At 40.7% G+C, this 57671-nt stretch carries 43 protein-coding genes (1 of these 43 only partly in view); 27 read left to right on the top strand and 16 right to left on the bottom strand.

What is annotated here, in order from left to right:
- Together I8751_RS01955 and ftsH3 are read left to right on the top strand one after the other, a co-directional pair.
- Nucleotides 1-775: the 3' portion of an aminotransferase class IV gene (locus tag I8751_RS01955; protein WP_214437476.1), read on the top strand. The gene continues 56 nt to the left of window position 1, outside the view; 775 of the gene's 831 nt are visible here — the last part of the coding sequence; its start codon lies off the left edge, out of view; the stop codon is at nt 773-775.
- Nucleotides 776-854: 79 nt separating this feature from the next.
- Nucleotides 855-2696, top strand: coding sequence for an ATP-dependent zinc metalloprotease FtsH3 (ftsH3, locus tag I8751_RS01950; protein ID WP_214437475.1), 1842 nt, complete (start codon nt 855-857; stop codon nt 2694-2696).
- 26 nt (nt 2697-2722) lie between these two features.
- Here ftsH3 and I8751_RS01945 read toward each other — a convergent pair whose 3' ends face one another.
- Complete coding sequence (locus tag I8751_RS01945; RefSeq protein ID WP_214437474.1) at nt 2723-2890, bottom strand: hypothetical protein; 168 nt, start codon at nt 2888-2890, stop codon at nt 2723-2725.
- A gap of 77 nt (nt 2891-2967) precedes the next feature.
- On the bottom strand, nt 2968-5103 hold the full coding sequence (locus I8751_RS01940; protein ID WP_214437473.1) for a hybrid sensor histidine kinase/response regulator: 2136 nt from the start codon (nt 5101-5103) through the stop codon (nt 2968-2970).
- 1057 nt (nt 5104-6160) lie between these two features.
- Here I8751_RS01940 and I8751_RS01935 point away from each other — a divergent pair.
- From I8751_RS01935 to I8751_RS01900, 8 genes are all read left to right on the top strand, one after another.
- On the top strand, nt 6161-7228 hold the full coding sequence (locus I8751_RS01935) for a response regulator (RefSeq protein WP_214437472.1): 1068 nt from the start codon (nt 6161-6163) through the stop codon (nt 7226-7228).
- A gap of 70 nt (nt 7229-7298) precedes the next feature.
- Nucleotides 7299-7676, top strand: coding sequence for a response regulator (locus tag I8751_RS01930; RefSeq protein WP_214437471.1), 378 nt, complete (start codon nt 7299-7301; stop codon nt 7674-7676).
- A gap of 4 nt (nt 7677-7680) precedes the next feature.
- Nucleotides 7681-8178, top strand: coding sequence for a chemotaxis protein CheW (locus I8751_RS01925; RefSeq protein WP_214437470.1), 498 nt, complete (start codon nt 7681-7683; stop codon nt 8176-8178).
- A 58-nt stretch (nt 8179-8236) separates the two neighbouring features.
- Nucleotides 8237-10519, top strand: coding sequence for a methyl-accepting chemotaxis protein (locus I8751_RS01920; RefSeq protein WP_214437469.1), 2283 nt, complete (start codon nt 8237-8239; stop codon nt 10517-10519).
- Nucleotides 10520-10796: 277 nt separating this feature from the next.
- On the top strand, nt 10797-13757 hold the full coding sequence (locus tag I8751_RS01915) for a hybrid sensor histidine kinase/response regulator (protein WP_214437468.1): 2961 nt from the start codon (nt 10797-10799) through the stop codon (nt 13755-13757).
- A gap of 131 nt (nt 13758-13888) precedes the next feature.
- Nucleotides 13889-16009 (top strand): ATP-binding protein, encoded by a 2121-nt coding sequence (locus I8751_RS01910; RefSeq protein WP_214437467.1) that lies wholly within the window; start codon nt 13889-13891, stop codon nt 16007-16009.
- Between the two features lie 13 nt (nt 16010-16022).
- Nucleotides 16023-16409: a response regulator gene (locus I8751_RS01905; protein ID WP_214437466.1), complete on the top strand. Its 387-nt coding sequence runs from the start codon at nt 16023-16025 to the stop codon at nt 16407-16409.
- A gap of 453 nt (nt 16410-16862) precedes the next feature.
- Nucleotides 16863-18764: a response regulator transcription factor gene (locus tag I8751_RS01900; protein WP_214437465.1), complete on the top strand. Its 1902-nt coding sequence runs from the start codon at nt 16863-16865 to the stop codon at nt 18762-18764.
- A 142-nt stretch (nt 18765-18906) separates the two neighbouring features.
- Here the strand turns inward: I8751_RS01900 and I8751_RS01895 are convergent, their stop codons facing one another.
- The 3 genes from I8751_RS01895 to I8751_RS01885 form a co-directional block, all read right to left on the bottom strand.
- The gene (locus tag I8751_RS01895) at nt 18907-19632 is read right to left on the bottom strand and encodes a hypothetical protein (RefSeq protein WP_214437464.1); all 726 of its coding nucleotides are present in this window, start codon (nt 19630-19632) and stop codon (nt 18907-18909) included.
- Between the two features lie 390 nt (nt 19633-20022).
- The gene (locus tag I8751_RS01890; RefSeq protein ID WP_225893903.1) at nt 20023-20508 is read right to left on the bottom strand and encodes a glutathione S-transferase family protein; all 486 of its coding nucleotides are present in this window, start codon (nt 20506-20508) and stop codon (nt 20023-20025) included.
- A gap of 154 nt (nt 20509-20662) precedes the next feature.
- Complete coding sequence (locus tag I8751_RS01885; protein WP_214437463.1) at nt 20663-21187, bottom strand: L,D-transpeptidase; 525 nt, start codon at nt 21185-21187, stop codon at nt 20663-20665.
- Nucleotides 21188-22502: 1315 nt separating this feature from the next.
- On the opposite strand from I8751_RS01885, the gene I8751_RS01880 reads away from it, so the two are divergent.
- From I8751_RS01880 to I8751_RS01825, 6 genes are all read left to right on the top strand, one after another.
- Nucleotides 22503-22700, top strand: a complete 198-nt coding sequence (locus I8751_RS01880; RefSeq protein WP_214437462.1) for a hypothetical protein — start codon at nt 22503-22505, stop codon at nt 22698-22700.
- A gap of 89 nt (nt 22701-22789) precedes the next feature.
- Nucleotides 22790-26365, top strand: coding sequence for an ELWxxDGT repeat protein (locus I8751_RS29405; RefSeq protein WP_225893902.1), 3576 nt, complete (start codon nt 22790-22792; stop codon nt 26363-26365).
- A gap of 93 nt (nt 26366-26458) precedes the next feature.
- A complete protein-coding gene (locus I8751_RS01840; RefSeq protein WP_214437461.1) occupies nt 26459-30136 on the top strand; it encodes an ELWxxDGT repeat protein in 3678 nt (1225 codons plus the stop codon).
- 83 nt (nt 30137-30219) lie between these two features.
- On the top strand, nt 30220-30855 hold the full coding sequence (locus tag I8751_RS01835; RefSeq protein WP_214437460.1) for a PEP-CTERM sorting domain-containing protein: 636 nt from the start codon (nt 30220-30222) through the stop codon (nt 30853-30855).
- 165 nt (nt 30856-31020) lie between these two features.
- On the top strand, nt 31021-31200 hold the full coding sequence (locus I8751_RS01830; protein WP_214437459.1) for a DUF4278 domain-containing protein: 180 nt from the start codon (nt 31021-31023) through the stop codon (nt 31198-31200).
- A gap of 219 nt (nt 31201-31419) precedes the next feature.
- Nucleotides 31420-33753: a cation:proton antiporter domain-containing protein gene (locus I8751_RS01825; protein ID WP_214437458.1), complete on the top strand. Its 2334-nt coding sequence runs from the start codon at nt 31420-31422 to the stop codon at nt 33751-33753.
- Between the two features lie 14 nt (nt 33754-33767).
- On the opposite strand, the gene I8751_RS01820 is transcribed toward I8751_RS01825, so the two are convergent.
- Complete coding sequence (locus I8751_RS01820) at nt 33768-33986, bottom strand: Hfq-related RNA-binding protein (protein ID WP_214437457.1); 219 nt, start codon at nt 33984-33986, stop codon at nt 33768-33770.
- Between the two features lie 189 nt (nt 33987-34175).
- Between I8751_RS01820 and dapF the strand changes: the two genes are divergently transcribed.
- Nucleotides 34176-35024, top strand: coding sequence for a diaminopimelate epimerase (gene dapF / locus I8751_RS01815; RefSeq protein ID WP_214437456.1), 849 nt, complete (start codon nt 34176-34178; stop codon nt 35022-35024).
- A 192-nt stretch (nt 35025-35216) separates the two neighbouring features.
- A complete protein-coding gene (locus tag I8751_RS01810; protein WP_214437455.1) occupies nt 35217-36035 on the top strand; it encodes an aspartyl/asparaginyl beta-hydroxylase domain-containing protein in 819 nt (272 codons plus the stop codon).
- 43 nt (nt 36036-36078) lie between these two features.
- Here the strand turns inward: I8751_RS01810 and I8751_RS01805 are convergent, their stop codons facing one another.
- Entirely contained in the window at nt 36079-37107 is a 1029-nt protein-coding gene (locus I8751_RS01805; RefSeq protein ID WP_214437454.1) for a VOC family protein, read from the bottom strand.
- A 30-nt stretch (nt 37108-37137) separates the two neighbouring features.
- Nucleotides 37138-38727, bottom strand: a complete 1590-nt coding sequence (locus I8751_RS01800) for a B12-binding domain-containing radical SAM protein (RefSeq protein WP_214437453.1) — start codon at nt 38725-38727, stop codon at nt 37138-37140.
- 453 nt (nt 38728-39180) lie between these two features.
- Here I8751_RS01800 and I8751_RS01795 point away from each other — a divergent pair, with 453 nt between their 5' ends.
- The 3 genes from I8751_RS01795 to I8751_RS01785 all read left to right on the top strand — a co-directional run bounded on the left by I8751_RS01795 (nt 39181) and on the right by I8751_RS01785 (nt 40192).
- Complete coding sequence (locus tag I8751_RS01795) at nt 39181-39411, top strand: hypothetical protein (RefSeq protein WP_214437452.1); 231 nt, start codon at nt 39181-39183, stop codon at nt 39409-39411.
- A gap of 2 nt (nt 39412-39413) precedes the next feature.
- Complete coding sequence (locus I8751_RS01790; protein ID WP_214437451.1) at nt 39414-39665, top strand: hypothetical protein; 252 nt, start codon at nt 39414-39416, stop codon at nt 39663-39665.
- Nucleotides 39666-39925: 260 nt separating this feature from the next.
- Nucleotides 39926-40192 carry a hypothetical protein gene (locus I8751_RS01785; RefSeq protein WP_214437450.1) on the top strand — a complete coding sequence of 89 codons (267 nt, stop codon included), beginning with the start codon at nt 39926-39928 and terminating at the stop codon, nt 40190-40192.
- A gap of 127 nt (nt 40193-40319) precedes the next feature.
- On the opposite strand, the gene I8751_RS01780 is transcribed toward I8751_RS01785, so the two are convergent.
- From I8751_RS01780 to I8751_RS01765, 4 genes are all read right to left on the bottom strand, one after another.
- Nucleotides 40320-41003 (bottom strand): DUF305 domain-containing protein, encoded by a 684-nt coding sequence (locus I8751_RS01780; protein WP_214437449.1) that lies wholly within the window; start codon nt 41001-41003, stop codon nt 40320-40322.
- A gap of 140 nt (nt 41004-41143) precedes the next feature.
- Complete coding sequence (locus I8751_RS01775; RefSeq protein ID WP_214437448.1) at nt 41144-43384, bottom strand: dynamin family protein; 2241 nt, start codon at nt 43382-43384, stop codon at nt 41144-41146.
- Between the two features lie 77 nt (nt 43385-43461).
- Nucleotides 43462-45543, bottom strand: a complete 2082-nt coding sequence (locus I8751_RS01770; protein WP_214437447.1) for a dynamin family protein — start codon at nt 45541-45543, stop codon at nt 43462-43464.
- A 20-nt stretch (nt 45544-45563) separates the two neighbouring features.
- The gene (locus tag I8751_RS01765) at nt 45564-45890 is read right to left on the bottom strand and encodes a hypothetical protein (RefSeq protein ID WP_214437446.1); all 327 of its coding nucleotides are present in this window, start codon (nt 45888-45890) and stop codon (nt 45564-45566) included.
- Between the two features lie 177 nt (nt 45891-46067).
- Here I8751_RS01765 and I8751_RS01760 point away from each other — a divergent pair, with 177 nt between their 5' ends.
- Nucleotides 46068-47006, top strand: a complete 939-nt coding sequence (locus I8751_RS01760) for an ABC transporter permease (RefSeq protein WP_214437445.1) — start codon at nt 46068-46070, stop codon at nt 47004-47006.
- Nucleotides 47007-47399: 393 nt separating this feature from the next.
- A complete protein-coding gene (locus I8751_RS01755) occupies nt 47400-47783 on the top strand; it encodes a response regulator (RefSeq protein WP_214437444.1) in 384 nt (127 codons plus the stop codon).
- Between the two features lie 49 nt (nt 47784-47832).
- Here I8751_RS01755 and upp read toward each other — a convergent pair whose 3' ends face one another.
- From upp to I8751_RS01740, 3 genes are all read right to left on the bottom strand, one after another.
- A complete protein-coding gene (gene upp, locus I8751_RS01750) occupies nt 47833-48468 on the bottom strand; it encodes a uracil phosphoribosyltransferase (protein ID WP_214437443.1) in 636 nt (211 codons plus the stop codon).
- 167 nt (nt 48469-48635) lie between these two features.
- Complete coding sequence (locus I8751_RS01745; RefSeq protein ID WP_214437442.1) at nt 48636-49862, bottom strand: URC4/urg3 family protein; 1227 nt, start codon at nt 49860-49862, stop codon at nt 48636-48638.
- Between the two features lie 77 nt (nt 49863-49939).
- Entirely contained in the window at nt 49940-51199 is a 1260-nt protein-coding gene (locus tag I8751_RS01740; protein WP_214437441.1) for a GTP cyclohydrolase II, read from the bottom strand.
- Nucleotides 51200-51491: 292 nt separating this feature from the next.
- Between I8751_RS01740 and I8751_RS01735 the strand changes: the two genes are divergently transcribed.
- Nucleotides 51492-51962, top strand: a complete 471-nt coding sequence (locus I8751_RS01735; RefSeq protein ID WP_214437524.1) for a tetratricopeptide repeat protein — start codon at nt 51492-51494, stop codon at nt 51960-51962.
- Nucleotides 51963-52613: 651 nt separating this feature from the next.
- Here the strand turns inward: I8751_RS01735 and I8751_RS01730 are convergent.
- Nucleotides 52614-53120 (bottom strand): phosphate-starvation-inducible PsiE family protein, encoded by a 507-nt coding sequence (locus I8751_RS01730; RefSeq protein WP_214437440.1) that lies wholly within the window; start codon nt 53118-53120, stop codon nt 52614-52616.
- A gap of 386 nt (nt 53121-53506) precedes the next feature.
- On the opposite strand from I8751_RS01730, the gene I8751_RS01725 reads away from it, so the two are divergent.
- From I8751_RS01725 to I8751_RS01715, 3 genes are all read left to right on the top strand, one after another.
- Nucleotides 53507-54799 (top strand): glycoside hydrolase family 10 protein, encoded by a 1293-nt coding sequence (locus tag I8751_RS01725; RefSeq protein WP_214437439.1) that lies wholly within the window; start codon nt 53507-53509, stop codon nt 54797-54799.
- Nucleotides 54800-54844: 45 nt separating this feature from the next.
- Complete coding sequence (locus tag I8751_RS01720) at nt 54845-56485, top strand: RluA family pseudouridine synthase (RefSeq protein ID WP_225893900.1); 1641 nt, start codon at nt 54845-54847, stop codon at nt 56483-56485.
- Nucleotides 56486-56572: 87 nt separating this feature from the next.
- Nucleotides 56573-57553 (top strand): aldo/keto reductase, encoded by a 981-nt coding sequence (locus tag I8751_RS01715; protein WP_214437438.1) that lies wholly within the window; start codon nt 56573-56575, stop codon nt 57551-57553.
- Nucleotides 57554-57671 lie beyond the last annotated feature (118 nt).

Genomic DNA, 57671 nt, shown 5'->3' with positions numbered 1-57671 from the left:
GTTAAATATTAACGATCCGGGTTTACTTTATGGAGCAACGGTTTTTACAACGCTGCGAGTTTATGATAATTCACTCGATAGTAGTTTAACTAATTGGCTTTTACACTGCGATCGCCTACTTTTTTCTTTACAATCTTTTGGTTGGCAACAACCAGACTGGAACCGTGTACGCCAAGGTGCAGAAGCTATCCTTGCACATTTCCCCGTTCTCAGAATTACTCTTTTTTCGGATGGCCGGGAGTGGATAACCGGTAGATTATTGCCCCACGATTTAACAGAAAGACAAAAAAACGGCATTAGCACAAGTTTGGCTACATCACAATTTGCTCGTAGTCTGACTTCTCATAAAACCGGAAACTACCTCAGTGCATGGTTAGCCAGAATTAGTGTGCAGCAAAATGCCCAAGAAGCGATTTTAGTAGATATAGCAGGTAATTGGTTGGAAACTACCACAGGCAACCTCTGGGGATGGCAGAATGGTAGTTGGTGGACACCACCTCTGACAGCAGGTATTTTACCGGGAATCGTGCGATCGCAACTTATTAACTGGCTACAAAATCAACAGCAAACAGTACAAGAGGAACCTTGGACTAGTGAATTAGTTCAGGGATTTGAAGCGATCGCCTACACTAATAGTGTGGTAGAAATTATTCCCATTCATACCGTTCACCAACCTACAGGGTCGCTACAATATAATCCCTACCATCCTAGTTTTCAGCAAATAAGGGAGTTTTTTAGCATGACAGGCACGCCATTCTGTTATACCTTAAAATAAGTTAACATAATTCTTAATAAAGCCCTGTCTTTAAAGAGACGCTGCGTGAACGCAAAAAAATACGGGAGGATTAACCTCAGTGAATAAAAGATGGAGAAATACGGGGCTGTATGCCCTGCTGTTTATTGTTGTGATTGCGCTGGGAACAGCATTTTTTGACAAACAACCCCAAAGTAGAGAGACATGGCGCTATAGCCAGTTTATTCAAGAAGTTGAAAAAGGCAGAGTAGAAAAAGTCAGTTTGAGTGCAGACCGTTCTACAGCCTTAGTTACACCCAAATATGACCCTAATAAGAAGTTAGTAACCTTGGTCAACGACCAAGACCTAATTAATACTCTGACTGCAAAAGGTGTTGATATTTCTGTTTTGCCTCAAACCGATGAAGGATTTTGGTTTAAGGCACTCAGCAGCTTATTTTTCCCTGTATTACTTCTGGTTGGTTTGTTCTTCTTGTTACGCCGCGCTCAAAGTGGCCCAGGTAGCCAAGCAATGAACTTTGGCAAATCCAAAGCCAGAGTGCAAATGGAGCCACAAACTCAAGTCACATTTGGCGACGTTGCTGGTATTGACCAAGCCAAGTTGGAACTAAATGAAGTCGTAGACTTTCTCAAAAATGCTGATCGCTTTACCGCAGTCGGTGCAAAAATTCCTAAAGGTGTACTGTTAGTTGGCCCTCCTGGTACAGGTAAAACCCTCCTAGCTCGTGCTGTTGCAGGCGAAGCGGGTGTACCCTTCTTCTCCATCTCCGGTTCGGAATTTGTCGAAATGTTTGTGGGTGTGGGTGCGTCCCGTGTCCGCGACTTGTTTGAACAAGCTAAATCTAATGCTCCTTGTATCGTCTTCATCGATGAAATTGACGCTGTAGGTCGTCAACGGGGTGCAGGTTTAGGCGGTGGTAACGATGAGCGTGAACAAACCCTCAACCAGTTACTCACCGAAATGGATGGTTTTGAAGGTAACACTGGTATTATTATCATTGCTGCTACCAACCGTCCTGATGTTCTAGATGCAGCACTGTTGCGTCCTGGTCGTTTTGACCGTCAAGTAGTAGTAGACCGTCCCGACTATGCCGGACGTAGCGAAATTCTTAAAGTTCACGCTCGTGGTAAGACTTTAGCCAAAGATGTGGACTTGGATAGAATCGCCCGCAGGACTCCTGGGTTTACTGGTGCAGATTTATCCAACCTACTCAATGAAGCCGCAATTCTGGCAGCACGGCGGAATTTGACCGAAATTTCGATGGATGAGATCAATGATGCCATTGATCGCGTCTTAGCTGGCCCAGAAAAGAAAGACCGGGTAATGAGCGAAAAGCGCAAAACCTTGGTAGCATATCATGAAGCTGGTCACGCCTTAGTTGGTGCTTTGATGCCAGACTATGACCCAGTACAAAAAATCAGCATCATTCCTCGTGGTCGCGCTGGTGGTTTAACTTGGTTCACCCCTAGCGAAGACCGCATGGATACTGGTTTGTACAGCCGCGCCTATCTAGAAAATCAGATGGCAGTAGCTTTGGGTGGTCGGCTTGCTGAAGAATTAATCTTTGGTGAAGAAGAAGTGACCACCGGTGCTTCTAATGACCTACAACAAGTAGCAAGAGTTGCCCGTCAAATGATTACCCGCTTTGGCATGAGCGACAGACTTGGCCCAGTTGCCCTTGGTCGTCAGCAAGGTAACATGTTCCTCGGCCGGGATATCATGTCAGAACGTGATTTTTCTGAAGAAACCGCAGCTGCCATTGATGAAGAAGTCCGTAAACTTGTGGATGTAGCTTATACACGCGCTAAAGAAGTGTTAGTGAATAACCGCCACATTCTAGACCAACTAGCGCAAATGCTGGTTGATAAAGAAACGGTAGATGCCGAGGAATTGCAAGAAATTTTGGCAAGTAATGATGTCACAACTGCTGCGTTTGCCTAAATCATTTTTGGTTGAAATTTAAAGTCTCAATTTAGGGTAATTCTGGAATTTGACAGAGTTACCCTAATTGGGAGCATCCCAGTTGCATCAGCCAAATCCATTGGTCGATCTTGGTATTTTTCCATTAATACAAACAACCGATTATAATCATTAGGCGGAATTTCATAGATAATGAGCAAATCGTCTAAAAGCATTTAAGCAAAACTCCTGTATCACACAGAATCACAACTCTAAACCCTGCTGACGATATTTTTCCAGTAAGCGTTGCTAGCTAATTATCACATGCAATATCTTTCAGCTTAACAACTGCTGCAACTAATTCTTCTGCGTCAAAAGGCTTGGGTAAATGTATCTGAAACCCGGCTTCTAGTGCTTGTTCCCGATCATAGTTTCTCGCAAAAGCGGTCAAAGCGATCGCGGGAATTTTTCCACCTTGTTCTGGTGTCCAAGTTCTTACTTCACGAATTAGCATATAGCCATCCATTCCGGGCATACTAATGTCGCTAATTAGCACATCTGGCTTTGTCTGTTTCAAAGTCTGTAATGCTTCCAAGGCTGAAGATGCCGCAATCACCTCAGCTCCGTCTTGCTGTAAGACAAAAACAATGAAATCTCGTGAATCAGCATCATCATCAACAACTAAAATCTGCACAGTAGCTAGAGGTAAAGATTCAGGAGTGAATGATAAGTGATGATTTTGTTCAGTTACCGTGCTTAAACTCTCATTTCTCACAACCGGTAACTGGACGTTAAATGTTGACCCCTGATTCTCGCCAGCACTTTCTGCTTTAACTGTACCGCCATGCATTTCGATGATCTTACGCACAATTGCTAGCCCCAATCCTAATCCGCCAAATGTTCTAGTGGAGCTGCTATCTGCTTGCCGGAAGTAATCAAAAGCATAAGGTAAAAACTCTGCACTCATGCCCTTGCCTGTATCACTAACTACGATTTGAGCGCAATTATCAACTTGCTCTAGTCGCACTTCTATTTTTCCAGCACTGGGTGTAAATTTGACAGCATTGGAAAGAAGATTCCAAACAACTTGCTGTAAGCGGGCAGAATCGCCCATAACTTGTCCTACACTCGGTGCAAATATTGTAATTACCTGAATCGATTTAGTTTCTGCTGCTAAACGTATGGTCTCTAGGGCGAACAACACTATAGACTCTAAGTTTAGATTAGTAATATTTAATATTAATTTGCCCTGTAAAATTCTAGAGATATCCAGCAAATCTTCAATCAATTGGACTTGTAATTTGGCATTACGCTCAATTGTTGCTAGGGCTTGAGATGTTTTCGCCGGTTCAAGCCGACGGCTTTGCAATAACTTAGACCAGCCAAGAATGGCATTAAGTGGGGTACGTAGTTCATGGGAGAGAACGGCAAGAAATTCATCTTTAATTCGATTAGCTGATTCTGCTTTTGCTCGTGCTGCTTTTTCTAATTCAAATAACTGCGCGCGTTCTTGTAATATTTGTTTTTGTTCGTCAATATCAGTACAAGTTCCAAACCATTTGATTACACGATTTTGCTCATCTTTGAGAGGGAAGCCCCGCGCTAGTTGCCAACGATAAGAACCATCACTAACTGATTTCAACCGATATTCATTTTCATACAAAGTGCCACTTTTTGTAGCATTTGACCACACCTCTTCAGCTTTTACTACATCATCTGGATGCAATGCTGCCACCCAACCAGAACCCAAAGATTGCTCTAATGTTAGCCCTGTATAATCGCACCAATTTTGATTAAAATAATCGCATTGACCATCAGCATCAGTTGTCCATACAAGTTGAGGAATTGCATTAGCCAAGTAACGGTAACGCTGTTCACTTTGTCGCAAAACTTCTACAATCCGCTGGCGTTCAGCGATTTCTTGCTCTAATTGTTTGTTAGTCTTGGTAATTTCATGGGTACGAAGAGCAACTAATTCCTCCAGATGATTCTGGTAATTTCTCAGTTCGGCTTCTACCCGTGACCGTTCGGTTATTTGTATTTGCAGTTGTTGATTTGCTTGTTCTAATTGAGCAGGACTGGGAAGTGCCAACGCTTGTGGTACTAATGGCACAAGTTTTATTGCCGTAATTAAAGATATGGTTGCAGTTACCGCTTTGACTAACCCCGACAACCAATAAGTGGGATGCCAAAGTGTCCAAATCTCTATTAGGTGGGTAGTGCCGCAAGCGACAATAAATGCGCTAAATAATAAGAAAATCCAATCAAAAGGTAGATCTTGCCGCTTGCGAACAAAATAAAACAGTGTTGCTGGAATAGAATAATATGCTAGGGCAATGAGTGCGTCAGATATTAAATGTAACCAAACTAAATTTGTTTGCCATAAATAGCAGTGTCCGTGCGGTATAAATGACTCTGAGCTAAATAAATTAATCCATAATTCTGACATAGGTTTTAATTAAAATAGGCATTCTAAATTTTTGACCGCACAGAAACGAAGCTAATTAGCAAACATGATTGCATGTTTGATTGCTAGCTCCTCAATTTCATTTATGAAAAATATTTATTCATCAGTTGTCGTCTATCTAGCGGTAATCTGATGATATATAGTTTTAAAACATATATAGTGTTAATTTAATTTTCTTGAGCGCTATGATAGCTTTGCCATGCTATTTCTAGCATAGCTGAATGGCATCAGCGATCGCTTATCTCCAATCACATTTTATAGGTTCAGGCGAAGCGCAATACCGTTCAATTAAACCAAAAAGCTTATTTAGAGAAGCATTTATCGCGTCTGATAAGACCAATACCCTTAATTGAACCGTATTGATATATGACGCACCTTCAATAGTCGCTACTTCTTTGATGCATATTATTTAAATATTCTCCACTGACCCGCATCATTTACCCTGACAACGGTTAGCACATCTGAAGTGACCGACTCAGTGTCAATTTGGATAAATAAATTACACAATGCAGCAAATAAACTGCTGAATTTTAGCGGACTATATTAATATTGTTCACTTCAGTGGGAATCATATAGAAAATCACAACTAGAAGTTGAGGTAAGTTTCATGATTAATTTATATAAACTTTCAGGAGCATTACTGAATTAGACATCAAATTCTGTTTGAGTCAGGCAATCAGATAATCTTTAAGTGCAAATACTGAGAGAAAAAAAGTTGGATTTTGGTAACTTAGCAGTATTGTTGCAGTCTTATCAACTGAAAGTTACTCAAAAAGCAGTGGCTGTATTTGGTCTTTACCTTTTGTTAACTTATTTTCCCAAAATGTTCACCAATCTCAGTACAAACTAGTAAGTAAATTAACAATAAAATCCGCTTTTGAGAAGTTTAAGAATCTGTCAATAATGCTGCTGTCATCGAATTTATTCACAATTTCTGCCTGAAACTCTTGTATTTGATGCAACAAAAAAACTGCTAATTAATATTTTGACGATAATTGTGGCAAAATTTCTGCCCAAATTTAGCTTAAGTAAAAGCAAAATGAGTACAACCCCTATAAATAGCTACCGATTGACCCAGAAACTACATCCATTATCGCTTTTGGCACAACTAACTAGTCGCCATGCTACAGGCTGCTTGCGAGTATTTACCCATGAAGTTTCTTGGTCAATCAATCTAGAAGACGGTAAACTTACTTACGCTTCTTATTCAGATAATCTGTTTGAGCGACTTGACAACCATTTGCGGCGCTTGAGTCAAAAGATTCCTACTCTTAACAGCGCCACTCGCGTACATCTGCGGCTAATGTTTGAGCCAAAAAACGGCAATCAGTCGATACAATACGCAGATTACCAAGCGATTTGCTGGCTAGTTAATCAGGATTATCTTACCTCTACACAAGCAGGGAACCTCATAGATAGCTTGGCGAAAGAAGTTTTAGAGTCATTTTTGGTAGTTCAAGAAGGAAGTTATGAGTTTTATCCTGAAAGTTCCTGGGATGAATTACCAAAATTTTGTCATTTGGACTTGCGTTTAATAGTCGAATACTGTCAAAAGCAGTTACGAAATCGACAAAATATGCAATTACCAGTTAATGATAATAGAGGTTCTCTAGTTTTTTCTACAGCCAAGTCGCCTCAAACTCAATCACAAATTCAAAATGGGCAACGATTACCAAGACAAAATAATTTTGAATCTTCTGAAAATAGAAATAACAAAGTTGCCGAACCATTTGTGAGAAAAAGCCTCTATACAATTGCCTGTATAGATGATAGCCAAACAGTGTTAAATTCTATCAAGTTATTTTTAGGTGAAAATGCATTTTCAGTAGTAGCAGTTAACGATCCGTTAAAAGCTTTGATGCAAATTCTCCGCAGCAAACCAGATCTAATTTTATTAGATGTTGAGATGCCAAATTTAGACGGCTACGAACTGTGTTCTTTATTACGTAGACATTCCGCTTTTAAAGATACACCAATTATTATGGTAACTGGTAGAACGGGATTTATTGATAGAGCAAAAGCCAAAATGGTGAGAGCATCAGGCTATTTAACTAAGCCTTTCACACAACCAGAATTGCTCAAAATAGTGTTTAAACATATCGGCTAATTAAATAAAATTTAGTCCTAAATTAGGCATATTTAATTAAAACAAACTTGTTTTTAAGGAGATTGATTTAGTGAGTCTTACCTTAGTTGGTACGGTTCTGATTGCAGAAGATTCCCCTAGTGAATTGGAACTAATGAGCCATTATCTTCAAGAAAGTGGTTACAACGTAATTAAGTCTAGTGGTGCGAAAGAAGCTCTCGAAAAAGCTTTATCGCAAAAACCAGACGTGATTATTACCGATGTTGTCATGCCTGGTATGAGTGGATTTGAATTGTGTCGCGCTCTGAAAAAAAATTCATTAACTCAAAAAATACCCATAGTGATATGTAGTTCTAAAAATCTAGAAATTGACCGATTGTGGGCAATGAAACAAGGTGCTGATGTTTATATGACTAAGCCATATACACGCGAACAGCTTTTGCGTGCTATTAAATCAGTGGTATTTTAAATCGATGAATAATTCCAAAATTGTAATAGCAGATCAAGCAATATCAAATAATTTATTAGATGGCTATCTCAAATTTCAGTTAAATCAACAAACTACTGCTGTGATCTCAATGAAGCATACACAAGAAGCAGTGATGTTGCCAGTTGAAACTGTAACTTCCATGCCAAATTTGCCTGCTTGTATCTTGGGGTTAATGAATTGGCGGAGTCGGATAGTTTGGATAGTTGATCTGCCTAAGATGCTCAATTTAGAATTTTTAGATCATAGACCGCGACAATACAACGTAATCGTTATTAAAGTAGAAGCGTTGCTTTTAGGTTTAGTTGTGCATGAAATTAAAGGCACAACTAAGTTTATGCCTGATGATATTGGTTCTCCGGTTGGACAAGTGGCATCTAGTTTAGTTCCTTATTTACGTGGATGCGTTGTGCAACAAGAGGAAATTTTGCTGGTGTTAGATGCACAAGCTATTGTAGATTCTTCTATTCTCCGCAATGATTAGGCCTTACTAAAAATTGCATTTTTAGTGTTTTCATTTACCTATTCTGGAGAATTTATGTATGTTTAATAAAACTGACATGACTAAAAGTAGTGATGCTCAAAATCGAGCAGCGTTCGTTTCATCCCAAAAAGTCACCGATAACATAGCACAACTACCAAATAAGCCTCATACTGTACCTATTAATGATTTCCCTTGGAATCATTTCAAGCGCCTAGGCTTGGGGAAAAAAGCTATAATTTTAGCGATCGCCATTGGTACAATACCAGTATTAGGCATAGGCGCGATCGCTTATAGCTTAGCCAATAAAGCAATTACTAAGCAAATTACTCAAGCTCAAGCAGCAGCAGCCGTTGAGTTAACAGAAGAAATCAACCGCTTGCTCTTGGGACGATATGGAGATATTCAATCACTCTCAAATATGCCATTTTTGGCAAATTATAAAGTTAGTGCCAGAACGACTAATCAAGAAAAACAAGCAGTCTTTAATCAAATGATTGAGGCGCAAAAAGCCTATGACAGTATTGCTGTTTTTGATCTTGAAGGCAACTTGATTGTGCAATCTACAGGCGAACCATTAGATAATCAAAAAGACCGCAACTATTTTCAACAGACTCTACAAAAAGATGCTCCTATCATTAGCAAGCCAGAAAAATCAAAAAATGCTGATGTCGCCAGTATTTATATAACTGCACCCATTAAAGATCCGGATACAAAGAAAACTCTAGCTGTGGTCAGGGCACGTATGCCCGTAACATCTTTAGCAGAGGTGATTAAAAATCATACGGCTAATGGACAACAATATTATTTGCTCGATACCTCAGGCAAAATTTTCTTGAGTTCCCAAAAAGCTTTATTAGGTAAAGAAGCAAAAGCTGAGTATCCTGGTTTAGCTCAACTGTTAACAGCCAAAAAAATTAATCCTTTCACCGCAGTTCAAAAAACTAATCAAAAACCAGAACTGGTTAGTTACATACCATCCACAAAACTAACCGGCTTACCAGATTTAAACTGGCAGTTACTATTATCTACAGATACAGCAACTGTATTTGCGCCCCGAAGACAATTGCTGTGGACGATCGCGATCGCCACAATTGTAACAGCATTAATTACGGCAGCGATCGCAGCTTGGTTAGCAAAGCGCAACACGCAGCCAATTCTCAATGCCACCGAAGCCTTAACAGAACTAGGTAAAGGTGAACTCAATACTCGTTTGGATACACAAAGAGAAGATGAGTTAGGAGTAATGAGTACAAATATTAACCAGATAGCTGCTCAATTACAAGTTTTGGTTACAGAAAAAGCAGAAATCGCACAAACCCAAAACACTACGCAACAAGGTTCGCAAGCAGAAACACTACAACAGCAACTTTTAGAACTACTTAACAACGTAGAAGGTGCAGCCAGGGGCGATTTAACAGTACGTGCAGATGTCACCACTGGAGAAATTGGCACTGTTGCCGACTTTTTCAACTCCATTGTGGAAAATCTCCGAGATATTGTCACCCAAGTTAAACAAGCAGCAACTCAAGTAGATGGCGCAATTGGTTCTAACGAAGGAGCCATTCGTCAACTCGCAGAAGAAGCACTCATTCAAGCTGACGAAATCAATCGCACCTTAGATGCTGTTGATCAAATGACCCATTCTATGCAAACCGTAGCCGACAACGCCCAACAAGCGGCAGTAGTTGCCAACCATGCTGCTCATAGTGCTAATAAAAGTGGTCAAGCGATGGATTTAACAGTGCAAAATATCCTTTCTTTGCGAGAAACCGTTGGTGAAACTACCAAAAAAGTGAAACGTTTAGGAGAATCCTCTCAACAAATTTCTCGCGTAGTCTCCTTAATTAACCAAATCGCCACACAAACCAACTTACTCGCTATTAACGCCGGCATTGAAGCCGCGCGCGCAGGTGAAGAAGGTCAAGGCTTTGCAGTAGTTGCTGAAGAAGTCGGTGAACTAGCAATCCGCAGTGCAGCCGCCACCCAAGAAATTGAACAGATTGTTGATAACATCCAACGGGAAACCAGCGAAGTAGTACAGGCGATGGAAATAGGAACCACTCAAGTTGTCGAAGGTACGCGGATTGTGGAAGAAGCAAAGCAAAGTCTGAGTCAGATTTTAGATGTATCCCGTCAAATTGACTCCTTAGTACAGTCGATTTCCACTGCAACTGCATCTCAGGTAGAAACATCACAAACTGTCAGTCAATTAATGCAAGATATTGCTGCCGGCTCACAACGTACCAGTGCTTCTTCACGTTTAGTTTCCAACTCTCTACAAAAAACTGTGGAGATTTCCCACCAATTGCAAGAGACTGTTGAGACTTTCAAAGTTAGTTAATTGTTAGTTGTTAGTTGTCAGTTGTCAGCTGCTAGTTGTTTGTTTTTAATACTGACCCTTCTCTTAACAAAGATGCTACTCGAACGGTTGACGCTCCTAACGTCGCTCTAAGCATATCGCTTGTCGTTGACGCGTAGTGTATCTAAGAGTTGCTACGCCGCAAGCTTTACACCAGTTATTCAGATGGGAAACCCACAAGACCACACTTGCTCACCACTAACCACTGACAACTAACCACTAACCACTAACCACTGACCACTGACAACTAACAAAAACTATGGATAAAGAATTAGAAATCCAGATGCAGTTTCTGGAAGAAGCAACAGATTACCTCAATACCTTAGAAACAGTATTGCTGGAACTTGATGCTAGTAACCACATCGATTTAGATAAAATCAACGCCGCCCTGCGAGCTGCTCATTCCATCAAAGGTGGCGCGGCGATGATGGGATTTCGATCGCTCAGTGATTTAGCTCACCGTTTAGAAGATTCACTGAAAGTCTTTAAAACCAGCAAAAATTCTTTAGATATTGATACACAATTACAAAGCTTGCTGCTGTCTGCGGTGGACTGGTTGCGTCAGATAGTTGAATTACTATCAGAAGGAAATGCTATAGAAGAAGAGTGGTTAGTAACTTTTTGTTATCCAGTTTTTGACGAACTGCACGATCGCTTGGGCGACCCCACCCCAGAGGACGCTACAACCATGCTATCGCCAGAAGATGGGCAAGACATTATCCCCTTACTGTTTGAGACAGAAGTAGAAGGATGTTTGCAGCGGCTAGAATCTGTATTGGCAGATAGCGCCCAGCCATGTTTGCAAGAAGAAGTGGCAATTATGGCAGCCGAATTGGGTGGTTTGGGAGAAATGCTTCAGTTAACGGCTTTTACCCAACTTTGTGAATCGATCACCCGCCATATAGAAGCACCACCCTCCGATCGCGTTGCCGAAATTGCTCAATTAGCATTACAAGCATGGCGGCGATCGCAAGCTTTGGTGCTGACAAATCAACGAGATAATTTACCTACAGACATTGAGTTGAGTGCAGCTGCGATCGTTTCAGTAAGTGAGATTTCACCTGAGCCACTGTCAAAAGCAGAAGCGATCGCCCAGTTTCTCGCTACAGATGTAGCTGAAACAGAAATAGAAGTAGAAGTAGTAGCTGAGGACATGAATATTGCTGATGTCCCAGAACCAAATATATTATTTACTCCAGAAATTTCTCCCACAGATTACAAATTTGCTGAACCTAAAACAGAGACAGTTACTGTCAGCAAAGACCGTGAAGCACACGAAAATACCGTCCGAGTACCCAGTAAACAACTTGAGCAAATTAATGATTTATTTGGAGAACTAATTGTCCAGCGTAATGGGTTGAACTCCCAACTCGAAAAGTTACGCAAGCTTGTTCGTCATCTCAGCCAGCGAGTGCAAATTCTTGACCGAGAAAATCAAGAATTGCGTACAGCTTATGACAAGATTAGTACTCAAGCTGCGGCGATGCCAGATAGTGTAATTATCGTCGCTGACAAGCTAGAAAATGACGATCGCCAGCATACAGAATTTGATGCCTTAGAAATGGATCGCTATAACGAATTAAACCTGCGATCGCAGGAAGTTATGGAAACCATTGTTCAGGTACAGGAAGTCTCAACTGACATTCAATTAAGTGTTGATGATACAGATCAAATTGCTCGTAAGTTGAGCAAAACATCAAAACAGTTGCAGACAAAGCTAACTCACATTCGGATGCGTCCCCTTGCTGATTTAGTGGAGCGTTTTCCTAGAGCTTTGCGTGATTTGAATGTAGAGCATGGGAAAAATGTGCAATTGAAAGTTGAAGGTGGCAACACCTTAATTGAACGCAGCATTTTGGAAGCTTTGAATGATCCTTTAATGCATTTGCTCAGAAATGCCTTTGATCATGGTATCGAAGATGCTGTCACTCGTCATGCTCTGGGTAAACCAGAACAAGGATTAATCGAAATCAAAGCTATGCACCGTGGTAATCGCACAATTATTACTATGCGTGATGATGGTCGGGGGATTTCTTTAGAGAAAATTCGCTCCCGCGCCCTAGCGATGAAATTAGATGCTGCTTTAGTAGATAGTGCTAGTAATGAAGAACTGTTTTCCCTAATTTTTGAACCAGGGTTTAGCACCTCCGACCAAGTGACTGCATTATCTGGTCGAGGTGTCGGCATGGATGTCGTTCGTAATAACCTCAAACTAGTGCGAGGAGATATCACCGTTGATACAGAACCTGGCGTGGGTACTACCTTTACTCTATCAGTACCATTTACACTTTCCGTAGCCAGAGTTTTGCTAGTAGAAAGCAATAAAATGCTATTGGCATTTTCTACAGATGTCGTTGCAGAAATATTTTTACTGCAAAACGAGCGAGTTTTCTCAATAGCAGGTAGCGAAGTTCTCAATTGGCAAGGAACTATGCTGCCTTTAATTCGCCTAAACCGCTACTTTGAGTTTAATTGCCCACGCTACGACAGCCTAGAGCTGGAAACTCCCGCAGCTATTAATGCCAGCAGTGTATTAATAGTCAAAGGCAATAATCAGTCAGTAGCGATTCAAGTAGACCGTTGCTGGGGTGAACAAGAAGTTGCGATTCGTCAAGTTGAAGGAAATATACCTTTGCCTGAAGGCTTTAACAACTGCACAATTCTTGGTGATGGTCGAGTAGTGGCACTAGTGAATACTAATGAGTTGCTGTATTGGATTGCGACTAATCAACGCACTCCTAGAAACAATCAATTACCATCAGCCAGATTGAAAACACCATTTTTGTTTTTTGATGCCCAAAAACTACCAGCAACCCCTGCCAAACCGAAAGGCATGATTTTGATTGTAGATGACTCAATTAATGTGCGCCGTTTCTTAGCTTTGACCCTCGAAAAAGGAGGATATGAAGTAGAACAAGCGAAAGACGGTCAAGATGCCCTCGAAAAACTCGAAAGTGGCTTGAAAGTTGAGGCTGTGATTTGCGATATTGAAATGCCTCGCCTTGATGGCTATGGTTTCTTAGGTCGGATAAATTCCAATCTGAACATGAAAAAAATCCCAGTCGCCATGCTCACCTCTCGGAGTAGTAATAAACATCGGCAACTGGCGATGCAACTAGGGGCGCGAGCTTATTTCTCTAAACCGTATAACGAACAAGAATTACTCCGAACCTTGGAGGAAATCATTTGTAACGTAGCAGAAACAGCAAATTCTAATTGATTGTCAAAATTTAGCCAGGTGGCATTACATTCAAAGACGAAACCATCTTAATTCAAGTTGCACGTTTAAAATAGAGTACAGGGTTCATTGTGAGCAATGATAAATTTCCCTCAAAATCGTTGCCCCTCTCTATGTTTAAACGTTCATCTTTACGTAAATCCGGTGCAAAAAATATCAAGCAGCAGGTAGAAAAGCAGCCACTACTTCAATCCATTTTTGAGAAAGCTTATGATGCGATCGCTGTCACGGATGATCGAGGTACTTTCATAGAGGTAAATGCTGCTGCTTGTCAACTATTTGGTTTATCTCATACAGCACTAATCGGGCGAATTTTAGCTGATTTTACAGATACTGAGTTCGATTTTGCAAAAATCTGTTTTAACGTTCAAGCCGGGAGTCAACAGACGGGAAAATTTGATTTGTTACGTCCTGATGGCATTCTGCGAGAGGTGGAATACACCTTAACTCTGAATGTGGTTCCCCAGCGTCATTTGATGATTTTACGGGATATTACTGACCGCAAAAAAGCCGCAGAAGATGAATTATGGTGTCAACGGCAATGGGTTGAGTTGTTTTCGGAAGTTACCCTAAAAATTCGCCAATCTTTGCAGTTAAAAGAAATTCTGCGGGCCACAGTTACAGAAGTGCAGCGAATTTTGCAAGCAGATCGGGTACTAATTTACCAAGTTTTACCAGATGGTACAGGTAAAGCCATCAGCGAAGCTGTTTTGCCAAATTATCCTACCATTTTAGACTTGGAGTTTCCCGAAGAAGTGTTTCCTCAAGAGTATCAGAAACTATACGCCGAGGGACGCGTGCGGGCGATCACTGATGTTCATAATCCCGATAATGAATTAGCCCAGTGTTTAATCGAGTTTATCGACCAATTCGATATTAAATCCAAGCTGATTGTGCCGATTCTGCAAAACCTCAATTCTCATCAACAAAGCGAATCGAACTCCCAAAATCAACTTTGGGGATTATTGATTGCTCATCACTGCGATCGCCCCCGACAATGGGTAAATTTTGAGTTAGAAGTGATGCAACAATTGGCAGATCAAATTAGTATCGCTTTAGCCCAGGCGCAATTACTAGAAAATTTAGAAGAAATTGTTGAAGTTCGCACAGCTGAACTCAAAGATGTTAACCGCAATCTCCATCAAGAAATTAATGACCGAATGCAAGCAGAATCAGCCCTGCGGCGCAGTGAAGAACAATTGCGCTTAATTACTAATGCACTGCCAGTATTTATTGCCTACGTTGATGATCAACAACAATATCGCTTTAATAACAAAGCTTATGAAGATTGGTTAGGCAAGTCCCCAGCTAATATTCACGGTTGCCATATTCAACAAGTATGGGGAGAGGATTGCTATCAAAGAATGCAAATCCATGTAGAAGCAGCCCTATTAGGTCATATAGTAACTTATGAAAATGAAATAGTTTTGTGTGATGGCAATTCTCGTTCATTTAATATTACTTATATTCCCCATATCGATGAGCAAAAAATTGTCAAGGGATTCTTTTCTCTTGCCAGTGATATCAGCGATCGCAAAGCTATTGAACGCACCAAAGATGAGTTCATCTCTGTAGTCAGTCACGAACTGCGGACTCCCTTAACTTCTTTACACAGTGCCTTAAAAATTTTGGTGACAGGGCGATTGGGAACCCTCTCAACCGATGGACAGCAAATGCTAGAAATTGCCGATGAAAATACCGAACGATTAGTCCGTTTGGTCAATAACGTTCTAGATTTGCAGCGGATTGAGTTGGGCAAATTCACAATGGAAAAGCAAGTCTGTAAAGCGGCAGATTTCATGATTCAGGCAACTGAAGCTATGCAACCAATGGCGCAGCAACATGGAGTGACACTCGTAACCCAGCCTGTAGATATCCAAATTTGGGTAGATTCGGATTACATCGTCCAAGCACTCACCAACCTACTCAGTAATGCGATCAAATTTTCATTACCGGGCGGGACTGTTTGGTTAACAGCCGAATGTCAACAAGCATCTCAAGTGTTATTCTGCGTCCACGATCAAGGACAAGGAATTCCTCAGAGTAAACTCGAAACTATCTTTGAACGATTTCAACAAGTTGATTCGTCAGATTCACGCAAAAAAGGGGGAACAGGTTTAGGCTTGGCTATCTGCCGTAAAATTATTGAACAACATGAAGGTAAAATTTGGGCAGAAAGTATACTGGGGGAAGGCAGTTCCTTCTATTTCACATTGCCAAATTTGCCTGGATAAGAGACCGGTTTTTATGGCTACCAAACGGGTTTTAATCATTGATGACGAAGAAACCATTCAAACAGTGGTGCAGTTTGGCATCCGTATGACGGCGGGTTGGGATGTATTTACCGCCAGTTCCGCACCTAAAGGTATCCAAACTGCCCAAATCGAACAACCTGATGTCATTTTGCTAGATGTAATGATGCCCGATATGGATGGTATCGCTACTTTTAAAGCGCTCCAGTCCCATCCCGACACTAAACATATCCCAGTAATTTTTTTAACTGCCAAAGCACAGACATCAGAAAAACGGCAGTTTAACGATTTGGGCGTGAGTGGTGTGATTACCAAACCCTTTAACTCGCTGGATTTACCAGATCAAATTGCCAGAATTCTTCATTGGCAACTCCAATTATAGGGTTTATCGATTGTGTGCAATACACTCCAGTAAAGAAAAGGGGCTAAGAGTTAGAGAGCAGAGGAGCAGGGGAGCAGGGCAGGGCTGTTTCATTCCCTAAAAGGCGCTGATTTACAAGCGTTTCAAGCAAAAAAAACAGGTGACTAAAAAATCTGATTGGGCAAGAAAATGGTGAACGCACTTAAATTTGCTGGTTGAGGTGGTAGTTTTTCTTTTTCCCACTCAAGCAAATTTCTGATTCATACTCTTGACAAAATCTCTAAGAGATCGAATGAATCAGCCCTGGGGGAGCAGGGGAAGTAGAAGAACACCAACTGACCACTGACAACTGACAACTGACAACTGACCCGCGCAGCATAAATAAACTTCTCTGCCTACAAGAAGATGGGCTTTCAAGAGGTTTTGACTATACTGCTAAAACCTGTCTAAACTTGTGCATACAAGCAGGGATTTATGAAAATATTGGTTGTAGAAGATGATGAGTCACTAATTGCAATTTTGACAAAGAGCCTAGTGGCACATCAATATATCGTAGATACAGTTAAAGATGGTGAAATGGGTTGGACATACGGTTCAACTTTTGAGTATGACCTGATGGTGTTGGATATTATGTTGCCCAAATTGGATGGCATTAGTTTATGCCAACGCTTTCGGGCGGAAGGATACACCACGCCAATTCTTTTGCTCACAGCTCAAGATACCAGCACCACGAAAGTCAAGGGATTGGATGCAGGTGCAGATGATTATGTAGTTAAACCGTTTGATGGGTTGGAACTGATCGCCCGTATTCGAGCCTTGCTGCGTCGTAGCAGTGTTAACCCTTTCCCAATTCTGACTTGGGGAGATTTACTTTTGAACCCTAGCACTTGTGAAGTAACCTACAACGATCAACCCCTAATTCTCACAACTAAAGAATATCGTTTACTAGAACTTTTGCTTTGGGATAGCCAGCATGTGTTTAGTACTAACGAGATTTTAGATCGATTATGGTCTTCAGAAGAATTTCCGGCGGAGGCGACGGTACGCTCTCATATCCGGCGATTGCGTCATAAACTGGTAGCAGCAGGCGCTCCTGTGGATTTTATTGCTACAGTCAATGGACGGGGATATTACCTAAAAGCACCTGGACAAGAAACGAAACTCCGGGATAATTCTTCCGTGGAGATTCTGAAGGCAACGCACTCAACAATACTAGAGACTGTAAGCGATCGCTACCCCCAACAACAAGCACAATACCTCGCATTCCTCAATGAAACCTGGGTAGCCCATCGACCTAAAATTTTTAAACAATTGACAGTGCTATCTCAGGCTGTGAAAGACTTACAAGGTAATTCAGTTCACCCTCAACTTCAAGCAGAAACACAACAAATTACTCACAAACTCGTAGGAACTTTAGGAACCTTTGGGTTAACAAAGGCAATGCAAATAGTACGTCAACTGGAGCATTTGTTAAATCATCATGAACCGCTGCGATCGCAACATGCAGCACTGATGGAAACTTTAGTAAGTTGCTTACAACAAGAGATTCAAAATACAACTTCAATCCAGAAGTTACAGCTACCTGCTGAGCAATCACCGCTGTTGTTGATTGTAGATCAAGATCCTAGCTTGACTCATTCCTTAGTTACAGCAGCAACCAGTTATGGCCTCCGCACAGAGATCGCACCCACAATAGAAGTGGCCAAAGCCTGGTTAGCCTCTGAATTGATTACTGAATTTCCACTGGCAATTTTACTGCCAATTCCCTTAGTTTCATCTCAACCCCCAACACAGATTACAGACCTTTTGGAGTGGTTGCCAACTTTGAGGGAGCATCATCCCGAACTGCCGATTGTGGTAATGGGCGATCGCGCTGATTTGGCAGACCGTTTAGAAGTGGTGCGGCGGGGTGGAAAACTGTTTTTGGAAAGATCCATTGCTCCCGAACAAGCGATCACTGCTGTCATGCAACTGCTAAATAGTGCAGATATCGCAGCAAAGGTAATGATTGTGGATGATGATCAAGATTGGTTACGCACCCTGCCAAAACTACTCAATCCTTGGGGCTTTAAAGTTACCACCTTAGCAGATCCTCAGCAATTTTGGACAGTGTTGCAAGCTGTAATGCCCGATGTTCTGGTGTTAGATGTAAACATGCCTCAGATCAATGGATTTGAACTCTGTCAAATCGTGCGGAGTGATCCACGTTGGCGGCGTTTACCCGTTTTATTTTTGAGTGTGCTAACGGATGCAAAAACCCAGAATCAAGCTTTTAATGTAGGTGCAGATGACTACCTGTGCAAGCCAGTGAGCGCCGTAGACCTTGCCAACCGCATCCTCAATCGCCTCCAACGAGTGCGGAGTTGGGCAAGCTAAAGGTTTGGCAAACATATGGACTTCTTGCTCCTGCCGTATATATCAATACGGTTCAGTTAAGAAATTTATCCGTTGAGGCAGGCAGGGGGAGCAGGGGATGCAGGGGGGGCTTATTCCAAGCGTATTGCCCTATAAGCGCCAATTAAAGAGCTAATAAAAAAATTGCATAGCCGAACGCACCCAATGCAAACGCCCAAAAACGACTTTCTCGCTGTTCTGGTAGTTCTTCTTTAAGTACATTCAGTACAATACCTCCGGCTAAAAAGGCGAAAAGAACCGCAATAGCCGCCTGATGAATTTGTGTACCAATGCCAATTACCCAACCGAAAATTATTGCAGCTACTAACAACCATCGCCCAATTCGGTCATATACTTCTTTGTGGTTTTCGCGCAAACCATTATCGTTGACGACAAAATGTAGTGCCATTGCAAAGGAAAAGAACAATAAACTCTTGAAACCGGATTCTTCCCGATGTACCAGTAAATAACCAATTAAGGCATTATAAGCAGCAAAAGAAGCAATGTGTATCCAAAAAACGTCTAAAGAAGTAACATCTCCCTTGCCTGTTTTTTGATTGTGTTGGCGCGATTCATTCGCAAATCGCTCTAAGCCATAAAACACTGCTAAACCTAAAAGTGCCACCAAATAGACATGATGCTCTAAAAAAACAAATCCAATGTTCAAACTGTTTTGGAGTGTGACTTGGGCTTTGCTCAGTTCTGGCAAAATGTGGATGAATACATAAGCAACAGATACTCCACTGCCAAACGAGAGCCAACGACTACGCGGTTTAGCTTTAAGAAATCGTAGTTGACCTGAAAATAAATGTATGATAGCTAAGGCGATCGCACATATTCCAGTGTTCATGCTTTTCCCAATATCAAAGCCATAATAACTTTCTTAACAAACACTCCGATAAATTGCTGCTGTCTATAAACAAGTCCGTTGGCTCCTTCAAGTAGCCCGCAGTTATTGGGATGTTCACAACAACGCTAATTGTCCCGGTAGAAAATATTTTGATGCACACAAAACAGTGCCTAAATCTGCAAGAAAATCAACATCATACATTGGTTAAAAGTAATTAATATTACGGTACGACAATTATTTAATGCTGTTAGCGAAGTCGTATTTACCTCCACGTTCAAGGGCATGTTTGTAAGCAGGTCTTGCATGGATGCGCTCGATAAATTGCTTAAGCTTTGGTCGGTTCTCGATAAGTTCAGCTTGCATAGCAGCCATTTCTAAAGGAAAGCTCATTTAGATATCGGCAGCAGTAAATTCTTCGCCTACAAACCACGTACTTTTTGAGAGTTCGGCTTCTATGTAATCAAAGTGAAGCTTGATCTGAGGAGTGATGAATGCATCCTTCGCGCCGCTGTCCCCTGTTTCAAAATGGTCGAAGACTAAATTCATCACCAGCGGTGGCATTGCAGAACCTTCAGCGTAATGTAGCCAGTATGTATAGCGCAAACGCTCCGGTGTACCAGATGCCGGAACTAGCCGACCACTGCCGTAGCGCTCGACTATGTATTCGATGATAGCGCCGGATTCAGTGAGGGTCAGCTCTGCATCTGTGATTGTCGGTGACTTACCAAGAGGATGGACTTGGCGCAGTGACTCTGGTGCCAACATCGTCTGATGATCGCGTTCATAGTACTTAATCTCGTATTCGACACCTAATTCTTCAAGCAGCCACAGCACGCGCTGCGATCGCGAATTATTGAGATGATGAACAACAAGCATAAAATGTTCCTCTTTTGGCTGCTTAATCTTTAACTATATTATTAGACATACTTTTTTAGCCTAACTCCTTTTGGGTTAGTTCGTAGAAAAGAAAGCTACAAATAGGCTTTTCTACAGTCTATTTGTAGCTAATTTAAAAGTGAAACGATATTATTTATCTACGCACCACTACTAAAGTTCCCACAGAAGACCAATTGTATAGTTGGCGCGCCTGTTTGACTGGCAAATTTACGCAACCACGACTAACGGGAATCCCAAACCGATTATGCCAGTAAGCGCCATGAATGGCATAGCCTCTATGGAAATACATGGCGTAAGGAACATCAGGAATGTCGTAGCCTCTGCCTCGCATTCTGTTAGTGCGATACTTAGAATTAATCAAAAACTTTCCTGTGGGTGTAGGAGTCGAGCGCTTTCCTGTGGAAATTCGGAATGAATACACTAGTTTTTTACCTTCCCATGCACGTAAGCGTTGCTCAGACAAGTCAATTTCAATCCGGCGAGGCAAAGATGCCATCCGAGCATCAGATATGGTAATACTTTTGTTATTGACTGATGCAGCTCTAGCCGCAGAAGAACTGGGGTCAGCCGTAGTTGGTAGCGACCAAGAAACTAAAGTCGCCATCATCAACACTACACCTGTACAGAAAGTTCCTGAGCAACGTATCCAACTTTGCATGTTGCATCACCTTCTATAATTTAGTTTGCTCGTTTGGCAAATGGAAAGAAGTTTAAAGTTTGCCCTCTTCCATAGCTATTAATCTTGTCTGTTCAAAATGCACTGCAAAAGCACATCTGCTAATAAAAAGTTGCCAGTTTGAAAACTACAAATTTTCTGGAACGGCTCCCAAGTTTTTCACACGAATGTTTCCCAAGACAAGTCTCATGTGATTGTTTGCATTTGCTCACTTGCAGATTTGGCTGTGATTGGCATTCGCTCCTAATTGCTATGGTAATAGAGATTGTGACTTGGTCTATCTGACCAAGAAATGCAGTGTGACTCTATTTGTTGAGACTTGGGTGTGGTTTTTTAGGAAGTTCTGCCGCACCTGTGACATTGTGACTTGTAATTTCAAACAGGATTTGTCAGGATTTACGCTTATTTATTCGGGGTAAAGAGTATGAGTTCCCACTTCTATTTTTTATTTCAAGTTCAGTTATTCTAATTCCGGAAAATCCCGCAACAAATTTCAATAAAATCTTCAATTGTCTTGATTTTTAGTTATTTATAATTTCTCTTAAATTGCTTTTTGTAGGGCAAAAAAATAATCTCATAATTCGGTTTTTTATAGTACAGGACTTACGCAAACATATCTCAAACTCTCATTCCTCAGTGCCCTCTGTCTTGAAAAGTTTGTTACGGAGGGAAACCCTCCGACGCTCGTGGACTCGCTCTAAGCGTAGCTATGCCGCAGGCTTTACGCTGCGCTATGACAACTTTTCGCTGTGCCTCTGCGGTAGCCTGCGGCAAGCCACTAGCGTGTCTATGTTATTCCGTAAATAGTGCGTAAGTCCTATAGTAAATAAACCACTTTTTCAACTTTCATTCGTTTATGGAAAAACTTTCCATTTTGAGTAGGTCTGTATTCGGATAAAAAACAATGCTACTCTCTTCATCATTGCTTTATCTATATAAAGCAGGGATAAATTTTTGAGGCACCAAAATTTTTACATTGCTTTTTCAGCGCTAGTCACTTATTTTAAGTACTGAGATCTCAGCAATTTAACTGATAGATTATTGCTGTTTAGTATAGTTTTGTTAAGAAAAGTTTCGTCTCCAAGTTCAGAAAAATCCACGAGTTTAATTAGTAACTTTAAAATTGATTGCGTTAATTCACCGAGTAATTGCTAATAAAAGTCCGATTTTTGTCAAAAGCAATGATATCAGCGTTAATTATTTTTCTAAAAATTAAAAATTGGAATCACCGTAATGGAAAACACTCAAACACTACAATTGCTTAACAAACAAAACTATAAAAACCGTTTGGTATTTATTGACTGGCGGTTATAACGGCAGTAATGCATTTGTTGATGGTTATGTGCAACTAGTACAAGGAAGTACTGTTAACAGTACGATTGTGCAAATTGACCGTGATGGTCTTATAGGTTCAGCAACTTTTCGACCATTTATTCAGTTAGATAATAATGTTGCCCCCCAGATGATGAATAATATTAATAATTTTGTGTTCTAATTTAGTCTCTTCAAAGCTTGTTTAATTGATAGCTTGAAAGCCAATTGCATTAATTATTTGAATCAGCAACTTTAGCAATGTATGGAGTAATGATGGCTAAACCCTACTTGGTAAAAGATATTAATCCTGGCTCTAATGATTCCACTCCTAAGACTTACAGGAACTCTTCGCCAGAACTAACTAACGTCAATGGCACTCTATACTTCGCTGCCAATGATGGCATTCGCGGGAATGAGGTATGGAAGAGTGATGGTACTGAGGCTGGCACTGTTCTGCTTAAAGATATCTATCCTGGTGGTACGACTGATAATTATTTTTACGGGTTTGGTTACAATTTCACCAACGTCAATGGCACCCTCTATTTCGCAGCTGAAGATGGTACTCTCAATAGAAAATTGTGGAAGAGCGATGGCACTGAAGCTGGCACTGTTTTAGTTGGAGACTTTAGTTATGATGCTCTTAGTGAATATGGTTTTGCCCTGCTGACAAACGTTAACGGCAACCTCTATTTCACTGCTTCTAGGAATAGTAGGACAGTAGAATTGTGGAAAAGCGACGGGACTCAAGAAGGTACTGTTTTAGTCAAAGACTTTCAGCTTGACGGTAGATACAATAGTATTCAATCCATAATCAATGCTAATGGCATCGTCTATTTTAATATTTATAATCTAGATGTATTCACTTACAAGTTATGGAAAAGTGATGGCACTGAGGCTGGCACTGTTTTAGTCAAAGATATCAGTCCACCGTTTGGATTTTTATCGGATAACCGTGTCCTACCAACTAACATCGGTAGTATTCTCTATTTCAATGCTTACGACAACACTTTTGGTTATGAATTGTGGAAGAGTGATGGCACTGAGGCTGGTACTGTTCTAGTCAAAGATATTAAACCTGGGTCTGAAGAGAACAACTTTGAGTCTGCTGGCTCCAATCCCTCTGAGTTGACTAATATCAACGGCACTTTGTACTTCTTTGCTGATGATGGTACCCGCGGTAGAGAATTGTGGAAAAGTGATGGCACAGAGAATGGAACCGTCTTAGTTAAAGATATTAACTCTGGGTCTGGTAGTTCCACTCCCTTTAACTTGACCATTATCAACAATATTTTCTACTTTTATGCTGACGACGGCATTCATGGTAATGAGTTGTGGAAGAGCGATGGCACAGAAGCAGGCACTGTCTTAGTTAAAGACATCAATTCTGGGTCTGGTAATTCTGCTTCTTCTGTCAACAACGCTTTGCCCAGTTTAACTAACGTCAATGGCATTCTTTACTTCATTGCTAACGATGGTATCCACGGTAGAGAGTTGTGGAAAAGCGATGGCACAGAAGCAGGCACTGTTTTAGTAGAAGATATCGTTCTTGGGTCTGGTGATTCTAATCCTTCTGACCTAACCAACGTCGATGGTATTCTTTATTTCTATGCTAACGATGGTATCCACGGTAAAGAACTATGGGCGGTAAACACTAACCCCCCTGTAGTCAGCCCCATAGTTAGCATTACTGCTATCGATGCCTACGCTGCTGAAGCTGGTAACATTCCAGGTATTTTCCGTATTAGTCGTACTGGCGATACTAGTACTGCGTTGACTGTTAAATATAATATTGATGGCACTGCCGGCAACAAGAGCGACTACAGCCAACTCAACGCTACTATCACCATTGATGTAGGTCAATCCTTTGCAGATATAACTATTGCCCCACTAGATGATATTCTCAGAGAAGGTAATGAAACTGTCACCCTCACGCTGTTTAATCAGTCTTACTACGCTACAGATACCTCTAAGACCACTGCCACCGTTGTAATTGCCGATAACGCCAGTACCGCACGAGTACCAACTCAACTATATCTAGTAAAAAACATTTATCCTGGTAATAATAATGACTACTATACGGAACCATCTAACCTAACAAACGTCAACGGCACATTGTACTTCACTGCTGATGACGGCATAAATGGTAGAGAATTGTGGAAAAGCGATGGAACTCAAGAAAGCACTGTTCTGTTTAAAGATATTATTCCTGGGTCTGGTAGCTCCGAACCCGAAAATCTGATAAACGTCAACGACACACTATATTTCGCTGTTAACTTTACAGAGTTGTGGAAAAGCGATGGCACAAAGAATGGTACTGTCCTGGTTAAAGATATATTTTCTGGGTTTAATAATTCTCAACTCTATAATCTGAGAAACATCAATAACACACTATACTTCACCACTTATGACAGTATCAACGGTGATGAGTTGTGGAAGAGTGATGGCACAGCAGAGGGTACTGTTCTGGTTGAAGATCCTGGGTCTATTGATTTCGGTTCGTCTGAGATGATTAATATCAACGGCACCCGCTACTTTATTCAAGATGATAGCATCCACGGTAGAGAGTTGTGGAAAAGCGATGGCACTCAAGAAAGCACTGTTTTAGTTAAAGATATCAACCCTGGTGTTGGTGATTCTTTTCCTAATTTAGATTCTAATGGCGATAATATTCTCTCTTACTTTGAACCCCATTTGACTAACGTTAACGGCATCCTCTATTTCTTTGCTGACGACGGTACTCACGGTGGAGAACTGTGGAAAAGTGATGGTACTGAAAATGGTACTGTCTTGGTCAAAGATATTAATGCCGGGTCTAGAGGTTCAGTTCCCTCCTTTAATTCAAACCTCAACATATTTGAACCCGAACCAACCAACGTTAACGGCATCCTCTATTTCCTTGCTGACGACGGTATCCACGGTGGAGAGTTGTGGGCAAGTGATGGTACTCCAGAAGGTACTGTCTTGGTCAAAGACAGCATACCTGGGGCTGGTGGTGGTTTATATCCCTCTCAATTGACTAACGTTGACGGCATCCTTTATTTTACAGCTGACGATGGTATCAACGGTAGAGAGTTATGGGCATTGAATACCAATCCTACCGCCATCAACTCTACAGTCACTATTAGCGCTATTGATACCAATGCTATTGAAGATGGCAACTCCCCAGCCAGTTTCCGCATTAATCGCACTGGTGATACTGATATTGCCTTAGCTGTAAAATATACTATTGACGGTACAGCCAGCAACGGCAGCGACTACACCCAACTTACTGGTATTGCCAGTCTCGCTGTTGGTCAATCTTTTGCAGATATCACAATCACTCCAGTAGATGATGGTTTGGTAGAGGGTAGCGAAACTGTTACTCTAACTCTCGCTACTGGAATTGACTATGACTTAGATACGTCTAACACTTTTGCCACTGCTACAATCAGCGACTCCATCAATATTATTAACGGTGGTAATAATCGTGACCCATTAACTGGTACTGAGGGGAGCGACAAAATCGTAGGTGGTACTGGTAGCAAAACAATCACAGGTGGCGCTGGGAATGACGAATTTGTCTACACCAATATTCGAGAAGTCGGTCATCGCATCGCTGATTTTACTGTTGGTAGCGACAAAATCGTTTTAACTGAACTGCTCGATAGCCTAGCGAATGGTGATTATAACGGCAGCAATGCTTTTACTGATGGTTATGTGCGACTGCTACAAGGTAGCACCACTAACAGTACTATTCTCCAAATTGACCGTGATAGTTTCAACGGTTCGGCAGTTTTTAGACCATTTATTCAGTTAGACAATGTTACCCCACAAACGATGAATAATATTAATAACTTCGTGTTCTAGCTTAATATTTTCAAAGTTTTTTTTAATTAATAGCTTCAAAGCCAATTGCATCAATTGTTTGAATCAGCAACTTTAGCAATGTATGGAGGAATTATGGCTAAACCCTATTTGGTGAATGACATCAACCCTGGATTTGATGGTTCTAATATCTTTTACCTAACAAACGTCAATAGTACTGTTTACTTTTTTACTTCTTTTAGTTTAGAAGATGATGCCTACGAGGACTATGTAGGTATTCGCTTATGGACGAGCGATGGCACAAAGCCTGGCACCATAGCGCTCAAGGACATCTCTCCGGTGTCTGTCTTTAATACTGAACCCCAAGGACTGACAAACTTTAACGGAATTTTTTACTTCTTGACTGACGGTTATACATTGTGGAGAAGTGATGGAACTCCAGAAGGTACAGTAAATGTAGCCAATTTTACTGGCAATCGCTATACTCCTCCTACATTACTGGCAAATATCAACGGCACTCTCTATTTCTCTGTTCTTAAAACGACGGGTGATTACGAGGAAGAGTACCATTATGACTTGTGGAAGAGTGATGGTACTACTGCGGGTACTTTCCGAGTCAAAGAACTTGATAATTTTGTTGGTATTGGTTCATCAACAAATGTCAACGGTATACTTTATTTCACTACTTATGATAATGTTTTTTACCAGTTCAACAACACTGAGCAAATTACGTTGTGGAAAAGCGATGGTACCGAAGAAGGCACTGTCCCATTAAAAGAATTCAGGGGCGGCTATGATGATGACGGTAACAACTATATAGATATACATAACCTGACAAATGTTAATAGTATTTTCTATTTCACTTATGCAGATGAGTTATGGAAAAGCGATGGTATGCAGGAGGGCACTGTCAAAGTCAAAGACATCGCAACCTCATATCTGAGAAATATCAACGGCACTCTCTATTTCGTGGCTGAGGGCGATTATGAGTTGTGGAAAAGCGATGGTACTGAAGAGGGTACTGTCCTGATTAAAGATATTAAGCCAGGGACGCTCGGCAGTTTTGTTAGTGGCAACAGTATACTCGATGTAATTAACATCGGTGATATTCTCTATTTCTATGTCGATGATGGGACTCATGGTAGAGAATTATGGAAAAGTGATGGCACTACTGCTGGCACTGTTCTGGTTAAAGACATCAACTCAGGATCTGGTAGTTCCAAAATATCCGGTCTGACTAACGTCGATGGCATCCTCTATTTTATTGCTGACGATGGCATCCACGGTGGAGAGTTATGGAAAAGCGATGGCACTACTGCTGGTACTGTCTTGGTTAAAGACATCAAACGTGGGTCTGGGGGTTCTAATATATCTAGTCTGACTAACGTCAATGGTATTCTCTATTTCTCTGCTAACGACGGCATCTACGGTGGAGAATTGTGGACAAGTGATGGCACTACTGCTGGCACTGTCAGAGTAAAAGATATTAACCCAGGCTCTGGTGGTTCTTCTGGAGATAACTTTAAACTAATTAACGTCGATGGTGTTGTCTATTTTACTGCTGACGACGGCATCCACGGTTATGAATTGTGGGCTTTGAACACCAATACACCTGTAGCTAGTCCTATCGTTAGTATTACTGCCATTGATGCTAGCGCTGCTGAAGCTGGCAATGAACCAGCCGTCTTTCGTATTAGCCGCACTGGGGACACTAGCGCTTCTTTGACTGTAATATATAACGTTGATGGCACTGCGATTAACGGCAAAGACTACAATCGACTCACAGAAACTGTCACCATTACCGCAGGTCAGTCCTTTGTTGATATCACTATTACCCCATTAAGTGATACCTTTCCAGAAGGTAACAAAACTGTTAATGTTACCTTGTTTGATCAGTACTACCAGTACTATGCTGTAGATCCATCTGCCAAGGCTGCTAATGCTACAATTGCCGATGATACTAGTGCAGTGGTACTAACTGAACCCTACCTAGTAAAGGACATCTACCCAGGCCCTACTAGTTCATACAGCCCCTACTCCTACTTGACAAAAGTCAACGACATCCTCTATCTCAGCGCTAATGATGGTATTAATGGCACAGAGTTATGGAAGAGCGATGGAACGTTGGCAGGCACTGTCCTAGTCAAAGACATCGTTCCTGGGTTTAAGAGTTCTGATCCCAATATAATACAGATAAATATTGACGGCATCGTCTATTTCACTACTTATGACAGCAATTTTAAGTTGTGGAAGAGCGACGGCACAGAAGAAGGCACTGTCTTAGTTAAAGACTTTCCAAAGTCTAGCTCTGGCACATACGACCCAACAAACGTCAACGGTATACTCTATTTCACTACTTCTGAAAGCACTGGCAGCAGTTATGGTTATGGTCTATGGAAAAGTGATGGCACTAGTGCTGGTACTGTTAAGCTCAAAACCAGTAGCGAAAGCCAAACCTTCTATCCTCTGATTAGCGCTACGGATACCCTATATTTCACTTCTTATGACCAGACTTACGGTAGAGAGTTGTGGAAAACTGATGGCACTATTGCTGGGACTGTCCTAGTCAAAGATATTAACCCAGGCTCTGATAGTTCTCGTATCTTTATCAACTTGGTTAGCATTAATAACAGCCTTTATTTCAGTGCTGACGATGGCGTTCACGGTGAAGAGTTATGGAAGAGCGATGGTACAGAAGAAGGCACTGTCTTAGTTAAAGATATCAATCCTGGGTCTGCTGTCTCCTCCAATATCTCAACCTTGATTAACATTAACGGCATCCTTTATTTCAGTGCTGACGATGGTGTTCATGGTCAAGAGTTATGGAAAAGCGATGGTACTACTGCTGGCACTGTCCTAGTCAAAGATATCAATCCTGGTGGCATGTATGGTTTTGACTATAATTACTACTTTAGCTCTAATACCTATGTCAACGGCATTCTATATTTCTTTGCTAATTACATCAACGGTGCAGAGTTGTGGAAGAGCGATGGCACAGAAGCGGGCACTGTCCTAGTCAAAGACCTCAATTCTGGGACTGCTGCGACCGGGGTTAATGGCATCCTCTATTTCACTGATGGCGACACATTGTGGAAAAGTGATGGTACTGAAGAGGGTACTTTTATAGTTAAAGATATCAACCCTGAGAGTAGTAGGACTGATTATGATTACACGATTAATGATTTAGTCGATGTCAATGGCACTCTTTATTTCTCTGCTGAGGACGGCATTCACGGTCGAGAATTATGGAAAAGCGATGGTACTACAGAAGGCACTATTATAGTCGAAGACCTCAATCTTGGGGCTACTGGTTCTAATCCCCGTAATCTGACCTACCTTAACGACACCCTTTATTTCACTGCTGACGACGGCATCCACGGTAATGAGTTGTGGGCAATCAAAACCAGCGACGTGATTAATGGCGATGGTAGTCGTGACCCATTAACTGGTACTGAAGGGAGCGATCGCATTGTCGGTGGTACTGGTAGCAAAACAATTACAGGTGGTGCTGGGAATGACGAATTTGTCTACACTAATATTCGAGAAGTCGGTCATCGCATCACTGATTTTACTGTTGGTAGCGACAAAATCGTTTTAACTGAACTGCTCGATAGCCTAGCGAATGATGGTTATAGCGGCAGTAATGCTTTTGCTGATGGTTATGTGCGACTGGTACAAGGTAGCACTACTAACAGTACGATTCTCCAAATTGATCGTGATAGTTTCAAGGGTTCGGCAGTTTTCAGACCATTCATTCAGTTGGACAATGTTACTCCCCAGGCGATGAACAATATTAGTAACTTTGTGTTCTAGTTTGGTATCCTCAAAGTGCTTATACTTAGGGATACTCAATTGTAGTGTTTTCGAGATCAGCCAATTTTAATAATATAAGACCTATGCCAATTTCTCTCAAACATTCAATCTTGACCACGGGTACAGTCAGTTTATTGAGTCTGAGCAGTTTAGCATTTGCCACCCCCAGTTATGCTGTCAGTCTTGATTTGACAAGTTGGAACACAATTGGTGATGTTAACCCCATTGCATCAGGTCAAGTAACACTCAATTCAGGAACTGTAAATACAGTTTTTACTGGTGGTGGTACAGGTTCTCTAGAAGAGTTTTTAACTGTACCTGCTGGCAGTTTAGATCCTGATCCTGATAATTTCATTTTTTCTACTTTTGGTTCTGCAATCAAGACAACTTTTACAGGTATACAAGTTGGAGATGTCTTCAATTTTAATTGGGACTTCTCGACTAGCGATGCTGATAGTGTCTTTGTGACGATTAATAATTCAGTCATTCCGTTAGCTGCTAGCGGCAATGTTTTCAAATATTCCTTTACAAATGCAGGCAATTACAATGTCGGCATTGGTATTGTTGATGTAAATGATTCTATTGGTGGTTCTCAATTTACAGTCAGCAACGCTAATTTCGAGCCAGTTCCTGAACCATTGACTATTTTGGGTTCATTCACCGCCCTTGGTTTCGGGGTAGCTATGCGACGGCGTTTTGGCAAAAAAAATTCTGTCTGAAGCAAAAATATGCATCACTTTGGGGCGAGGAAGCGTTAAAAATCCAAATTGATTGGATTGAAGATATGTAAGAATATTTTGATTTTGCATAATTCTTCAATCCATCTCTGATACATCTAAGTGACATTGAGATGACTGAACAACAAATATTCCAAGAGCAAAAATATGCAACTTCATTATCGTGGCCAAAGCTACGAATATAACCCTGGGCAAACAGAACAAATATTACAAACAGATCGTAACCTGATTTACCGTGGGGCTTTCTATGGTGTTAATGGCAATATTAAATCGGCTAAAGTTTATTTAGCAACAACTGATAAATTAATTTATAGAGGAAATCATTGACTTTGTTTGTGAATAGAACTTCAAGCATATATTTTTTGGATTTTTTCAACAAAAATGGCTCGATTACCGAGTCATTTTTTTGTCTTGGGATTTGGGAACAGCAGGTTTATCAACTGCTACATGGAAATTTTGCAGTCCCTTAACCAACAACCCACCCCCAGATAGATAAAACTTTGTATGCTGAGTTTATGAGGTCTCAATAGTTCTTTTAAAAAACTTGTGCAAGAAGATTTTAGGCTAATCGTTGACTTAGTTTCAGTTCTCGCCGTTGCCGCCTGTGGTGGGCTGTTGGCATCGCTGTTACGACAACCTGTGCTGCTGGGGTATCTCATAGGTGGGATGATTGTCGGCCCAGCCGGACTGGGGCTGATTAAAGAAGTGATTCAAGTAGAAACTCTGGCTCAGTTTGGGGTCGCCTTTCTATTGTTTGCTTTGGGAGTGGAATTTTCCTTTGCAGAACTGAAAAAAGTAAAAGCGATCGCTCTGGGAGGAGGCGGGCTACAAATTGCCCTGACGATTTCGATCACGGTTTTAGTATGTGGGCTGACAGGAGCCTGGGGAGCCTTACCAGCGAAGGGCGTATTTTTGGGGTCAATTTTGTCCTTGTCTTCTACAGCAGTTGTTCTGAAATGTTTGATAGAACGCAACGAAACCGAAACTCCCCACGGGCAAGTCATGTTAGGCATTTTGGTAGTGCAGGACTTGGCTTTGGGGCTGATGATCGCAGTATTGCCAGCCCTCAACCAACCAGCCGAAACTATTGGCATAGCAGTGCTGACAGCGCTACTACGGATTGGTTTATTTGCCGCAGGTGCAGTAGCCGCAGGCATTTGGGTCATACCCCGTTTGTTGCGACTACTAGCCCGCACCGAAAGCCGAGAATTATTTTTACTGGGTGTAGTAACGCTGTGTTTAGGCATTGCCCTCCTAACTGAATATTTGGGGCTGTCGATTGAGATGGGGGCGTTTGTTGCCGGTTTGATGATTTCGGAAGTGGAGTATGCTGACCAAACTCTAACTTATGTAGAGCCGCTGCGAGATATTTTTGCTAGTTTATTTTTTGCCGCCATTGGCATGTTAATTGATCCAGTATTTTTGTGGAACAACCTGGAATTGATTTTAGGGCTAGTGGCTATAGTTTTCGTAGGAAAATTTTTAATTATCACGCCCTTGGTAATGCTGTTTCGCTATCCTTTGAAAACAGCTTTAATCGCTGGTTTAGGACTAGCTCAAATTGGGGAATTTTCCTTTGTTCTTGCCAGTGAAGGGCAAGTTCTGGGATTAGTGTCCCGAAGAATATATTTACTAATTTTGGGAACCACAGCAGTCACACTGATAATTACCCCCTTTGTGCTGCGGTTAGTACCATTTTTATTTAACCTTGCTGAATCAATGCCTTGGCTAAAACCATATTTAGCTGGAGAAGGTCAAGCACGGGATGTATCGGAAGATTTACCATCGAAAGATCATATAGTAGTCTGCGGCTATGGGCGAGTCGGCAGAAATTTGGTGCGGTTGTTGCTACAACATGATTTACCTGTGGTCGTTATCGATCAATCAGAAAGGAGAATTCAGCAGTTGCGTGAGGCAGGTGTACCTTATGTTTATGGCAACAGTGTGAGTTTCCACGTTCTCGAAACAGCTGGAGTAAATTACGCCAGAGGTATGGCCATTACCCTTCCTGACCCAATGAGCATCCGTCTTTGCTTGAAACGGGCTTTAGAATTACACCCAGAATTAGATTTGGTTGTTCGTGCTACCCAAGATAAAAATATTGAAGTGCTTTATCAATTGGGAGCTAGGGAAGTTGTACAGCCAGAATTTGAAGCCAGCATTGAAATGGCAACTTATCTGTTAACTGGCTTAGGCTTGTCGCCAGTAGTGGTGCAACAAGAAATGCAGCAAATTCGCAATGATCATTATTTAGATTTACGCCCGGAGCGTTCTGCATCAGAGGTTTCCCGTGATTTACGGCAAGCAACCCGTGATCTTAATCGCCGTTGGTATTCCCTGCCACCGGCTTCTCCCCTGATTGGCATGAGCTTAGAAGAAGCGGATATACGCTACTTAACAGGGGTAAGTTTGATGGCAATTCGTCGTTCTAGCGGCGAAGAAATAGATTATCCCAACGCCCAAACTAAATTAGAAGAGGGCGATCGCCTTTTGGTGGTAGGAGCAACCGAGGAAATAGCTGCTTTGGAAGTATTCACAAAAGGACAGGTGGCTGTTCCTGGAGAAAATAGTGCTTGTCAGTGGATTACAGTTAATTCTGATTCTCCAGTACTCGGTAAAACCCTTGCAGATTTAAATATCCACGAGGAATCTGAGGTAAAAGTGCAGGCGATGCGGCGAGATGGTAAATTTATCCGCTTTCCTGACAACAAAATGGATATACGAACTAATGACCAAGTGCTGTTATGCGGTAACTTGCCAAGTTTAAATCAACTACAACCATTGTTTGCTGCCACCAACAAAGTGCCTCTATCAACGCCAAAAGTGAAAGCTAGTGAACCACAACCCCTTAAAGATTTTATGCCTACGGATAAACATTAAGATCAGTTCAAGGACTAACTCTTAGGCTGGAAGTAAGCGATCGCTTGTTTCCAAATCGTCGTTTGCTGATTGTTTGCATCTAGAATACACACACAATTTGGATCTTGCCATGAAACCTTACCTGTTAGCAGATCGCCTGTTACTAGTTTGAACTCTATCACTGCTGCTTGTTTAATCAGGTTTTGCAGTTGCCGGATACTAGGTAGTGTCGTATCAAATTCAGTGGTATGCATTTTTGGTAATGATGTATGTATAAATTAGGGGTTAGGGAGCAGGGGAGCAAGAAGAGGGGGGAAAAGGTTAAAGGGTAAAGGATGAAGAAACAAACCCTTTAACCCTTCCCCTTTCCCCTTCTTCCCAATGCCCCATTCCCAATGCTCAATGCTCAATTCCCTAATCATTGATAATTCATCATAGAGAAAATGGCAATCGAATTTACTAAGTATCACGGTTTAGGAAACGACTTCATTTTAATTGACAATCGTTCGTCATCCATGCCAGTACTGACTCCAGAGCAAGCAGTCAAGTTGTGCGATCGCCACTTTGGTATCGGTGCTGATGGTGTGATTTTTGCTCTACCTGGAGAAAATGGCACTGACTATACCATGCGAATTTTTAACTCTGATGGTTCAGAGCCAGAAATGTGTGGTAATGGCATTCGCTGTTTAGCTGGGTTTTTGGCAGATTTAGAGGGCGAATCTCGAAATAAGGACTTATATCACATTCATACTCTGGCTGGTACGATTACGCCCCAATTGATGGCTGATGGCCAAGTCAAGGTAGATATGGGTTTACCCAGACTGCTGGCTGGGGAAATTCCCACTACCATTGCACCCGCTGAAGAAAAAGTAATTAATCAACCTTTAGAAGTAGCGGGAAAAAGATGGGAAGTTACCTGTGTCAGTATGGGAAATCCCCACTGTATTACCTTTGTGGAAGATGTGGCAGCAATTCCTTTGGAAAGTATAGGCCCTCAGTTTGAACATCACCCAAGTTTTCCCCAACGCACAAATACTGAATTTATTCAAGTGGTGCGTCGCGATTACCTAAAAATGCGGGTGTGGGAACGAGGCGCTGGAATTACATTAGCTTGTGGAACTGGTGCTTGTGCTTCTTTAGTAGCTGGTGTGTTGACTGGAAAATGCGATCGCACAGCAACTGTAGAATTACCTGGTGGCCCCTTACTAATTGAATGGTCAGAAGTAGACCAAAGGATTTACATGACTGGTCCAGCCCAGCGAGTATTCACTGGTAATATCACGTCCAGTTGAGGACTTTTCATTAAAACTTAATAACTAATTTGCGATCGCATTTGTCAAAATTTCAGTTTCCAGGTTGAGCAAGTTTTTTTTGCAGTGCGATCGTATAACAGGGAACAGGGAACATCAAAGATAACATATCTTAAGCTATTTTTATCAACTCTTTCTTCCAAAATCAATATTTTTTATTCAGGAGAAAAGATAATGACAAGTTTTAATGAGTATCATCTCGACCCCAAACAATTTCCTTTTCTCAAAAGCTTTCAAGATAACTGGCAAGTGATTAGAGATGAATTTACAAGCTTTATTAATCATGCATCTAATGAAGAACTAAAATTTACCTACGATATTTTGGGCCCTAAAAGTAAAACAATTAAAACCAAGGGCAATGCAAAATACAGTGCTTTTGGTATTTTATTTCAAGGAATATTTATTGAAGAATATATTCAATTGCATCAAATCAGATACCCTGATTATGAGCAAGATGATGCATCCAAAAAAGCACTTATCTTAAGAGAAAAATATTTCCCTAATCTGGCTAGGGTAATCAAAGAAGTGAATCATATCAATGATGGTGTTATTAGAAACGTGTATTTTGGTACATTTTATCCAGGCTTGGATATCAAGCTGCATGTGAACTATAACCCTCATACAAATCGTGGTTATTTAGGATTAATCGTGCCAGAGGGAGATGTGGCTATGAAAATATGCCATGAGCAACTTTATTGGCATGAAGGAAAATTCATGGTTTTAGATCATAGCTATCCACACTGTCCACATAATTACACCAATTATGATAGAACCGTTTTGGTTGTAGATTTTTTTAAACCAGATAAGCCTAGAGATGAAGTAATAAAATTTGAAAAAGAACAAGTCACACAACGGATGCAAGATAATCCTTACAGTTTAGGTGTTTTTGGTAAAAGCGATAAAGCTCAAGTAGAAGATTTTATCAAGTATGGTCTAGCTCATCAGTTAGAGTGGGATAAAGCCTTAGAAGCTAAATTCAACCAAGTAGCATAAACATCAATATTTTTCAAACGTTCAAACAAAAAATAGAAAACTTTTAGCCTTCTACTAAATTCCAGAAATAACCATCTGGTGCAACAAAAGAAAAACTCTTTTCTCTAAACTCATTTTCAATGATGTTTGTAAAATTGTGTGCCTGACTTTCCTTGATGCGATCGCAGTAAGTCTGTAATCCGCGCACGCGGTAGGTATAAAGTGACATTCCCAAGCTACCCGGTTGCGATGCTTCCATTTGAGATTCTAAGTTAATGGCATCAGGAAACCGAATGACATAAAGTCTACCACTACGTGCAGCCATCAAGTCAGACTTGGAAGAACGGGGGTCATCAAAGGTAGTAACAATAAATTTTTCACCAGGTTTGAGGTCAAAAAGATCTCGGCCTGCTGGGGAAGATTCATAACTAGTTTCGACATCATCACGCACACGCAGCAAACCCAAAACATCTTCATAAAATTTCAGGCTTTCTTTGCTGTCATCTTGAACAATAATCCCTATATGGGTAAACTGACTAGTCTTGAAAGCAGCAGTGTGATTAATTTCCCCATAATGGGGAAGTGCATAACCAAACCGTTGAAATAAAACTTGGCGAGTTAAAGGTTGGAGTAACAACATTTCCCGCACTCCAACCGCCGAATCTGTAAAAGGTCGGCTTTTTCTTTCTTTGTTGTATATAACTTCCCAATAAGGGTAACTGTATTTAATAGCCCAACCCGCGGCTTTTGCATCTTCTGCATGATTTAAAACCGCTAACAAATCGGCAGTTAAGGTGGTAGACCAGCGGTTTCCTTTAACTTTCATTGATGCTAATCCCAATCCTTGATTAGTGGGATTTTGCCAAACCATCAACCTAATCAAACCATGATCTGCATTTTGATGGTAGAGACGAATTGAACGTAAACAGGAATTCACCCCATATAATTGATGAGCAACATCAGCGGGTAATTCACCAACTTGACCAATGCGATAGCCAAATTGCTCCCAATATTGAATCGCAAAAATAGGATCTGGGATACCAATACAGACTTCGTAGATACCCGCGATCGCAGTTTCTTCACCCTGATTCATAGAAATATAAAACCCGCTGAATATCAGCTGCTAAACAACTACCGCTTCTGCTTGTTTTTCTATTTTGTTTTTCGCTTCCTCTGCGAGAAACTGGGCTACTTGTTCATTAATCTCCCGTTTAACAATTTCGCGATACTCCACAAAATGCTCAATTTGGGCGCAAACTGCTAAATAGCTACTTAAGCCACCGGGATTATAGCGATACATCAACCCCAAATTCCGCCAAAACTGCCAGCGGGTTTTACGAACAACACCTTGTCGCCAGCAGATGGTTAATAAAGCACGAATTGTTACCCAATTAATCGGTTTCTTTGCACCTTTACCTTTCTTGGGATAAGTCGCCTCACCCAAAATTCGGTAGTGGCGATAGGCACGATCTAAGAATTTTGCTGGGTCGTATAATTGCCAAAATGCATCGACATACTCACTGGCAATTTCCTCTAAGGGACGAGTTGGTACGTAATTCATCAACGTGGTTTGGTTGATGTTGGCTGACTTAGTACGAAGTCGCCCTTCCTTTTCTAAGCGATGCCAGAGGGCTGTATCAGGCAATGCTTGCAACATACTGAACAGCGCCGTAGGAATTGATGTTTGTTCCACAAATTGCACAATTCTTGCACCTGCACCCGCCTTCTCGCCATCGAAGCCAATAATGAATCCTGCCATCACCCGTAAGCCTGATCTGGCGATCGCATTTACTGCTTCACTTAGAGAATCCCTAGTATTTTGGTGTTTTTGGGTCAGGGTCAAACTGGCTTCATCTGGCGTTTCAATACCCAAAAAGACAGCCCCAAAATTGCACTGCACCATCAAATCCATTAATTCTTGGTCGTTTGCTAAATCGACTGAAGCTTCTGTAGCAAAGGAAAATGGATATTGGTGTTCTACCATCCAAGGTTTGAGTTCTTTTAGAAAGAGTTTGACGTTACGTTTATTACCGATGAAATTGTCATCCACCATGAAAATACTGCGTCGCCAACCCAATTCGTAAAGATAATCAAGTTCTTTAAGCAATTGTTCTGGTGCTTTCGTGCGCGGCTTGCGACCATAAAGCACAATAATATCGCAGAACTCGCACTGGAAGGGACATCCCCGCGAAAACTGTACCGACATTTCCGCATAGGCATCAAATTCCAACAAGTCAAACCGAGGAATCGGCGTATGGGTAACATCCGGTTTTTCACCATTGGCGCGGAAAGTTCCAGATTGATCGCCCCGTGCGATCGCTTCAATAAATAAAGGTAAAGTTATCTCACCTTCATCCAAAATCAAATAATCTGCCCCTACATCCGTCACCTCGTGAGGTAATGCAGTTGCGTAAGGGCCACCCACTGCTACCCTTTTACCCCGGCGTTTCGCCTCTTGGATTTGCTCTAATAAATCTTCCTTTTGCACAATCATGGCAGATAAAATCATCAAATCTGCCCAGTCCCATTCAGCTTGGGTAACATCACGCACGTTGCGATCAACTAATTTAAATTTCCATTCCTGGGGCAAAATAGCAGCAACCGTCACCAATCCCAGTGGTGGCAGCATAGCTTTGCGATCTAGCAATGCCAACGTCTTCTCAAACGACCAAAAACTTTTTGGAAAAAGGGGATACAGGAGCAAAACGTTCATCAAAAAACCTCCAAAAACTGCATCCACTCGTGAGACGGAATGGTGTATACAACATAACATTTGCTGGAGAGCAAGATACACGCTGATTGACTCAAATTATTAAAATTTAGTGCCCTAGTTTTACATTACACCTATTGCAAAAGTCTTAAAGCGCCCTCAGACTTATAGTCTAGGGTTAAACAAAGTTTACCAAAGCTTTGCAGATTTCGTTGTTATAGCAGCGGCTTCAGTCATCGAATACTTTTATGAACATCTATTAAAGTATAATTTTTAGATGATAATTCAGAGAAATTTTAGGATATAAATAATTTTTTAAGAGAGACTAAAATCATTTAATTATGTCTATAAATATACAAGTTTCTACATGAAAACTTAATATATAGTCTGTTGATATTTCAATTGCTAAAGTAGAATTTAGGAGTCAAACAAATAAGGATTTATTTGGACATAATTATGGCGAGGATACTAATTTGTGACTTTCATTTTAGTGATGTAGAAACATTTCTGCATGATTTGGCTCCAGCGCCAGCAAAAAGTGTATTGGGTGGTTTTCCTTATGCTCGTGTATTGAGTATCCATGACGGCATAAATCGTAAAGAAACTCAATTTTTTGGTATAGGCAGCAACCACGATAATAACTATAACTCTGTAGACAATTCAGATAAAGTTTCCATTTGGGCATAATCATGACTAAAATACTAATTTGTGACTTTCATTCAAATGAGCTAAAAACATTTATACATGATTTGGCTCCAACGCAAACAGAGACTGTATTGGGTGGTTATCTTTATGCTGAGATCATGACTATTCATGACGGCATCAATCGTGTAGAAACTCAGACTTTTGGTGCATACAGTACCCACGATAATAACTACCACTCTGTAGACAATTCAGACCAAGTTTATATTTGGGCTTATCCTTATGGGTGGAAAGGATAAAATCCTTCCGACTTAACTGGATACAGAGCAACTGAATTTATTCGTGTAAGGGTCAATCCCAAAACCTAAACCTATAATTGGTTGACGCGAGAAAAGTCTTAGTGTCCACTGTCGATGCTTAAAATTTCAAAAGCGGATGATCATCAGATCTCGCTTTAATGAATGAGAGCGAAGTACATCATTTTTTTAACTTATTTGGCGACAATTCTGCTCCACGACAGTAGTAAAGCTGTTCATAACCTGACCTAGAAATTAACACAATGGCTAAAATAGCAATTTTCGACTTACATCCTGTTGATGCAAAGCCGTTTTTGCATGACCTAATTTCAGCACCAATAGACGTTACATTAGATAGTTGTTTTCAGCATTTGTGGGGTGGTAACTCAGAGCTTGATTTAACCACTGTTCACGATGGGATAAACAACACATCATCTACATCTAATGGCCCTTTCGGTATATATGACAATAGTCTTTTTACCCTTGACTTTTCCAGATTGACTATTAATTTAATATTCTGGATAGTCTAAATTATTTGACAATTACTAGTTGACTTTACAGCAATGTGCAAATAGATATGACTATTTGCACATTTTTATCAGCCTTTATCGGTGGACTTTTGCCAGAAATCTAATCAAGAACACACTATAGTTAAGCTCACTGGTTATACCAAGTTTTACGCCACTGCTTCATTTGGTTAATTTCTGCATCTTGGGCATTGATAATTTTTTGGGCTAATTGCTTGATTTCTGGGCGTTTAGATTTACTTAAAGCATTTTGTGCCATAAATACAGCCCCTTGATGATGAGGAATCATGGCATTGATAAAACGTAGATCAAAATTAGCATCAGCTGCGCCTAAATCCATGCTCATCATCATGGCTTTCATTTGATCAGACGACATTGCCATTGTATGACCCATTTGAGCGCTATAAGCCATTGGTTTATCTCCTGCATCAGGATACCAAGCTTTTCGCCACTGCTGCATTTGAGTAATTTCTTGATTTTGCGATTTAATAATATCGTCTGCTAGCTTTTTGATTTCAGGACGTTTTGATTTTTGCTGCGTTTCTTTAGCCATTTCTAGTGCCCCTTGATGGTGGGGTGTCATAGCATCAATAAAGCGTAGATCAAAATCAGCATCAGCTGGGCCTAAATCCATTGCCATGTTGTGATTCATGCCATTACCATGTTTCATCTGCTGCTTGTCGCTGGTGTTGGTAGTGGGTGCATTTGAAACTTGGCTTTGATTTGAAGAAGCATTACCAGAACAGGCTGTGAGTAAGCTACCCATTATCAAGGTCAACGCCAAAAAGCCATTTCTCAAAGACAGGAGTTGCATAAGTATTATCTAAACAGTTACCTAATTCTATATTTACGTTTAGAAATGAAATCAGGATGAAATGTTTCTAACACATTAATTAGAGAGTCTTTACTTGCTGAAGAAAGGAAGCGATCGCCAGTATAAAAAATGACTACTAATCAATTATATTTTTCCGATAATATCGTGTAAGCTTCATTAATTAAGTGCATTTTATCTTGTGCTTGTTTTTGCTGTTGTGACTTACTAATAAATAAATCTGGATGCCATTTTTTGACTAAATTTCGATAAGCTTGTTTAACTTCAGCCAAAGAAGCATTTATTGGTAATCCTAAAATGTTATATGCGCGAGCAAATTTATCTTTTTCTACCTGCGTTTTGGGTTGTTTTGGTGCTGTTTTGGTTTGATTTGTTTGTTGCTGTTTAGCAGTATTAAAACCAGGAGAACGCATTTCGGCTTTCATCTGTGCTATTTCTTCATCAAGTTCCCAATTACGAAATTTCGCCTCCACTTCTGCTGGACGTGCAGAAGGTGAAGCTTTTGGAGGTGGCGGAGGTGGAGAAACTTGCTGACGTGGAGGTTCTACGTTTGTGTGGTTATTTTTTGTGCGATTTTCTTGTCGTTGCTGTTCACGAGGATTTTTAGTTGAATAAGTCGAAACTTTTTCTGGTTGAGGAAAATACTCTCGTTTAGTGTTGCTGCGTTTGAGGATTTCTGGATAAAGTTGATAGTTTAAAGAAATTTTCGCTGTTTCTAATTCTCGTTGCAACTGATTAAAACTATTTGTTAATTGCTGTAATTGTTCACGCTTTTGGCTAACTTCTAATGGTTCTTGGCTAACTTGAAAGTAAATAATTTTTGTAGCTTTATGCTCATAACCTGCAAGTATTGACAACCCTTGCTCACTAAAGTCAGAAAAATAATCTTCAATCGCTGCTATACAAACTTTGGCAACTTGTTGATGATAAGATTCATTTGCTACTTTTTCATCTTGTTGTTGAATATTTTTGTTTAATAAATAAGAAATACTACCTACAACAGCGGCTCCTACAGGGCCACCCAATAACCAACCAATACCACCCCCAACAGCTATGGAACCAGGTTCGCTCAAATCATCGCTATTGCCGGGTCTGGGAGGTAATGTTACCTGTGGTTCACTAGGAAAAGAAATTGATAAATCTTCTGGTCGTTGTGCTTGGAAAAAACTATAAGCTTGATAAAGCCATTTCACTACACCCAGTTGTAATTCTGTGAGGTCTTTTTTTAAAATATTTGTTTGCCAAGACTTAAAGTTATTTTCTGCCAATGCTACTGCGGCATCAGCTTGATATTTTGCCAGTAAATTGGGTAAAGATAGCCACTCACGTATTTCTCTACTGCTATTAGTGAAGCCTTGGTTAATTAAATTAGCAGCTTTTTGCTTAATTTCAATTTTAGAATTTTCTTTTTCATCAAAAGATTTTATTTCACTTAATATCGGATCAATTTTAGCTTTTAATGATTGTTGAATTTGAGCAGCGATCGCCTCGACTCTGGGCAAGCGTACATCGCCACGATTTTGTTGTAAAATGCCTACAGTATTTTGCAAAGCTGCTTCAAAAGCGACTAAACCACTACTCGTTGCAGCAGTGACATCACCTTTTAATCTGGCTCTTAATGCAGGTAAAGCATCAACGCGATATAAATTACTAAATCCTGGAGGTAATTTTGCTCGAAAACTTTCTGCAACAAACAATAAACGATTTTGAACTTGCTTTTGCTCGTCTGGTTCAAGTAAATTAATAAAATTAGCTACAAAAATAACTGTTTTAATCCCACGATCTAAAAGCCAATCGCGCAAATTTTCTCGTTCACCCAAAGTCATCAACTTCCGTGCATCTAGTAACTGAACTACTAAATCTACACCTAAAAGTTGTTCCTTAACTAAATTATCTTGTTCTTCTCTGTCATTGGTTCCTGGTAAATCAACAAATTCTACACCAGTTTCCAAAAAAGGATGGGGACAAAAAACTTCCACAGATGCGACATCTTTTCGCATCTGTCTATTACCATCCAAAATAGCAAATTGTTGTAAAATTTCCGTTCCACTGCGGTAGACTTCTGTCCCATCTATCAACATGATCCGAGTCCGCACATCAGAACCATATTTAACAGTAATCGCCGCGCCTGTTGTGGGAATTAAATCAATGGGTAACGTGCGATTTCCTAACATGGCATTTAGCAAGGTAGACTTGCCATGATTAAAGGGGCCAAAAACCGCAATCCGAAAGTTAGGATTAATTAGATAATTACAAATGGAAATTACATTTTGATGTAGTTGTGATGTACTGTTTAAGTCTAGTAAATTAGACGCGAATTTGAGAGATACTGCTAAATTTTTATAATTTTCAATTTGTGACATATTTTTATATTATATTTAATACCATAGATAAATGCAGATCCACGATCTGCATTTATCTATGATTTTAGTTGTTTAATTTAACTATAGTAAGCTAATAGGTTGCTATACGCCGCCTCAATTTTTTGTAATTGAGCTATGACATCTTCCTGTAAGCTTTTCAACCGTTTGAACTCGCTCTCACGATTAATTTCTCTGGTTTCTTTTTGCTTGACTAAATTATCTAGCTCAGATTTACGAGATACAATATCATCGTTAATCCGTTTATTTACTTCTCTTTCGTAAGAGTCAAAACACTCTTTCACTGCATCATATACAGTCTGTGATTGTTCATGTGCTACTTGTGGTAGATATTTCACTAGCTCTTTTTTGGCAGTTTTTACTAACTCTTTACGAGCTTGATCTGCTTGCAAAAATCCTACTCCCAAGCCTAAGAGAGCAAACCCAATTGGCCCCAGAAAAACGCCTGTTACTGCTGTAATTATCCCGCCAACACCAATGACAGTAAAGTAATTTAATAAAATATTTTTCCAATCAAATCCAGCGCCGGCTAGTGCTACGCCGGCTAAGTTTCCTTTCGACAAAGATAATAATCCCATTGCCCATTTTGCCCATCCAGGAGAGTTACTATCTTCTGTGGTAGCGGTGGCGTTGACTTGGACTTTTTGTCCAGTAAGCTTTTCTGTGATTTGATCTGTTACTTGACTATAAGATGTACCATACTGCACAGCACTATGAGAAAGTTGTTTAAAAGCTGAATTGATATCTTTTTCAGCAGTTAAAGTCCAAGCAGCAAATTTATCAGTGATGTATTGCTCAAAGGCTTTTTGTAGTGCAGCATTAAATGCATCTCGTTTACCACTACTGAGGAAATCAAACAGATTTAATTCTGGCTGATAGCGTAAAAAATCAGTTTCAAAAGTATTACCTAAATTTAAAACATAGCTACGAAAAGATTCAGAAACTGCTCTAGATTGTGTGTCTCTTGTATTGATAATTTCTTTTTGAAATTGATCTCGAATACCTGTAAGTTTATTAAACTCTGGTTCTACTGAATCAATCCGTTTTTTTAATTCATCTACATTTTGATCAAGTAATGGTATGCGTCTTGCGACTGCTTCACGGATATGATTGACAGCTTGTCTGGCTAAAGTTCTGGCTTGGCGGAGTTCTGCGATCGCGCGTTCTCTGGTGAGGAAAATATTCAGCGCTCCCATAAACGCAGGAAAGCCGGTTCCCGTTAAGTCAGCTTGAGGATTTTTTAACCGCCTTCTTAGTGCTTGAATTGACGAAAGTTCAAACACGCGTTCGTCATAAATATTCTGACCATCTACATAACAATATTCTGCTAAATTAGCGCTGAATACTTGGCGTAGTCTATCTTCAGCAGATGCTAACTCATCTACATCGTCAGGATCAATCAATGATTCTCGCACCTGATCCCAGGCATTAATTAAGAAAAAAACTGTCAGTCCCCGACCTTTGATATAATTTTCTAAGTAGCGGCGCTCACCCAAAGTACATGGTTGTGAGGCTCTCATCACAAATAGAATTGCATGGCAATTATTGACATAACCTAACGATAATTCGTTACGTGCTTCTGTATCATTTAAGCCTGGACTATCGACAATTTCAATTCCTTTTTCTAACAGTGATAAAGGATACTCAACTACTGCATAATCAACATCAGGAAATGCTTGTTTTTTTTCTTGTTCTAATTTTTTGGCTTCAGTCGGATCAATCGTGTATTTATATTTAAAGCTTTGAAAATCTAGTTTTTGTGGACTTTTACCATCATTAAAATGTATGGTGACTGTTTTTTCAGCACCATAGCGTAAAATTGTTAAAACAGCGGTACAGGGATTAACATCGCTTGGTAATAAATTTTCTCCAATTAAGGCATTGAGAAACGTACTTTTCCCTCGTTTCATATCGCCTAAAACCAAAAGTCTAAATACACCTTTTTTGAGGTTTTTACTAGCTATGACAATATCTTCAATATCTCGCTCTAGGCTGAGTTTTCCCGATGAATAATCTCCAGTTAATTCAGCTTGATTGATTGTTTCTGCCAGTTGATTTAAACATAAAGAGATATCTGAACGTACTTGAGAAACACGTTCTAAATCTTGCAGAAATTTATCAGACGTTACTTGATCGGTCATACTAATTACACCCTACCTAACTAAGGTTTATGGTTTTTAGATTCAAAAAATAGTTTGTAAGATACTCCTACCAACACTGCGACAATCAAAATCCCAGCCAAAGCAGAGGCTATTCTGACCGCAACCAGCGCCGCTACACCTAAAGCAAATAACTTTCCACCGAGGATAACTTTTTTCATCCACGGTTTGGAGGAGTTTTCTGGCTGATGCTTAATAGTTTTATGAATAGGTGTATTGGAAACATGGATATCAGCTTCCATTTCCCGGAGCCGCAATTCAACTTCTCGTTCTCGTAGTATGCGTTCTCGTTGTTCTAGTTCTTTATGGCGATCGCCTTGAGATGTCATCGGTATCCACCCTATATAGGACAATGAAATGATGTTAACACTCACTCATCAGTCTCATGTATGTTAGCTTACATAAATATTTGGCAACCACAGTAAAATTACTCTCGTAGCCTTCATTACTTAAGAAACATAGCCTAGAAGTTGGATTCCACTAAATACACTCGTTTTCCGGAAAATATGAATAATCTGAGTTTTTTTTCTGATTACCTAACGGCTAGTCTGCGTTTGGCTGTACCCTTAGCATTTGCAGCTTTGGGAGGATTGTACTCTGAACGGTCGGGAGTACTCAATATTGCCCTAGAAGGTATGTTGCTGACTGGCGCTTTCACTAGTGCTGCTACTACTTTATACACAGGAAATCCTTGGATTGGCATCCTTGCTGCTTTGATTACTGGGGGATTAGTGGGTTTACTTCACGCTTTTTTGTGTGTATCTTTGCATGTTGACCAGCTGGTGTCAGGTTTAGCAATTAATTTGGTAGCTGCTGGATTAACATCATTTTTGGCGCGGTTGGTGTTTAGCGGTGGTAGCACCCAACGATTACCAGGAATCGAGGCAATAGTCATTCCCGGACTTGCTAACCTTCCTATAATTGGAGCCTTGCTATTTCAACAAGATATTTTCGTATATTTACTGCTAATTTTAATTACTTTGAGTATGTATATTTTGTTTCATACCAGCTTTGGTCTGAGTTTGCGGGCTGTAGGAGAGTATCCTCAGGCTGCTGTTACGGCTGGGATATCTGTGCAAATGGTGCGATACTGCGCTGTAGTGATGAGTGGCTGTCTTGCCAGCTTGGGAGGAGCTTATCTGACTTTAGTACAAATAAGATTCTTTACAGAAGGCATGAGTGCTGGTAAAGGATTTATTGCGATCGCAGCATTAATTTTTGGTAGATGGCACCCTCTTTACAGCGCTTTGGCTTGTTTGTTATTTGGTGCTACAGAAGCTTTACAATTGCGAATTCAGGCATTAGGTGCAAATATTCCCTATCAATTTCTGGTGATGCTACCTTATGCGATCGCTCTTTTGGCATTGGTGGGATTAGCTGGCAAGTCTACGCCTCCAAAAGCATTAGGTATTCCTTCTTTTACGGATAATCATAAGTTTGATTAAATACTTAACCAATACTTAAGAGTAATTACAATTTTTCAGATAGACAAAATGTATATTTATAAGGATAATGTCAATATTTGCTTGATACTTCCATTCGCTTGTTATTGTTTACCTTAACGTGAGCGTAGACACCCAACCTAGGGAATTACAGCAGATTGCAGGTAAATAAAGTACAAATTTTCATAACAAAGGCATATACAAAGAGAGTTTTAACCCTGTTCCCTGCTGTATATACAAATTAGTTTATGTCAAGCCGCACTCCGCCGCATGAAGGAAACTTTGTTAATCGCCAAAGCACACATTACAAAACATGACTTTGCTAAAAAGTCATTCATGAAATTGCATATTAACAGTCTAGGTATATAGCCTTTTATTAAAGGTGAGTATTTGCTTATGGATGAACAGCCCTTGATTTTAGTTGTAGAACAAAATCTACATAATTTAGAACTCCTAGATTCTCACCTTAAAACATTAAACTTTTCGTGCATTTGTGCTAAACAAGGGGTAAGGGCAGTGATATTAGCACAAACTCATAAACCTGACCTTATCCTGTTAGATATGATGTTGTCTGATTTAAGTAGCAGCCAAGTAATTGATTACCTCAAGCAAGACCCAAAAACCTCAGCAATCCCAATTATTGCACTAGTACCTTCAACATTAGCATCCAAATACAATCGACGTATCTCTACAGGCGCTGATGACTATATCACCAAACCCTATGATTTTAGTAAATTAGAAGTTGTGATTATTAGACATCTCAATGGGCTAACTTTCTAAAGTTTGCTTGAGGATTGCAAACTTTAGATAACTAAATTTTATTATCAACTTATTTTGTGCCAAACAAGCGATCGCCTGCATCTCCTAAACCAGGAATAATGTAGCCATGTTCGTCTAAATAATCATCAATAGCAGCAGTGTAAAGAGGAACATCAGGATGTGCTTGACAGAAATGTTCAATACCTTCTGGTGCTGCCAGTAAACAAACAAACTTAATTGATAAAGGATTAGTTGATTTTAATCTTTCTACAGCTGCAACAGCAGAATTTCCAGTGGCTAACATAGGGTCAACAACAATCATATCCCGCTGCTCAACATCATGAGGAACTTTGAAATAATACTCTACAGCAATCAATGTTTTGGGGTCACGATATAAACCAATATGTCCCACCCGTGCGGACGGCATCAACTCCAGCATTCCATCCAAAATTCCCTGACCTGCCCGCATAATAGAAACTAAGACCAGCTTTTTATCTGGTGCAAGTATCGGTGCATCCATCGGGGATAGTGGGGTTTTAATCAGTTCATATTTTAGCGGTAAATCTCGCGTGACTTCATAAGCTAACAACAAACTAACTTCTTTGAGAAGATTGCGAAATTTTGTCGTACTGGTTTCAGCTTTACGCATGAGAGTTAGTTTATGCTGAATCAACGGATGTTCAATAATTGTTACTTGATTTTGCATGTTTTAATTAATGATCAATTTGGTAAACTGCGTTAAGACTAACATCTATAAATTATCGAAAATATAGTACAAAAATTCAAAAATATTGCTGTGCTAAGATGGTGCGTTAGCCTGCGGCATAACACACCCTACTAATTCCTTTGATTACGAATTACGAATTACGAATTTTAAAATACCGTGCCGTCGCTAGCAATTTGTATTGGTGGTTCCCCAGATGTTCTAAGTTCAGCGGCAATTTTTCGCCCTGCTGTCCAGGTTCCCCCTTGCAATATTTTCACCAGTGGTAATTCTTCAGCACTCATACCTAACTTTTCGCGTACTGTGACAGCAATCTGATCTAAAAGAATCACAGTCAAAGCACGCCATTCAACTATAACTTCTGATGCCACAGAATAAGATGAGTTGAATATTTCTGGATATTTAGCACTGATTAGCCCCAAATCCAAACATAATCCCCCATTACGATATTCTGGTAATCCAGTGAGAGTATCTAACCCAGTAATTTCTAAACCGAGTTCTTGTAATGGTTCTAATAAAGAATATGTCAGCCATTGAGAAAGTTTGTGAAATGGCACGAAGCCATCATCAGCAACGGCTGGATGTTGCCAAACATCACCAAGATTTACTCCGTCAACTTCTAATCTTCCTGGCCAAATGTCACTAAGTCCTTCTAGAATTAGACTTAACACCGTTGCAGCGGCTAACTGCTGATTTTGAGATTTTTCCCAAAGATAATTTACCAAATTACCCGGACGAGGGTTTTTATCCCCAAACAAATGGGGTGAAGAGATTAGCACTTGACCTAATTTTTGTAATAACTTACATCGTCCAAAAATACCTACTAAGGGATTTTCTGTATTTACTTGCAGCCCTTTAGCGAGTTCTATTTCTGTTAATGTTTGCAATCTAAAAGCATCAGCTTGCGGTAAACTATTGCTAGAAAAAGTCCCTTGACAAAACATTTGGAAGCTAGCAACAGCTAATCCTTCAGAACGCCCCAAAATTAACTTAGTTTCTTGCTCATAATAACGCCAACTATCGCCTGCACCAGCATCTAACAACACACTGATAATTGCTAAATCAAACTTGGCAGCAGCTTTTTCTAAAGGCGTGAGTTCTGCTAACTGAGTATTTAATTGGGCTAATCGCGGTACACCTTTGGCTTCAAAGTGCCGCCAACGACTGTGAAAGGGAATTTGTAGATTTGGGTATTCGCAACGCATTACCTCAATCACATAATCTGCGACCTTTCCCAACTGAGTCAAATCACAACTAAAATGAGGCGATTGACCTGCATTGACCCATGTAAACACTTGCCCACAGCGTTCTCTAATAGCAGTCGGGGAACGAAGATAGGCAATTAAGTCTTTCGCCTCTGCGGTTTTTATTTCCACTTTTGATTTAACTCCACTGCTGATACACCCCAAAACAAAGGATGAAGGATGAGACTAAATACTTCATCCTTGACACTTTAGCCTTCTAACGATCGCCCCTTAAGATCAGCTAACCCATCTGCATCTAAAATATCTCCCGTGGTGTAATAACCGGCAGCTTTTTTCGCTTCAATTTCTACCCGTGCATCTTGAGGAATCAAATCTTCTGGAATTGCTACTCTTTCGACAATCTCAATTCCAGATTCAGTAATAGCGTTGTACTTCATGTTACTCATTGACACCATACGGTCAATGCGGGTTATACCTAACCAATGCAACACATCTGGCATGAGTTCTTGAAAGCGCATATCTTGCACACCCGCGACGCATTCTGTGCGAGTAAAGTAAGCATCAGCGCGATCGCCTCCTTCTTGACGCTTGCGGGCATTGTAAACTAAGAATTTCGTTACTTCGCCTAAAGCCCGGCCTTCTTTGCGGGAATAGACGATTACGCCTACACCGCCTGACTGTGCTGTTTGCACGCATACCTCAATGCCATGTACTAAATAGGGGCGACAAGTACAAATATCAGAACCGAACACGTCAGAACCGTTACATTCATCATGTACACGTACAGCTACGGGTTTATGCGGATCTGTAATTGCACTCAGATCACCGACAATATACACCGTCAAACCTCCGATGGGTGGTAGAAACACTTCCAAATCCGATCGCGTCACCAGTTCTGGAAACATCCCCCCAGTTTGTTCAAATAAAGCCCGTCGTAAATCTCCTTCTGATATGCCAAAGCGCTTGGCAACTCCTGGTAGATACCAAACAGGCTCAATGGCAGCTTTGGTAACGACTAAATCACCATTGGCCTTCATAATCTGACCATCCACCTGCAAGCGTCCTTTGCTCACAGCATCTAGTAGTTCTGGCATATTGATATGAGCTTGGGTGATGGCGATCGTAGGGCGAATATCATAGCCCTGTTGATAATAAGATGCAAATACCTCAGATGCGATCGCCCCAAAAGGATCGAGAGAAACAATCTTTTCTGGATCAGCCCAACTAGGATGAGGGCCAATATGTGCCACAGGCGATGTATTTGTTAAATCTGCCCGATGATCAGACTGCAAAGCCCCGCTAGCAACTGCTAAAGCCCGATAAATAGCATAACTACCAGAATGAGTACCGATGACGTTGCGATGTGTCTGCTTAGCTAGTGTTGCAATTACTGGGCCGCGTTGCATCGGATCGGCTGCTCCCCATTTAATGGGAATTGGCTTAGGCCCAAAGCGACTGGGATGGGACGTGAGAACAATATGCCTGGAAACACTCTTTGGCTTGGGCATAATCATTGATCTTTTTGTAATGTTTTTATGAACTATTAGTTACTACGTATTTGTCAACTACCAATAGTCAGTTCTTGTTTTCAAAAGTTTGGTATCCTAATAACCAATCAGTTATGACTCGATATGTTGAAACTCGTATTAATAGTATTGCTTAATACAAGAAATAACACATAAATTGCTTAACCCGCAATTGTTGGGTGAGAATTTTAAAGAGGTCTTTAAAAATGACTTAGTAGATTTCGTGCAAAAATTGATAGGTTTATACAAAGATACAATTACCAATTCCAAATTCATGGATTCTTTATCTATAAATTCTTTACTTGAAGATTTGAAAAACCCCGATCTCGTAGTTCGCGAGCAAGCAACGAAGAAACTATGGCGAATCTGGTTTCAGCAAAAGGGAATTTACGGACTAGAAAGAATTGACCAGAGTCAAAAGTTACTTGATGCTGGGGAAATGAGTGAAGCCGAAACTATGTTGACAGCACTAATCAAAGATCAACCAGATTTTGCTGAAGCATGGAATCGGCGTGCTTTTCTTTACTACAGCATGGGTGATTATAAACAATCACTAGCAGACTGTCAGATGGTCATTCAAATTAATCCAGTACATTTTGGGGCACTTCATGGTATGGGTTTGTGTTATGCCGCCCTAGGACGGTATGGGGATGCTATCAAAGCTTTTAAGCGCGCTTTAGATATTCAGCCTTATTCCTTGGTAAATCAAAAGTTGATTTTAGAATGTACACTCAGACTCAGCTAAGACAAAAGACTGCATTTTATTGTTATATGTATCTTTCATAACCTTTGGAATAAACTAAGCCGCACAAGCAGAACATGGAGGATTTTACCAAGCGATCGCTGATCTAATATGTCACCATCAAAGGGAGTCCAGTCGATTTTTATGGGTTATGGCTTTGATGCCTTAAACCTCATAGCATAATCAATTCCCAAAATTGCGATCGCGGCAATCTTCTAAAAAGACCCACAGTGTCTCGTCACCCATCCCAACACAGCAATTAAATTTTCCTTTTATTAGCAACAAAACCTCGGCATAACAAGGCTATGTACATCAAAATGTAAAAGCCAAAATAATATGGAATTATCGTTTCTAGTACAGATAAAAAATAAGGCGTTCCTGAATTGAGGTATGAATATCAAAATTTTCATCTCTCAAACTCTTCCTCTGTGCGACTTTCTTCTCCTGACGGAGACGCTACGCGAACGGGTGACGCTCTCTACGAGACGCTACGCGCTAAGCGCAGCTATGCCGTAGGCTTTACGCAAGCTGGCTACCGCAGCGCTAGTTCACTGCCCCTCTACGTGAGACAGATTCATACTTTTACTCAGCAACGCCAAAAATAAGGTATTGCAGTAATAATTAACCTTCTTTGATCTGAAGATAGAGGAAAAGTTAATAATCAGGATTCAAGGATTCTTCAACTAACAATTGTGTTTCTGCTTCTGTAGTTTCAGAGCGTACAACTTTACCATGTTCAAAAAACCGTGACATCCAGGGTAAAGCAACAAGAATACCTGCTAAAACTACTAAAAATACGGATATTCCAAAAATTTGGTCGCGAGGAATTTCGAGTACACCACGTAAAATCACTTCTCGCAAAGCAGAAACAATGGTAATCTCTACTGCTGCCCCTACAGATATATGCTGTGCTTGTAAGTAATCAAGTAACAAACGGAATAATTCTACCAAAATCAAAATAAACAAGATATCAGATGTGACTTGCCGTAAATCTAATGGATGCAAAAATGACAAGAACATATCTCTTAGCCGAATCAGCATCACGCAAAATAAACCAAGGGATAGAGAGATAACAATAATGTCTTGAAAAATCTCTAAATTACTGACAATTCTATCTCGCTTAAACCAATTATTTAATTCTTTAATTATCCGTTTTGGCATCGTAGCTCCGGATAGTCTAGATTCGTTAATTTATATAATAGGCAATTCAAAATTATAAAAGTTATTACTGATAACTTTTTGAGAACTAAAATACTTTCAAATTCTCATTATTTATAATCAATAAACTAATGATTAAAATTCAACTTTGACAACTCTTACTCTTTGCGGGGCAGTCGCTACCCTGCGGGTTCCGCTTTAGCGGTAAGCTAAATAGACATCTACTTAAATCACCAGCCATATTGGGCACTAACAAGCTACTTAGTGCGTCAACTATCTTGCTGTGCTAGGTCTGCATCAGTTGATCTGATGCAAAACTTCGAGGCGCTGCTTGAATAAACAACCGCTAATTAACCAGTTCTCTAGTAAGTATAAATGCTTGTAGACTAATGGCTAGTAGATTCCATCATAAAAGCGTGCAAAGGCACATATCGGTAGCTAACGCATCATTCAAACCTATGAAATTAAGTTTTCTCTACCCAGGTTGGCTAAGTAGACATGTAGCTGCTTGTTGTCAGACATTGCTAAAATGCCTTTTCCCGCTTCTGGTTTTGATATCGTTCGTGACGGTATTGCTAGTGGATAACTTCACTCCTGCTACTGCACAGCTACCCCGTCAAGAAATTCGCGGGGTTTGGATGACCAACAATGATCTTAACGTCATGAAGGATCGTGCCAAAGTTAAGGATGCCGTCAGCCAATTGCGGCAAATGAACTTCAACACAATCTATCCTGTAGTGTGGAATTCTGGCTATGTCATGTATCCCAGTGCTGTAGCGCAACGTACAGGTATTCAACCCTTTGTCTTTCGAGGCTCAGATGGTCATGATATTCTTGCAGATCTGATTAACCAAGCCCATCGCCAAGGACTGCTGGTGGTTCCCTGGTTTGAGTTTGGTTTTATGGCTCCTCCAACATCAGAGCTAGCATTAAATCATCCAGATTGGTTCACCCAAAAGCGGGACGGTAGTGAAACTTCAATCAGCGCCGCTGGTGAAGTGATGTGGCTCAATCCTTTTCATCCACAAGTGCAGCAGTTTCTCACCAGTCTTGTGATCGAAAATGTGAGTCAATATGATGTCGATGGTATTCAGTTTGACGATCACATGAGTTTACCTCATGAATTTGGCTACGATAAATACACGGTTAATTTGTACACTCAAGAAACCAAAAAAAATCCTCCTACCAATCCTCAAGATCCTGATTGGGTGCGTTGGCGGGCAGATAAAATCACGAAGTTTATGGTACAACTCAACCAAGCTGTGAAAGCCAGAAAACCCAAGGCGATTTTTTCCGTTTCACCCAATTACTATGATTTTGCTTACAAATTTCAACTGCAAGATTGGCTCGCCTGGATACGGTTGAATATTGTAGACGAGTTAATTGTGCAAATTTATCGTCCTGATCTGCAAAGTTTTACCGCCAATATTTCTCGCTCAGAAATTCAAGAAGCCCAACAAGTGATTCCCACTGGAGTTGGTATTATGGCAGGGTTGCGAAATCGTCCAGTTCCCATCCAACAAATTAAATCCCAGGTACGAGCTGCTCAAGGACGCGGTTTGGGTGTAGCTTTCTTTTACTTTGAAAGCCTCTTGAATTATGCCCCAGAACCCTTAAGTGAAAGACAGGCTGGATTTCAAGCTCTCTTCCCTGCTCCTGCATATCGCTCTGCTATGGAATAGTTTGACGATACAGCAGTTGCTTTTTGCCAGATACTTGTTTTGATCATGGTTCTGTATCCGCTTTCAGATTTTATTGATTGCAATTCTACTATCAGCAACTTATCTCCTAGTTATTACTATGAAGGGTGTTGTCCTCAAACTGGCGATCGCCTGAGATTACCTCGGACTTTTTTGGCAGAAGCGATCGCCTATAATTTAATGCAACATCTTGCCAACAATCACCTTTATTCTCGTGAGGGCAAAATGTATGGGGTATTGTTGGTTGAACTATCTACTGGCGAAAAACGGGTACTAAAAGCTTTTTCTGGTCTTTTGAACGGCAAAAGTGTAGTTGAGGGATGGGTTCCACCAATTCCAGGTAGAGATGAAGTTGCTCTAGAGGAAGCCCAGACTTTAGCTGAACTGAATGCCATCAAAGAAGAATTGATTACTTTAAAGCATCTACCACAATGGCAGCAATACGAAAGCTTATGCCGTGAATTTGACCAGCAGCTACAAATAATTAGCGATCGCCATCGACATTGCAAACATCAACGACATCAAAAACGCCAGCTAATCTGCGAAACATTAACTGGAGAAGCCTTAACTGCTGCTCTTGAACAACTCGACACCCAAAGCCGTCAGCATAAAATTGAGCGACGACAACTAAAACGCCAGCAAAATGAAGTGTTGCAGCCCCTCAAGCAGATGATTGCAGCAACACAAGTGCGGATACAAGAGCTAAAACAACAACGTAAAGCACTATCTTGCCAATTACAAGCTCAGATGCACGCCGCTTACAGCTTGACTAATTTTTCGGGGACATCTTTATCATTGCAGCAATTAATACCGACAGGTTTACCCACAGGTACAGGCGATTGTTGCGCCCCCAAACTGCTGCACTATGCAGCCACACATCATCTTAAACCCTTAGCAATGGCAGAGTTTTGGTGGGGTTCTTCCTCAGCGAAGCAAGACAAAATCCAGGGACAATTCTATGGAGCTTGTATAGAACGTTGTCAGCCGTTGATGGGGTTTTTGCTTTCAGGATTGAAACTTAATCTAGGCGGGGAAGTAAACATATCTATTATTTATGAAGACGAATGGCTGATTGCTGTCAATAAACCCGCCGGGTTATTATCAGTTCCTGGTCGCTATCGCGATCGCCAAGATAGTGTGCTGAGTCGTTTGCGTAATTTGTTACCAGATGGGATGGCACTTGCAACTGTGCATCGCCTTGATCAGGAAACTTCTGGTATTTTATTGTTAGCACGCGATCGCCTCACTCATCGTCAACTAAGTCGGCAATTTCAACAACGACAGGTTCACAAGGTTTATGAAGCCATACTTGCTGGTGCGGTAAATACTGAGCAAGGTGTAATTGAATTGCCACTATGGGGAGACCCGCAAAATCGCCCTTATCAACAAGTTGATTGGCAACAAGGTAAACCGAGTGTGACTCACTTTCGAGTCGTAGCCAGGGAAGGAGGCTGCACTCGTGTAGAATTGACACCGCTAACAGGACGTACCCATCAGTTAAGGGTTCATGCAGCCGATGCACGAGGACTTGGGGTAACTATTTTAGGCGATCGCTTTTATGGATGTGGTGCTGTTGCTGATCGGTTACATCTCCACGCTAGGGAACTTTGCTTTGAGCATCCGCAGTTAGAAAAAACTTTGCATTTACAAGCAATTACACCATTTTGACTTTGTATCAACAAATACTTCTAATAATAGATGACTTGATTCTAGGAAGAGAGATAATTCTGAAGTGTTTAATGAAGAAATTATTCCATGAAAACTAGAAAACTAGGCAAACAAGGGTTAGAAGTTTCACAGTTGGGACTTGGTTGCATGGGGATGTCTGAGTTTTACAGTGGTCGGGATGAACAAGAAGCGATCGCTACCATCCATCGGGCATTGGAACTGGGGTTAAATTTTCTCGATACTGCTGATATGTATGGGCCTTTTACCAATGAGCAATTAGTAGGTAGGGCAATAAAGGCTCGTCGAGATCAAGTAGTCTTAGCAACCAAATTTGGTAATGTTCGTACCGAAGACGGTGGTTGGAAAGGAATTAATGGCAAACCCGAATATGTTCATCAAGCTTGCGATGCTTCACTCAAACGTTTGGGAGTAGAAGTTATCGATTTGTACTATCAGCATCGAGTTGATCCAAATGTGCCGATAGAAGAGACTGTCGGAGCAATGCAAGAGTTGGTGCAACAAGGTAAAGTGCGCTATCTGGGATTATCGGAAGCTGCCCCCGCGACAATTCGACGGGCGCAAGCAGTTCACCCAATTACCGCCCTACAAACAGAGTATTCACTGTGGAGCCGTGATCCAGAAGATGAAGTTTTAGCGACTGTACGGGAATTGGGAATTGGATTTGTTGCCTACAGTCCCCTTGGTCGGGGATTTTTATCAGGAGCCATCACACGTCCTGAAGACCTTGCAGCAGATGATTACCGTAGAAATAATCCGCGTTTTCAAGGCGAAAATTTCTATAAAAATTTGCAATTAGTGGAAAAAGTCAAGGAAATTGCTGATGAAAAGCAAGTCACACCTAGTCAGCTTGCTTTAGCATGGCTAATGGCTCAAGGTGAAGATATTGTGCCCATCCCTGGTACAAAGCGACGCACCTATTTAGAAGATAATATTGCAGCTACCGAGATTGTTCTAACTCCAGATGATCTAAATAGAATTGAAACTGTCGCACCCAAAGGTATTACCGCAGGCGATCGCTATCCTGATATGAGTACTGTCAACCGATAAGTTTTCACAGCCATTAGCTGATTGAATTAGTTCTGAGCAACTGGTAAATTTGACTCGAAGGTCGGACTTTAGAACATGAATAATGGAGTAAAAAAGGCGATCGCTCTACCTTTGAGCT

Origin of the sequence: Atlanticothrix silvestris CENA357 (assembly GCF_016056295.1) — a bacterium.
GTDB classification, from domain to species: Bacteria; Cyanobacteriota; Cyanobacteriia; order Cyanobacteriales; family Nostocaceae; genus Atlanticothrix; species Atlanticothrix silvestris.
This window is presented reverse-complemented; position numbering and strand designations above follow the sequence as displayed.

Bases quoted from the DNA above. Each gene is read 5' to 3' on its own strand.
- I8751_RS01760 (WP_214437445.1), top strand. From the start codon at position 46,068: ATGAATAATCTGAGTTTTTTTTCTGATTACCTAACGGCTAGTCTGCGT.
- I8751_RS01735 (WP_214437524.1), top strand. From the start codon at position 51,492: ATGGATTCTTTATCTATAAATTCTTTACTTGAAGATTTGAAAAACCCC.
- upp (WP_214437443.1), bottom strand. From the start codon at position 48,468: ATGCAAAATCAAGTAACAATTATTGAACATCCGTTGATTCAGCATAAA.
- I8751_RS01820 (WP_214437457.1), bottom strand. From the start codon at position 33,986: ATGCATACCACTGAATTTGATACGACACTACCTAGTATCCGGCAACTG.
- I8751_RS01755 (WP_214437444.1), top strand. From the start codon at position 47,400: ATGGATGAACAGCCCTTGATTTTAGTTGTAGAACAAAATCTACATAAT.
- I8751_RS01900 (WP_214437465.1), top strand. From the start codon at position 16,863: ATGAAAATATTGGTTGTAGAAGATGATGAGTCACTAATTGCAATTTTG.
- I8751_RS01770 (WP_214437447.1), bottom strand. From the start codon at position 45,543: ATGACCGATCAAGTAACGTCTGATAAATTTCTGCAAGATTTAGAACGT.
- I8751_RS29405 (WP_225893902.1), top strand. From the start codon at position 22,790: ATGATGGCTAAACCCTACTTGGTAAAAGATATTAATCCTGGCTCTAAT.
- I8751_RS01935 (WP_214437472.1), top strand. From the start codon at position 6,161: ATGAGTACAACCCCTATAAATAGCTACCGATTGACCCAGAAACTACAT.
- I8751_RS01795 (WP_214437452.1), top strand. From the start codon at position 39,181: ATGGCGAGGATACTAATTTGTGACTTTCATTTTAGTGATGTAGAAACA.
- I8751_RS01840 (WP_214437461.1), top strand. From the start codon at position 26,459: ATGGCTAAACCCTATTTGGTGAATGACATCAACCCTGGATTTGATGGT.
- I8751_RS01835 (WP_214437460.1), top strand. From the start codon at position 30,220: ATGCCAATTTCTCTCAAACATTCAATCTTGACCACGGGTACAGTCAGT.
- I8751_RS01715 (WP_214437438.1), top strand. From the start codon at position 56,573: ATGAAAACTAGAAAACTAGGCAAACAAGGGTTAGAAGTTTCACAGTTG.
- I8751_RS01925 (WP_214437470.1), top strand. From the start codon at position 7,681: ATGAATAATTCCAAAATTGTAATAGCAGATCAAGCAATATCAAATAAT.
- I8751_RS01910 (WP_214437467.1), top strand. From the start codon at position 13,889: ATGTTTAAACGTTCATCTTTACGTAAATCCGGTGCAAAAAATATCAAG.
- I8751_RS01765 (WP_214437446.1), bottom strand. From the start codon at position 45,890: ATGACATCTCAAGGCGATCGCCATAAAGAACTAGAACAACGAGAACGC.
- I8751_RS01740 (WP_214437441.1), bottom strand. From the start codon at position 51,199: ATGCCCAAGCCAAAGAGTGTTTCCAGGCATATTGTTCTCACGTCCCAT.
- I8751_RS01895 (WP_214437464.1), bottom strand. From the start codon at position 19,632: ATGAACACTGGAATATGTGCGATCGCCTTAGCTATCATACATTTATTT.
- I8751_RS01780 (WP_214437449.1), bottom strand. From the start codon at position 41,003: ATGCAACTCCTGTCTTTGAGAAATGGCTTTTTGGCGTTGACCTTGATA.
- I8751_RS01725 (WP_214437439.1), top strand. From the start codon at position 53,507: ATGGCTAGTAGATTCCATCATAAAAGCGTGCAAAGGCACATATCGGTA.
- I8751_RS01775 (WP_214437448.1), bottom strand. From the start codon at position 43,384: ATGTCACAAATTGAAAATTATAAAAATTTAGCAGTATCTCTCAAATTC.
- I8751_RS01915 (WP_214437468.1), top strand. From the start codon at position 10,797: ATGGATAAAGAATTAGAAATCCAGATGCAGTTTCTGGAAGAAGCAACA.
- I8751_RS01790 (WP_214437451.1), top strand. From the start codon at position 39,414: ATGACTAAAATACTAATTTGTGACTTTCATTCAAATGAGCTAAAAACA.
- I8751_RS01885 (WP_214437463.1), bottom strand. From the start codon at position 21,187: ATGCAAAGTTGGATACGTTGCTCAGGAACTTTCTGTACAGGTGTAGTG.
- I8751_RS01940 (WP_214437473.1), bottom strand. From the start codon at position 5,103: ATGTCAGAATTATGGATTAATTTATTTAGCTCAGAGTCATTTATACCG.
- I8751_RS01810 (WP_214437455.1), top strand. From the start codon at position 35,217: ATGACAAGTTTTAATGAGTATCATCTCGACCCCAAACAATTTCCTTTT.
- I8751_RS01800 (WP_214437453.1), bottom strand. From the start codon at position 38,727: ATGAACGTTTTGCTCCTGTATCCCCTTTTTCCAAAAAGTTTTTGGTCG.
- I8751_RS01905 (WP_214437466.1), top strand. From the start codon at position 16,023: ATGGCTACCAAACGGGTTTTAATCATTGATGACGAAGAAACCATTCAA.
- dapF (WP_214437456.1), top strand. From the start codon at position 34,176: ATGGCAATCGAATTTACTAAGTATCACGGTTTAGGAAACGACTTCATT.
- I8751_RS01720 (WP_225893900.1), top strand. From the start codon at position 54,845: ATGGTTCTGTATCCGCTTTCAGATTTTATTGATTGCAATTCTACTATC.
- I8751_RS01730 (WP_214437440.1), bottom strand. From the start codon at position 53,120: ATGCCAAAACGGATAATTAAAGAATTAAATAATTGGTTTAAGCGAGAT.
- I8751_RS01785 (WP_214437450.1), top strand. From the start codon at position 39,926: ATGGCTAAAATAGCAATTTTCGACTTACATCCTGTTGATGCAAAGCCG.
- I8751_RS01805 (WP_214437454.1), bottom strand. From the start codon at position 37,107: ATGAATCAGGGTGAAGAAACTGCGATCGCGGGTATCTACGAAGTCTGT.
- I8751_RS01830 (WP_214437459.1), top strand. From the start codon at position 31,021: ATGCAACTTCATTATCGTGGCCAAAGCTACGAATATAACCCTGGGCAA.
- I8751_RS01890 (WP_225893903.1), bottom strand. From the start codon at position 20,508: ATGCTTGTTGTTCATCATCTCAATAATTCGCGATCGCAGCGCGTGCTG.
- I8751_RS01920 (WP_214437469.1), top strand. From the start codon at position 8,237: ATGTTTAATAAAACTGACATGACTAAAAGTAGTGATGCTCAAAATCGA.
- I8751_RS01945 (WP_214437474.1), bottom strand. From the start codon at position 2,890: ATGCTTTTAGACGATTTGCTCATTATCTATGAAATTCCGCCTAATGAT.